The 56,421-nt window shown below is 61.8% G+C and carries 53 protein-coding genes, 2 tRNA genes, 1 other RNA gene and 3 pseudogenes (2 of these 59 only partly in view); 29 read left to right on the plus strand and 30 right to left on the minus strand.

The window, feature by feature from the left end:
• From ETW23_RS10985 to ETW23_RS10995, 4 genes and pseudogenes are all read left to right on the plus strand, one after another.
• Positions 1-63, plus strand: partial view of a hypothetical protein gene (locus ETW23_RS10985; protein WP_134830014.1) — the final stretch only. It extends 1,572 nt beyond the left edge of the window; 63 of the gene's 1,635 nt are visible here — the last part of the coding sequence; the start codon falls outside the window, past its left edge; its stop codon occupies positions 61-63.
• Between the two features lie 109 nt (positions 64-172).
• Positions 173-343: pseudogene (locus tag ETW23_RS26765) on the plus strand (FAD-dependent oxidoreductase); the annotation flags it as partial.
• Positions 304-2,589 (plus strand): FAD-dependent oxidoreductase, encoded by a 2,286-nt coding sequence (locus tag ETW23_RS10990; protein ID WP_254695005.1) that lies wholly within the window; start codon positions 304-306, stop codon positions 2,587-2,589. The pseudogene ETW23_RS26765 and the gene ETW23_RS10990, both read left to right, overlap by 40 nt.
• A 201-nt stretch (positions 2,590-2,790) precedes the next feature.
• Positions 2,791-3,372, plus strand: a complete 582-nt coding sequence (locus ETW23_RS10995; RefSeq protein WP_129371111.1) for an NTP transferase domain-containing protein — start codon at positions 2,791-2,793, stop codon at positions 3,370-3,372.
• A gap of 105 nt (positions 3,373-3,477) precedes the next feature.
• Here ETW23_RS10995 and ETW23_RS11000 read toward each other — a convergent pair whose 3' ends face one another.
• Positions 3,478-5,604: a Hint domain-containing protein gene (locus ETW23_RS11000; RefSeq protein WP_254695006.1), complete on the minus strand. Its 2,127-nt coding sequence runs from the start codon at positions 5,602-5,604 to the stop codon at positions 3,478-3,480.
• 586 nt (positions 5,605-6,190) lie between these two features.
• On the opposite strand from ETW23_RS11000, the gene ETW23_RS11005 reads away from it, so the two are divergent.
• Complete coding sequence (locus ETW23_RS11005) at positions 6,191-6,508, plus strand: hypothetical protein (protein WP_134830015.1); 318 nt, start codon at positions 6,191-6,193, stop codon at positions 6,506-6,508.
• 31 nt (positions 6,509-6,539) lie between these two features.
• Here ETW23_RS11005 and ETW23_RS11010 read toward each other — a convergent pair.
• The 9 genes and pseudogenes from ETW23_RS11010 to ETW23_RS11050 all read right to left on the minus strand — a co-directional run bounded on the left by ETW23_RS11010 (position 6,540) and on the right by ETW23_RS11050 (position 16,558).
• Positions 6,540-6,629, minus strand: a tRNA-Ser gene (locus ETW23_RS11010).
• A 79-nt stretch (positions 6,630-6,708) separates the two neighbouring features.
• The gene (locus ETW23_RS11015; RefSeq protein ID WP_134830016.1) at positions 6,709-7,434 is read right to left on the minus strand and encodes an alanyl-tRNA editing protein; all 726 of its coding nucleotides are present in this window, start codon (positions 7,432-7,434) and stop codon (positions 6,709-6,711) included.
• A complete protein-coding gene (locus tag ETW23_RS11020) occupies positions 7,421-9,877 on the minus strand; it encodes a DUF3772 domain-containing protein (RefSeq protein WP_134830017.1) in 2,457 nt (818 codons plus the stop codon). The genes ETW23_RS11015 and ETW23_RS11020 overlap by 14 nt, the downstream gene beginning before the upstream one ends.
• A complete protein-coding gene (locus ETW23_RS11025; RefSeq protein ID WP_129371115.1) occupies positions 9,874-10,908 on the minus strand; it encodes a cysteine synthase A in 1,035 nt (344 codons plus the stop codon). Before ETW23_RS11025 ends, ETW23_RS11020 begins: the two co-directional genes overlap by 4 nt.
• 67 nt (positions 10,909-10,975) lie before the next feature.
• The gene (locus tag ETW23_RS11030) at positions 10,976-12,100 is read right to left on the minus strand and encodes an NUDIX domain-containing protein (RefSeq protein ID WP_134830018.1); all 1,125 of its coding nucleotides are present in this window, start codon (positions 12,098-12,100) and stop codon (positions 10,976-10,978) included.
• A gap of 29 nt (positions 12,101-12,129) precedes the next feature.
• Positions 12,130-12,570, minus strand: a complete 441-nt coding sequence (locus ETW23_RS11035) for a TrgA family protein (RefSeq protein ID WP_129371117.1) — start codon at positions 12,568-12,570, stop codon at positions 12,130-12,132.
• 30 nt (positions 12,571-12,600) lie between these two features.
• Positions 12,601-13,730 (minus strand): annotated as a pseudogene (locus ETW23_RS11040) (class I SAM-dependent methyltransferase).
• A 155-nt stretch (positions 13,731-13,885) separates the two neighbouring features.
• The gene (locus tag ETW23_RS11045) at positions 13,886-15,310 is read right to left on the minus strand and encodes a deoxyribodipyrimidine photo-lyase (protein ID WP_134830019.1); all 1,425 of its coding nucleotides are present in this window, start codon (positions 15,308-15,310) and stop codon (positions 13,886-13,888) included.
• A 24-nt stretch (positions 15,311-15,334) separates the two neighbouring features.
• Positions 15,335-16,558: an aminotransferase class V-fold PLP-dependent enzyme gene (locus ETW23_RS11050; RefSeq protein ID WP_134830020.1), complete on the minus strand. Its 1,224-nt coding sequence runs from the start codon at positions 16,556-16,558 to the stop codon at positions 15,335-15,337.
• 242 nt (positions 16,559-16,800) lie between these two features.
• Here ETW23_RS11050 and ETW23_RS11055 point away from each other — a divergent pair, with 242 nt between their 5' ends.
• A complete protein-coding gene (locus ETW23_RS11055; RefSeq protein ID WP_134831299.1) occupies positions 16,801-17,181 on the plus strand; it encodes a VOC family protein in 381 nt (126 codons plus the stop codon).
• A gap of 55 nt (positions 17,182-17,236) precedes the next feature.
• Here ETW23_RS11055 and acuI read toward each other — a convergent pair whose 3' ends face one another.
• Positions 17,237-18,229 (minus strand): acryloyl-CoA reductase, encoded by a 993-nt coding sequence (gene acuI, locus ETW23_RS11060; protein WP_129371121.1) that lies wholly within the window; start codon positions 18,227-18,229, stop codon positions 17,237-17,239.
• Between the two features lie 105 nt (positions 18,230-18,334).
• The gene (locus tag ETW23_RS11065; RefSeq protein WP_134830021.1) at positions 18,335-19,429 is read right to left on the minus strand and encodes a dimethylsulfoniopropionate demethylase; all 1,095 of its coding nucleotides are present in this window, start codon (positions 19,427-19,429) and stop codon (positions 18,335-18,337) included.
• 405 nt (positions 19,430-19,834) lie between these two features.
• On the opposite strand from ETW23_RS11065, the gene ETW23_RS11075 reads away from it, so the two are divergent.
• From ETW23_RS11075 to ETW23_RS11110, 8 genes are all read left to right on the plus strand, one after another.
• A complete protein-coding gene (locus ETW23_RS11075) occupies positions 19,835-20,563 on the plus strand; it encodes a FadR/GntR family transcriptional regulator (protein ID WP_129371124.1) in 729 nt (242 codons plus the stop codon).
• 182 nt (positions 20,564-20,745) lie between these two features.
• On the plus strand, positions 20,746-20,943 hold the full coding sequence (locus tag ETW23_RS11080) for a hypothetical protein (protein WP_134830023.1): 198 nt from the start codon (positions 20,746-20,748) through the stop codon (positions 20,941-20,943).
• Positions 20,944-20,958: 15 nt separating this feature from the next.
• On the plus strand, positions 20,959-21,633 hold the full coding sequence (locus ETW23_RS11085) for an OmpA family protein (RefSeq protein ID WP_134830024.1): 675 nt from the start codon (positions 20,959-20,961) through the stop codon (positions 21,631-21,633).
• 56 nt (positions 21,634-21,689) lie between these two features.
• Positions 21,690-22,042: a transfer-messenger RNA gene (ssrA, locus tag ETW23_RS11090) on the plus strand.
• Between the two features lie 167 nt (positions 22,043-22,209).
• On the plus strand, positions 22,210-22,773 hold the full coding sequence (locus ETW23_RS11095) for a nuclear transport factor 2 family protein (RefSeq protein WP_247676796.1): 564 nt from the start codon (positions 22,210-22,212) through the stop codon (positions 22,771-22,773).
• A gap of 140 nt (positions 22,774-22,913) precedes the next feature.
• On the plus strand, positions 22,914-23,729 hold the full coding sequence (locus ETW23_RS11100; RefSeq protein WP_134830025.1) for a sulfurtransferase/chromate resistance protein: 816 nt from the start codon (positions 22,914-22,916) through the stop codon (positions 23,727-23,729).
• Entirely contained in the window at positions 23,726-24,997 is a 1,272-nt protein-coding gene (gene chrA / locus ETW23_RS11105; RefSeq protein WP_134830026.1) for a chromate efflux transporter, read from the plus strand. The genes ETW23_RS11100 and chrA overlap by 4 nt, the downstream gene beginning before the upstream one ends.
• 117 nt (positions 24,998-25,114) lie before the next feature.
• The gene (locus tag ETW23_RS11110; RefSeq protein ID WP_129371128.1) at positions 25,115-25,591 is read left to right on the plus strand and encodes an SspB family protein; all 477 of its coding nucleotides are present in this window, start codon (positions 25,115-25,117) and stop codon (positions 25,589-25,591) included.
• A gap of 77 nt (positions 25,592-25,668) precedes the next feature.
• Here the strand turns inward: ETW23_RS11110 and ETW23_RS11115 are convergent, their stop codons facing one another.
• The gene (locus tag ETW23_RS11115; protein ID WP_237455590.1) at positions 25,669-26,235 is read right to left on the minus strand and encodes a hypothetical protein; all 567 of its coding nucleotides are present in this window, start codon (positions 26,233-26,235) and stop codon (positions 25,669-25,671) included.
• A 217-nt stretch (positions 26,236-26,452) separates the two neighbouring features.
• Between ETW23_RS11115 and fumC the strand changes: the two genes are divergently transcribed.
• The 4 genes from fumC to ETW23_RS11135 are packed head-to-tail and all read left to right on the plus strand — an operon-like array spanning position 26,453 to position 28,501.
• Positions 26,453-27,847, plus strand: coding sequence for a class II fumarate hydratase (gene fumC / locus ETW23_RS11120; RefSeq protein ID WP_134830027.1), 1,395 nt, complete (start codon positions 26,453-26,455; stop codon positions 27,845-27,847).
• Complete coding sequence (locus tag ETW23_RS11125; protein WP_129371130.1) at positions 27,847-28,035, plus strand: DUF4169 family protein; 189 nt, start codon at positions 27,847-27,849, stop codon at positions 28,033-28,035. The genes fumC and ETW23_RS11125 overlap by 1 nt, the downstream gene beginning before the upstream one ends.
• The gene (locus ETW23_RS11130) at positions 28,032-28,250 is read left to right on the plus strand and encodes a ribbon-helix-helix domain-containing protein (RefSeq protein ID WP_129371131.1); all 219 of its coding nucleotides are present in this window, start codon (positions 28,032-28,034) and stop codon (positions 28,248-28,250) included. The genes ETW23_RS11125 and ETW23_RS11130 overlap by 4 nt, the downstream gene beginning before the upstream one ends.
• A gap of 23 nt (positions 28,251-28,273) precedes the next feature.
• Positions 28,274-28,501, plus strand: coding sequence for an N-(5'-phosphoribosyl)anthranilate isomerase (locus ETW23_RS11135; protein WP_134830028.1), 228 nt, complete (start codon positions 28,274-28,276; stop codon positions 28,499-28,501).
• A gap of 48 nt (positions 28,502-28,549) precedes the next feature.
• Here ETW23_RS11135 and ETW23_RS11140 read toward each other — a convergent pair whose 3' ends face one another.
• The 3 genes from ETW23_RS11140 to ETW23_RS11150 all read right to left on the minus strand — a co-directional run bounded on the left by ETW23_RS11140 (position 28,550) and on the right by ETW23_RS11150 (position 32,017).
• On the minus strand, positions 28,550-29,905 hold the full coding sequence (locus ETW23_RS11140; protein ID WP_134830029.1) for a cytochrome P450: 1,356 nt from the start codon (positions 29,903-29,905) through the stop codon (positions 28,550-28,552).
• Positions 29,902-31,152 carry a hypothetical protein gene (locus ETW23_RS11145; protein ID WP_254695007.1) on the minus strand — a complete coding sequence of 417 codons (1,251 nt, stop codon included), beginning with the start codon at positions 31,150-31,152 and terminating at the stop codon, positions 29,902-29,904. Before ETW23_RS11145 ends, ETW23_RS11140 begins: the two co-directional genes overlap by 4 nt.
• Positions 31,153-31,264: 112 nt before the next feature.
• Positions 31,265-32,017, minus strand: coding sequence for a cytochrome c biogenesis CcdA family protein (locus ETW23_RS11150; protein WP_134830030.1), 753 nt, complete (start codon positions 32,015-32,017; stop codon positions 31,265-31,267).
• Positions 32,018-32,110: 93 nt separating this feature from the next.
• Between ETW23_RS11150 and ETW23_RS11155 the strand changes: the two genes are divergently transcribed.
• The gene (locus ETW23_RS11155; protein WP_129372907.1) at positions 32,111-32,344 is read left to right on the plus strand and encodes a sulfurtransferase TusA family protein; all 234 of its coding nucleotides are present in this window, start codon (positions 32,111-32,113) and stop codon (positions 32,342-32,344) included.
• A gap of 206 nt (positions 32,345-32,550) precedes the next feature.
• Here the strand turns inward: ETW23_RS11155 and ETW23_RS11160 are convergent, their stop codons facing one another.
• The 6 genes from ETW23_RS11160 to purC form a co-directional block, all read right to left on the minus strand.
• Positions 32,551-35,643: a ribonuclease E/G gene (locus tag ETW23_RS11160; protein ID WP_134830031.1), complete on the minus strand. Its 3,093-nt coding sequence runs from the start codon at positions 35,641-35,643 to the stop codon at positions 32,551-32,553.
• 585 nt (positions 35,644-36,228) lie between these two features.
• Positions 36,229-37,566 (minus strand): sigma-54 dependent transcriptional regulator, encoded by a 1,338-nt coding sequence (locus ETW23_RS11165; protein ID WP_024090346.1) that lies wholly within the window; start codon positions 37,564-37,566, stop codon positions 36,229-36,231.
• Between the two features lie 31 nt (positions 37,567-37,597).
• Positions 37,598-39,370, minus strand: coding sequence for an ATP-binding protein (locus ETW23_RS11170; RefSeq protein WP_134830032.1), 1,773 nt, complete (start codon positions 39,368-39,370; stop codon positions 37,598-37,600).
• A gap of 36 nt (positions 39,371-39,406) precedes the next feature.
• On the minus strand, positions 39,407-40,075 hold the full coding sequence (gene purQ / locus ETW23_RS11175) for a phosphoribosylformylglycinamidine synthase subunit PurQ (RefSeq protein WP_134830033.1): 669 nt from the start codon (positions 40,073-40,075) through the stop codon (positions 39,407-39,409).
• Positions 40,075-40,305 carry a phosphoribosylformylglycinamidine synthase subunit PurS gene (gene purS, locus ETW23_RS11180; protein ID WP_129371138.1) on the minus strand — a complete coding sequence of 77 codons (231 nt, stop codon included), beginning with the start codon at positions 40,303-40,305 and terminating at the stop codon, positions 40,075-40,077. The genes purQ and purS overlap by 1 nt, the downstream gene beginning before the upstream one ends.
• Before the next feature lie 95 nt (positions 40,306-40,400).
• Positions 40,401-41,162, minus strand: a complete 762-nt coding sequence (purC, locus tag ETW23_RS11185) for a phosphoribosylaminoimidazolesuccinocarboxamide synthase (RefSeq protein WP_129371139.1) — start codon at positions 41,160-41,162, stop codon at positions 40,401-40,403.
• A gap of 260 nt (positions 41,163-41,422) precedes the next feature.
• Between purC and ETW23_RS11190 the strand changes: the two genes are divergently transcribed.
• From ETW23_RS11190 to bmt, 3 genes are all read left to right on the plus strand, one after another.
• Positions 41,423-41,740 carry a DUF1476 domain-containing protein gene (locus ETW23_RS11190; protein WP_134830034.1) on the plus strand — a complete coding sequence of 106 codons (318 nt, stop codon included), beginning with the start codon at positions 41,423-41,425 and terminating at the stop codon, positions 41,738-41,740.
• Positions 41,741-41,968: 228 nt separating this feature from the next.
• Complete coding sequence (locus ETW23_RS11195; protein WP_134830035.1) at positions 41,969-43,858, plus strand: phosphatidylglycerol lysyltransferase domain-containing protein; 1,890 nt, start codon at positions 41,969-41,971, stop codon at positions 43,856-43,858.
• A gap of 67 nt (positions 43,859-43,925) precedes the next feature.
• Complete coding sequence (gene bmt, locus ETW23_RS11200) at positions 43,926-44,945, plus strand: betaine--homocysteine S-methyltransferase (protein ID WP_134830036.1); 1,020 nt, start codon at positions 43,926-43,928, stop codon at positions 44,943-44,945.
• A 242-nt stretch (positions 44,946-45,187) separates the two neighbouring features.
• Here the strand turns inward: bmt and ETW23_RS11205 are convergent, their stop codons facing one another.
• Together ETW23_RS11205 and ETW23_RS11210 are read right to left on the minus strand one after the other, a co-directional pair.
• Positions 45,188-45,466, minus strand: coding sequence for an acylphosphatase (locus ETW23_RS11205; protein ID WP_129371143.1), 279 nt, complete (start codon positions 45,464-45,466; stop codon positions 45,188-45,190).
• Positions 45,467-45,538: 72 nt separating this feature from the next.
• On the minus strand, positions 45,539-46,618 hold the full coding sequence (locus ETW23_RS11210) for a PA0069 family radical SAM protein (RefSeq protein WP_134830037.1): 1,080 nt from the start codon (positions 46,616-46,618) through the stop codon (positions 45,539-45,541).
• A gap of 222 nt (positions 46,619-46,840) precedes the next feature.
• Between ETW23_RS11210 and ETW23_RS11215 the strand changes: the two genes are divergently transcribed.
• Together ETW23_RS11215 and ETW23_RS11220 are read left to right on the plus strand one after the other, a co-directional pair.
• Positions 46,841-47,539, plus strand: coding sequence for a B12-binding domain-containing protein (locus tag ETW23_RS11215; protein WP_129371145.1), 699 nt, complete (start codon positions 46,841-46,843; stop codon positions 47,537-47,539).
• Between the two features lies 1 nt (position 47,540).
• Positions 47,541-48,251: a DUF1638 domain-containing protein gene (locus ETW23_RS11220; protein ID WP_129371146.1), complete on the plus strand. Its 711-nt coding sequence runs from the start codon at positions 47,541-47,543 to the stop codon at positions 48,249-48,251.
• A 61-nt stretch (positions 48,252-48,312) separates the two neighbouring features.
• On the opposite strand, the gene ETW23_RS11225 is transcribed toward ETW23_RS11220, so the two are convergent.
• The gene (locus ETW23_RS11225) at positions 48,313-48,723 is read right to left on the minus strand and encodes a SufE family protein (RefSeq protein ID WP_129371147.1); all 411 of its coding nucleotides are present in this window, start codon (positions 48,721-48,723) and stop codon (positions 48,313-48,315) included.
• Between the two features lie 133 nt (positions 48,724-48,856).
• Here ETW23_RS11225 and ETW23_RS11230 point away from each other — a divergent pair, with 133 nt between their 5' ends.
• Positions 48,857-49,369 carry a hypothetical protein gene (locus ETW23_RS11230; protein ID WP_134830038.1) on the plus strand — a complete coding sequence of 171 codons (513 nt, stop codon included), beginning with the start codon at positions 48,857-48,859 and terminating at the stop codon, positions 49,367-49,369.
• 97 nt (positions 49,370-49,466) lie between these two features.
• Here ETW23_RS11230 and rnd read toward each other — a convergent pair whose 3' ends face one another.
• From rnd to ETW23_RS11250, 4 genes are all read right to left on the minus strand, one after another.
• On the minus strand, positions 49,467-50,624 hold the full coding sequence (rnd, locus tag ETW23_RS11235; protein WP_134830039.1) for a ribonuclease D: 1,158 nt from the start codon (positions 50,622-50,624) through the stop codon (positions 49,467-49,469).
• A 75-nt stretch (positions 50,625-50,699) separates the two neighbouring features.
• Positions 50,700-51,296, minus strand: a complete 597-nt coding sequence (gene purN, locus ETW23_RS11240; protein ID WP_134830040.1) for a phosphoribosylglycinamide formyltransferase — start codon at positions 51,294-51,296, stop codon at positions 50,700-50,702.
• Positions 51,293-52,339 (minus strand): phosphoribosylformylglycinamidine cyclo-ligase, encoded by a 1,047-nt coding sequence (gene purM, locus ETW23_RS11245; RefSeq protein WP_134830041.1) that lies wholly within the window; start codon positions 52,337-52,339, stop codon positions 51,293-51,295. The genes purN and purM overlap by 4 nt, the downstream gene beginning before the upstream one ends.
• A 124-nt stretch (positions 52,340-52,463) precedes the next feature.
• Positions 52,464-53,444, minus strand: coding sequence for an MBL fold metallo-hydrolase (locus ETW23_RS11250; RefSeq protein WP_134830042.1), 981 nt, complete (start codon positions 53,442-53,444; stop codon positions 52,464-52,466).
• A gap of 120 nt (positions 53,445-53,564) precedes the next feature.
• Here ETW23_RS11250 and ETW23_RS11255 point away from each other — a divergent pair, with 120 nt between their 5' ends.
• The 3 genes from ETW23_RS11255 to ETW23_RS11265 all read left to right on the plus strand — a co-directional run bounded on the left by ETW23_RS11255 (position 53,565) and on the right by ETW23_RS11265 (position 55,030).
• A complete protein-coding gene (locus ETW23_RS11255) occupies positions 53,565-54,500 on the plus strand; it encodes a LysR family transcriptional regulator (RefSeq protein ID WP_134830043.1) in 936 nt (311 codons plus the stop codon).
• A 37-nt stretch (positions 54,501-54,537) separates the two neighbouring features.
• Positions 54,538-54,613, plus strand: a tRNA-Ile gene (locus ETW23_RS11260).
• A gap of 165 nt (positions 54,614-54,778) precedes the next feature.
• A complete protein-coding gene (locus tag ETW23_RS11265) occupies positions 54,779-55,030 on the plus strand; it encodes a hypothetical protein (RefSeq protein WP_134830044.1) in 252 nt (83 codons plus the stop codon).
• Here ETW23_RS11265 and ETW23_RS11270 read toward each other — a convergent pair.
• Positions 55,020-55,706 carry a hypothetical protein gene (locus tag ETW23_RS11270; protein ID WP_134830045.1) on the minus strand — a complete coding sequence of 229 codons (687 nt, stop codon included), beginning with the start codon at positions 55,704-55,706 and terminating at the stop codon, positions 55,020-55,022. The genes ETW23_RS11265 and ETW23_RS11270 overlap by 11 nt on opposite strands.
• Positions 55,707-55,834: 128 nt before the next feature.
• Here ETW23_RS11270 and ETW23_RS11275 point away from each other — a divergent pair.
• A pseudogene (locus ETW23_RS11275) lies at positions 55,835-56,421 on the plus strand (IS3 family transposase); it runs 605 nt beyond the window's last position.

Raw genomic sequence — 56,421 nt, forward strand, 5'->3', positions numbered from 1 at the left:
CTCCTGGCACCGCTCACTGCAATATTTATCATTCAGAACAGCCGCTTCCGCACATCTGAGTAACGAAACCGCAGCCTGACTGCCCATAAGCGGCACGCGGTGCCGTTTTTCTGCTGGACTACTGTTCACTTCTGTACAGAATGCAGGCAACACCTACTCAGGGGAGGCCCACATGAAAACCACCACCCGCGTGGCAGTTATCGGCGGCGGCGTCGTCGGCTGCTCAGTTCTGTATCACCTGACCAAGCTCGGCTGGTCCGACGTCATGCTGATCGAACGTTCAGAGCTGACCTCCGGCTCCACATGGCACGCGGCGGGCGGGTTTCACACCCTCAATGGCGACACCAATATGGCGGCGCTGCAGGGCTACACCATCAAGCTTTACAAAGAGCTGGAAGCGATCACCGGCATGTCCTGCGGGTTGCACCATGTGGGCGGCGTCACCCTGGCCGAAACCCAGGAACGCTTCGACATGCTGAAGGCGGAACGCGCCAAGCACCGCTTCATGGGGCTGGAGACCGAAATCGTCTCCCCGAAGAGATCAAGAAGATCGCCCCGGTTACCAACACCGACGGCATCATCGGCGGCCTGTATGACCCGCTCGACGGCCACCTAGACCCCTCCGGCACCACCCACGCCTATGCCAAGGCCGCGCGCATGGGCGGCGCCACCATCGAAACCCACTGCAAGGTGATCGAGACCAACCAGCGCCCGGACGGCACCTGGGACGTGGTCACCAACAAAGGCACCGTGCACGCCGAACATGTGGTCAACGCAGGCGGCCTCTGGGCCCGCGAGGTTGGTGCCATGGCCGGTGTCTACATGCCCCTGCACCCGATGGAACACCAGTATATCGTCACCGACGAGGTGCCGCTGATCGCCGAGATTATCGATGGCGGCGGCGAGCACCCCCATGTGATGGACCCGGCCGGCGAAAGCTACCTCAGGCAAGAGGGCCGCGGCCTCTGCATCGGCTTCTACGAGCAACCCTGCAAACCCTGGGCGGTGGACGGCACACCGTGGGACTTCGGGCATGAGCTGCTGCAGGACGACTTCGACAAGATCGAGGATTCCATCAATTTCGCCTACAAACGCTTCCCGGCGCTGGAGGCTGCGGGCGTGAAATCGGTGATCCACGGCCCCTTCACTTTTGCCCCCGACGGCAACCCGCTGGTGGGCCCGGTTCCCGGCATGCGCAACTACTGGTCCGCCTGCGCCGTCATGGCCGGCTTCAGTCAGGGCGGCGGCGTCGGCCTGATGCTGGCCCAATGGATGGTGGAGGGCGAATGCGAGCGCGACACCTTTGCAATGGACTGCGCCCGCTTCGGCGGTTGGATCACACCCGGCTACACCCGCCCTAAAGTCATTGAAAACTATCAGAAACGCTTCTCCATCGCCTACCCGAACGAGGAGCTGCCCGCGGCCCGCCCGTTCCGCACCACGCCGATGTACGACATCTTCGATGGCATGGGCGCGGTCTGGGGTGCGCAATACGGCATTGAAGTCCCGAACTACTTCGCGGAAGGCGACGAGCCGCGCTACGAGACCCCGTCCTTCCGCCGCTCCAACGCGTTTGAGGCCACCGCGCGCGAGGTCAAGGCGGTCCGAGAAAACGTCGGCATCAACGAGGTCCACAACTTCGGCAAGTACCTGATCAAGGGCACAGGCGCCCGCGCCTGGCTCGACCGCATCATGGCCGGCCGGGTGCCGCAGCCGGGCCGTCTGTCGCTGACACCGATGCTGTCGCCCAAAGGCCGCCTGATCGGGGATTTCACTATCTCCTGCCTGGCGGAGGAAGAATTCCAGCTCACCGCCTCCTATGGGAGCCAAGCATACCACATGCGCTGGTTCCTGCAGAACCTGGACGATGGCGTCAGCCTCGAGAACATCTCCGACACCCGCAACGGCTTCCAGATTGCAGGCCCCAAGGCGCGCGCGGTGCTGCAAGCCTGCACAAGGGCCGACATTTCGGACATGCGGTTCATGGATGTGCGCCGCCTGACCGTGGGCATGGCCGACTGCATCGTGCAGCGGGTCAGCTACACCGGCGATCTGGGCTATGAAATCTACTGCGACCTGCCCTCGCAACGCGCCCTGTGGGATGCTCTTTGGAATGCAGGCCAGCCGCACGGTATGAAACCCTTCGGCATGCGGGCGATGATGTCGCTGCGCCTGGATAAATTCTTCGGCTCCTGGCTGCGGGAATTCTCGCCCGACTACACCGCTGCCGAAACCGGGCTGGACCGTTTTATCTCCTTCAAGAAGAACGCAGATTTCATCGGCCGCTCCGCCGCCGAGGCTGAACGCGACACAGGCCCCGCGCGCCAGCTTTGCGCCTTTGAGGTAGAGGCAGACGACGCAGATGTGGTCGCCTATGAACCGATCTGGCTCGACGGCGCCGTCGCGGGCTTCTGCACCTCCGGCGGTTACTCGCACCACGCGCAGAAATCCGTCGCTCTAGGCTTTGTTCCAACGGACCGCGCCCAGGACGGCCTTGAGGTGGAGATCGAAATCCTTGGCAATATGTACAAGGCCCGCCTGATCACTGAACCGCTGTTCGACGCCGACGGCGCCCGGATGCGCGGCTAATGCCTCCAGGCAGGTCAGCAAGCCTGACCTGCCTGCCCCCTGTTGCCAGGCCTGCGCACGCGGCCCCAGAGCAGTTCCGCAACGGATCGGTCAGCGTCTCTGACCTAGCGGGTTTTCCCTGGACCCGTCCTTTCATCTTTCCCAAAATACTCCCGCCGGAGGCATCCGACCTTGCGGCCCAATGCAAAGGCCCGGAAAACCATGACCGCCATCGCCATTCTCCTGCTCGCAGCCGGCGCCTCATCCCGGATGCATGGCCGTGACAAGCTGATGGAGGATGTGGACGGCCAGCCTCTGCTTGCCCTGATGTGCCGCCGGGCGGCGCTTACCGGTCTGCCGGTGTTTGTGACCTTGCCCAGCGAAACCCATCCCCGTGCGGCCGCAACCGGCAGCGCGATCCCGGTCCCGGTTCCCGACGCGGCTGAGGGCATGGCCGCCTCGATCCGCCGCGGAATCGCAGCACTGCCTGAACAGACTAAGGCCGTGATGATACTGCCTGCCGACATGCCGGAGGTTGAGACGCAGGACATGCTGCATCTGGCCGCGCATTTCCCTGGTGATGGCAGCCCGGTCCTGCGCGCTGCTTCAGAGGACGGCATCCAGGGCCACCCGGTGCTGTTTCCGCGCCGCTGTTTTGCCGCCCTGAAAACCCTCCGCGGGGACCAGGGTGCCCGCAGCCTCCTGAAATCCGAACCGCCGCAGATGGTGCCCCTGCCAAAGAACCATGCGCTGACCGATCTGGACACGCCCGAGGACTGGGCCGCCTGGCGCAACCGCCGCTGATCACCAGCATCACCCCTTCCAACGCAGAGAAGGCAGGGCCCAAGGCCCTGCCTTCCTGCGCTTTGCTCTTCTCTGCTGTTTCCCCCAAAACAGCAGCAGCATTTCTCAATGCACGAGCAGATGCGCCTCGTGTTTCCGCAACGACCGTCGTGCCGCGGAATAAGCCGCCCGGCCCTTCTCCGACTTAAGATCCGGGAACAGCTCGAACAATTCGTTGCGCTGTGCGTTATCCAGCCCGCGCAGCGACTGGTCGCCCGGCTGAAAGCTCTCGGTCCAGGCGCCATCGGACAGCACAACCTCGTGCTGGTCGAACATGAAGTGGATATAGGTCACCTCGGTGGTCTCCACTGCGTCGACGCCCGCCAGCCCGGTCAGATGCTTGGCCGCCACCAGAACCTCGCGGTCCTCGAAATACAGCGCCGTCTTATCATTGGCGACCAGTACCCGGTGGTTGGGGCTGACCATCATGTCGCGCTCGGGCAGACCATTGCCCAGGGCGCCCTGGCGGATCAGCACCGGTTGCAGATGCGCGGCGCTGTTCAGCTCGCGGCCCTGCAGCGTGCGGGTACCGATCCAGCGGATTTCCTGAATGCCGTTGTCGCGGGTGATCACCCGGTCGCCAGCCTGCAAATCTTCGACCCGGCGTTCCCCCAGCGGGGTGGCGATCAGCGTGCCGGGCGTGAAGCAGGGAATGATCTGCTCAATCTCGCCAAAGGTCATCGAGCCGGTCACAGCCCCGTCGCCATCAAGGAAGTTGACGGTTCCCGAGATGCTGTTGCCGTCTGCATCGACGGTGACACCGCTGAGTTCAAACGGGCCGGTTCCTGTCAGGTCCAGGGTGTCGAAATCGTCACCGCCCGAGCCGCCGTCAACTTCGTCGCCGGCATTGCCGCCCAGGAAGGTATCGCGCCCGGCGCCGCCGGACAGGGTATCGGCGCCCTGGCCGCCGGTGATCAGGTCATTGCCGGCCCCGCCGCGGACGATATCGTCATCAATACCGGCATCAATGGTGTCATGGCCCGAGCCGCCGGAAATGTCGTCGTCATCGTCCTGGCCAAAGATCAGGTCATTGCCCGAGCCGCCGTCAATCGTGTCCATGCCGTTGGTCGGGTCCGGATCCGCCGGACGGCCGTCGCTGCCGTCATCTGTAATGTTCAGCCCGTCCGGGAAGGACGGATTCAACCCGCCATAGATGGTGTCGCTGCCGCCGCCGCCCAGCAGGATGTCGGAACCTTCGCCGCCGGTCAGAACATCTGCCTGGGAGCCGCCGTCGATGGTGTCATCGTCGATGCCGCCATCAATCACGTCCATACCCGAACCGCCGTCAATCAGGTCGGCATCATCCCCGGTAGAGATGGTATCATTGCCGGCGCCGCCCAGAACGGTATCGCGATCGTCAAACGGATCGGCATCCGCCGGGATAAACGGAATGTCGGGGTCGGTGCCGGTGTAACCCGGAAAGCCGCGGTCCGGCAGCGGAATGCCGCTGTCCTTGGAGGTGTCGATCACATCATCGCCGTCGCCGCCCTCAACCGAGTCGGAGCCGTCACCGCCGTCGATGGTGTCATCGCCGCCGCCGCCAAGAATGGTGTCGTCACCCTCGCCGCCGGTCAGGCTGTCGTCGCCCGGCACAACCGGGTCGGCCGGATCGGAGGAATAGTCGAAATGCGCATTGTCGAGCGTCGTGCCCGAGGTACCCAGGTCCACGATCAGCTTGACGTCGTTGAAGTCCCTGTCGCCCAGGTTGCGAATATCCTCAAATCCCAGCTGGACAGAACCGTCCGGGAACTCAAAGATCCCCTTGGTATGGTCCAGCCCGTCCGGGTTCAGATCCGCGTTGTCGCCATAGCCGGACGAGTAATACGTGCCATGCGGGCTGACGATGCCGACACCGACAACCGCGCCTTCGGGCGCATCGTAACTATAGGTTTCGCCGACATCCGCGTTGGCGTTCTGCGACAGCATCACGACATTGCTGATCTCGCCGGTCGACGGATCAATGGTGTAGGCAAAGACCTTGTTCTGGAAGGCCGCGCTGGTCGAGGAGATGGTAATCTTGACCGGTTCATTGGCGCCGGAGACGCCATCGCCCAGGATCAGGTCATCGCCGCTGCCGCCGTCGACAGTATCATCGCCCGCGCCGGCATAGATGCTGTCATTGCCACTGCCTGCGATGATGACATCATCATCCGGCCCCGCCGCCGGGCCGGTGGCATCGGCGTTATCAACCATATCGCCTTCCGGATCGCCGGTGTAAGCCGCATTGATCAGGTCATCCCCGAGGTGCCCTCAACAATTCCGTTCAAGGCCGCATTCGGCATATCGGTACTCTTCGCCATCACTCTCTCCTCACCGGTCTGGCCCCAAACCCACCGTTCGGGCCAGCCGGACAGCCGCACAGCCATGCGGAACTTCGCAGTCAAAACACCAGCCCAAGCGGAGAGAGGGCCAGAACGCGCAAACGCTCTGGAGTGCACGCCGGAACAGCGCACAGCCGATAAGCAAAAGCTCTCAGATCAGTGGCAGGCAGGCATCAGCAGCCCATGGACTTAAGCTAAATTTTAGCAGTCCACCACAGTCCAGCAGCTTGCAGAACTCGCCCCCCCAATGGGCTAGAACATGCATACGTTAGGTACCTCCGGCCACAAAGCCAAAAAATTGCCTAAAATTCCCCCCATTGCGCCATTCGAGGCAATTGAGACGGCGCAAGCCAGTGCCGGATAACGATGATTGTCTCGCAAACCGGATACAATCCGAGGGCCAAACTTGCACTTCCAGCACAAATTTCCCGCACCCGTTGTTTGAGGGAGTGAAATTGTTGCCAAATCCGAAACAAGGGCAAAATACGGCGGCACCACCGGTTTTCCGCTCCCTCAGCAAGCTGCCCTTAGGGAAATGGTGTGGAATTGATTTCAATCCTTGCCGTTTGCAAAGTTTGTTTCTCAATGCGGCGGGAATGCCGGACAGATCATTCGAATCGGACGGCCTATGCGGAAGGTCATCGCAGCCGTGCGGAAAAGTAAATAACGCTGAAGAGTTTATTCAATCCACAGGCATTTGTCCGCTGACCGGCCTGCCCTTGATGCAAGAACAGCCGCTGCAACCCGCTCTTCATCGCCAATTTGGCCATGCCTGAAGCAACTGATGTTCGTTTACAATGTGGGTTATGGCGGAGAGACAGGGATTCGAACCCTGGAGACGGTTTCCCGCCTACACACTTTCCAGGCGTGCGCCTTCGACCACTCGGCCACCTCTCCGTGAGGGGCTTTTGAAGGATCACAGGGGGAAATGCAAGGGCCGAAATGGCAAAAAATACACTCCGGCCCGCATTCTTTTTCAAGTCTCCAGATGGAGATAGACGCGGCGGTTCTGCTTGCCCTTTTTCTCCACCTTGCCAAGGCGGATTTTGCCGATTTCTGCGGTGCGTTTGACATGGGTGCCGCCGCAGGGCTGCAGATCGATCTGCTCGTCCGGGGTGCCGATGCGGACTAGGCGCACCTGCCCTGCCCCGCGCGGCGGCGAGACGGACATGGTTTTCACCAGCTGCGGATTGGCATCCAGTTCCGCGTCGGTGATCCAGTCCTCGGTCACCTCAAGATCACGGTCAATGAGCGCCTGCAGCTGGTCCTGCAGCGCCTGTTTATCCGCGGGCGCCTCAGGCATGTTGAAATCGAGCCGGCCTTTGTCTGCGCTGATCGAGCCGCCGGTCACCTCCAGCGGAATCACCACTGACAGCAGGTGCAGCGCAGTGTGAACCCGCATGTGGCCATAGCGGCGGTCCCAGTCGAGCACCTGGGTGACCGTGGTGCCTTCGGCAGGCAGCGGTTCATTCTCATGCGGAACCAGCACAATTGCATCGCCCTCACCCTTGACGGTGGTGGCAATGGTGCATTGACCATCGACCCACAAAAGCTGGCCGTTGTCGCCCGGCTGGCCGCCGCCGGTGGCATAGAACAGGCTGCGGTCCAGGATCAGCCCGCCCTGTTCTGTATGGGCCAGGACCAGTGCTTCGGTCATCCGGGCATAGGCGTCCTTGCGGAATAGCAGGTCACTTGTCGGCATCGGCGTCTCCATCAGCATCTTCTTGGGGGTCCTGCTGCACATCCGCCAGATCCGGCTTCAGCGGAGCAGATGCGGGTGCGGAAGCGGACGCCGCGGCAGAGGTTGCCGGTTTGTCCGGGGTCAGCGCCTCGGGGTTACGGATCCAAATGTCGCGCTGCATAAAGGGGATTTCGATCCCTTCTTCGTCGAACCGTTTGGAAATCTCGTAATTCATGTCGGATTTCACCGACAGAACCCAGTTCACATCGCGCAGGATTGCCCGGATCTCAAAATCCAGACTGTCGGCGCCAAAGCCCTGGAACACCACGCTGGGCGCCGGGTTGAGCAGCACCATCGGATGTGCCTTGGCAACTTCGTTCAGGATCGCCTCCACCTTGCGCGGGTCGGTGCCATAGGCAACGCCCACCGGCACAATAACCCGCCCCACGGTGTTGCCGCGGGTATAGTTGGTGACGGTGCCCGAGATCAGGTCCGAGTTCGGCACGATCACGTCGGAGCGGTCGAAGGTTTCGATCCGGGTGGAGCGCACCGAGATGTCGCGCACATAGCCCATCAGCCCGCCGACCTCGATCCAGTCGCCCTTGGAGATCGGGCGCTCGATCAGCAGGATGATGCCTGAAACGAAGTTCGACACAATGGTCTGAAGGCCAAAGCCGATACCAACCGACAGCGCACCAGCAACGATGGCGAGTGACGACAGGTCCAGCCCGGCCATCGAGATCGCCACCACCGCCGCCAGGAAGATGCCGACATAGCCAAGACCCGAGGTAATGGCGTTCTGGCCGCCAGGATCGATCTTGGTCTTGGGCAGCAGCGAGTTGCGCAAGGAGCCCTGGATCAGCCGCGTCAACGCGTAGCCGACGGCAAAGACCACCGCAAACGTCAGGAAAGCGGTTGGAGAGATCTTTGTGTCGCCGATCTGGAATCCTTCCAGGAACTGCGACCACAGCTCAGTCAAATCTGCAATCCGTGCGCCCCAGATCAGCGCCAGCAGCGGCAGGGCCAAGGCGGCGAGCACAAAGCCGATCATCACTGCAAACAGGGACTCCCGCGCTTCGGACCCTCTGCCGGAGAGCCAGCCGTAGAGGTCGCCGAGGAAGCGCTGCAGCACCAGAAGGGCAGCCAGCAGCGCCAGGGTGGAGACCGCGGGATAAATCAGTGCCTCGGCTGCGTTCACATAGCCAAAGGCCGCCAGTACCGGAGACACAAAGCCCAGCAGATAGGTGGCACGGCGCACCAGACTCATAATCCGGTTGGCGCCGGCCGCTATGGCACCGTCCTCATCGGACTCATCGCTGCTTTGCTGCTGACGGCGCTTAGCGCCGATCCGGTGCAGGCGCAGCAGAACCAGGGCCGCGCCCATAATCAGCGGGAAGCTGGCCACCGCATGGGCCTCAGCCGGGATGCTGTCGATGTTTTCCAGCTGTGTCAGCGCATCCTGCAGCACCAGGATCACCGCCAGGATATCGACCATCAGCCTGGTTTCATTCAGGCGGCCCTCCTGCACCGGGACCAGATCGTTTTCGATGCGGCTGGAGAACAGCTGGTTGCCCAGCCAGTGGAACGACAGCAGCAGCAGCGCCCAGCCGGGCACATAATCCAGCAGGATCGAGCCGCGGATGCCAAGCACCCCGGACAGGTCCACCGCTGCAGTCAGGCAGATGATGCCGATAAAGGGCAGGATCACCTCAAGCAGCGAGACGACAAAACCCCAGACACCGCGGCCCGAGCTTCCGAACTGGCGCAGGTAATCGCCCGCCGCATGGGCCCAGGGCCGGCCGCGCAGCACCAGCAGCGCTGCAATCAACAGCAGCAGCAGCAGTGCCGGCAGGCTGTTCTGAATCCGCTCAGCCGTGGTGGCGCTGCCCACCCTAGAGGCGGTTTCGTTCCACAAAGAGCCGCCCGAACGGGTCAGCGAGCGCACAGCGCCGGCCCAGTTTTCCGGGTTGAACGGCGAGGGTCCGCGCTCCAGCAGCCTGCGGGTGCGGCGCTCGCGGATGATCTTGTCTATCTCGGTGATCAGCCCGTTTGCACGGCTGTAAGCCTCTTCCGCAACGATGCGCGGAACCTTGAGGTCCTTCAGCTGCTGTTCCAGCGAACGGCGCAGCTGGGCGATATCCTCGGGCTCGCTCTCGCCCTCGCCGGGCGCCGGGCCAAGCGCGCCAAGCTGACCTTCGAGCGTCTGAATACGGTCGCCGTTATCGGTGCGCGCCGCCAGGAAATTCTGCCGGTAGGTGGTAAGCTCTTTGCGCAGCGCTTCCATAGCGGCGCTGGAGGCCCGTCTGGCGTCGATGACCTCTTCCGCACGGTTGGCGGTCTTAAGCCAGTCCTGATAATAGGCACGCGATTCAGCAGTCAGCTGAGCCAGTGCAGGCAAAGCCAGGCCGGCCGCAAAGGCCAGCCCCAGCAAAGCAGTCCGCAAAGCGGTTATTATGGGTGTCATACGTCCTCAAATACGCCTGGGATAGACGCGGGCGTGTGGGTCATCCACTCCGGCACCGGCAGGTTCTTCTCGCGCAGGAAATCCGGATTGAACAGCTTGGACTGGTAGCGGGTGCCATAGTCGCACAAAACGGTGACAATGGTTTTGCCCGGACCCATGTCCTTGGCCATACGCACAGCGCCTGCAATGTTAATGCCCGAGGAGCCGCCCAGCACCAGGCCTTCCTCGTGCAGCAGGTCAAAGACATAAGGCACCGCCTCGGCGTCCGGCACCTGATAGCTGAAGTCCGGCGTGAAGCCCTCCAGGTTCTTGGTGATCCGGCCCTGGCCGATGCCCTCGGTGATGGAGCTGCCTTCGGAGGCCAGCTCACCGGTGGTGTAAAACGAATAAAGCGCAGCTCCCAGCGGATCGGCCAGACCGACCTTGACGCCTTTGGGCTGCAGTGCTTCGGCCACCCCGGCAAGAGTGCCGCCGGATCCGACCGCGCAGACAAAGCCGTCCACCTTGCCGCCGGTCTGCTCCCAGATCTCGGGACCGGTGGTTTCCACATGGGCCTGGCGGTTCGCCACATTGTCGAACTGGTTGGCCCAGATCGCACCGTTCGGTTCCGTCTTGGCCAGTTTTTCCGCCAGACGCTGGGAATAGCGCACATAGTTGTTGGGATTGCGGTACGGCGCCGCAGGAACCTGAACCAGCTGGGCACCTGCCAGGCGCAGCATGTCCTTTTTTTCCTCGGACTGGGTTTCCGGGATCACGATCACCGTCTTGAACCCCATCGAGGCGCCGACCAGCGCCAGACCGATGCCGGTGTTGCCGGCGGTGCCTTCGACAATGGTGCCGCCGGGCTTCAGATCGCCGCGGGCGATGGCGTCCTTGATGATATAGAGCGCGGCGCGGTCCTTGACCGACTGGCCCGGATTCATGAATTCGGCCTTGCCCAGGATCTCGCAGCCGGTCTCTTCGCTGACGCGGTTCAGGCGGATAAGAGGTGTGTGGCCGATGGCATCAGCCAGATCGCGTGCAATGCGCATGATATCCCTTTCGATCGTTCCCCCAAGGTGTAACTAAGCGCCCCGGCGTTCACAAGGCGCGAAGCAGTCACGACGGCGCGTTGCGCAGCCGCTCACGATGGCGTGACAGCCACAGTGCAGCGGTGACCAGCGGCATGTCCTGATAGATCTGCGCATCCACGCCCTGCATCAGTTCGTCATAGCTGAGGATCCGGCTGCGGATATCCTCGCCCTCACCGGCGACGCCGCCACCGCCATTGATGTCAGAAAGGTCTGATATGCCAATGAAAACATGGATGAATTCTGCCAGTGCGCCGCTGGATGGGTAGACCTGCGCCACTGGTTCCAGGCGCTGGACAGTAACGCCTGCCTCCTCTTGTGCTTCGCGGACCGCGGTGTCCTCGGGCGTCTCGCCGGGGTCGATCACGCCTGCGACCGGCTCCCACATCCAGGGGTGCGCTTCGCCCATGATAAAGGGCGGTGCGCGGAATTGCTCCACCAGCAGCACCTGATCGCGCAGCGGGTCATAAGGCAGCAGCACCGCCGCATGGCCTGCCATCGCAGCCGAACGCTCCATAACCGGGCTGAGACTGCCGTCAAAGCGGCGGTACTGCAGGTTCATTTCTTCCATCGCAAAGAAATTCAGGTAAGCGCGGTTGTGGTTGTGGACAATCACATCCTTTGACAGGTCATGCTCCGGATCACCGGGGCGCGCCTGCGCTGCCAGCCAGGCGGCGGCGCGGCGGCGGACCGAGGGGAAGCAGCGGGCCACCTCTTCCGCAGTCATGCGGCCATGATAAGACATCACCTCTTCGGCGGCGCGCAGGGACAGCGCGCCCCATTTCTGCACCCAGGCCGCCAAATCCCAGGGCTCAGCCGTTTGCCAGAGACCGGGTTCGGGGAAATAGACCTCCGCCAGGGCGGTGCCGCTGTCCTCCAGCTGAACCGAAACCGGTTTCAGCGCATAGCCGAAGCCGCCCTCGTAAAAGTTGAGCGCATCCAGATCGGCGGGCGACAGGCCCTGTACCAGAACGCCGTCAGCTGTTGCGCCCTCGCGGGATTCAATCGCCGGGAACGGCTGGCCGACCACCTGATAAACACCATGGCCGGACAGTTTTGCCCCCTGCGCTTTCAGCGCCGCGCCGCTGCGGCCCAGCACCAGTTCAAGCAAAGGGATATGGCGCAGCGTGCCAAAGAAAAAGAGATCAGCCACGGATTATAACCTGTTGTTAAGAATATGTTTCAGCGCCAGCGGCGGGAGGCGTTCTCGGTCGCGAGACCGGCAAGAACCCCGCCCACGGCCAATGGCACCAGCACAGATGGCACAGCGATAACAAAGAAATACTCCAGTGCAATCACAAAGATCTGCGACAGTGCCTCAAACGGGCCGCCGTAGCGGTGGCGCATGGCCAGACGGAACATTTCCCAGGTGCCTTGGATGAACAGCGCCCACAGTACCATGACCGCCATACCCGTCAGGCCATTGTTGATACCGGGCACCAGCCCGCGGCCGGCGCGTTTGCCCATGAATATCCAGCCGCTCAGCAGCCCCAGCGCCACATTCACATGCACAAAATAGCCGAAGTCCGTGCCTTCGGGCATCAGCGGCATAACCAGGAAGGACACAAAGAACGCCACCAAGGCAAGGCAAAAGGCGGCGGTCAGTCGGGCTCCGGTGGGCATGTCTGGTTACGATCCGTGCGGCCAGTTCAGTCAGCGATGCGCAACTGTAATCTGCGTCACGTCGCAATTGCCAGTCTTAAAGGCGGCTGCGCAGGAAGTGAGGTAAAAGTTCCACATCTTGCGGAAGCGGTCATCAAATCCCATGCGGGCGATCTGATCCCAGCGGGCGTTGAACGTGTCGTGCCAGCGCCGCAAAGTCTGGTCGTAGCTGTCGCCGAATTCAATCGACCGCACCACGCCCAGCCCTGCCCGTTCGATCTGGTCGCGCAGGACATTCGGGACGGCAGCATGCCGCCGGGGAAGATGTGTTTCTGGATGAAATCGACGCCCTTGCGGTAGATCTCCCAGCGCCGGTCGGCAACGGTGATGATCTGCAGCGTCGCCTTGCCGCCGGGGTTCAGCCGGTCGTGAATGGTACTGAAATACGCGGGCCAGTATTTCTGCCCCACCGCCTCGAACATCTCGATTGAAGCGATGCCGTCAAAGCTGCCACGGCAATCGCGATAGTCCTGCAGGCGCAAATCAACTTGATTGGAAAGTCCTGCCTTTTCGATACGTTGCCGGGCAAAGTTCAGCTGCTCCTGACTGATCGTCAGACCGGTGACTTTCAGCCCCCGCTGAATGGCGGCATATTCCGCAAAGCCGCCCCAGCCGCAGCCGATCTCCAGCACATGGTCGCCGGCCTGCACCCCCATCTGATCCACCATTGAGGCGTATTTGGCGGTCTGCGCCGCCTCCAGGCTGTCCTGACCGCTGCGGAACATGGCGCTGGAATAGGTCATCGTGTCATCCAGCCACAACCCGTAGAAATCATTGCCCAGGTCGTAGTGGTACGAGATATTCTTTTGCGCCTGTTTGCGGTGATTGCGGTGCAGCCAGAAGCGGAAGCGTTCATAAGCGCGTGCCAGGCCCTGGCCCGGAAAACCGTCATAGACGGTATTGGCGCCCATATGCACCAGATCCATAAATGCCTGCAGGTCTGATGTGCTCCACCAGCCTTCCAGGTAAGCGTCGGCAAAGCCAAGATCGCCCTCGCGGATCAGCCGGGCAAAACAATCCGGATTACGGATGTGCAGATCAGCGGCGGGACCGGGATCGCGCCCGTTTGCGGAAAATATTCGCCCGTCCGGCAGGTGGATATCCAGCCGCCCGACCTCCATGGCCTTCACCTTGGCAAACACCGCAGCAAAGTAGCGCGGCAGATCTTTCTGGCCCTCAACGGACGTGTGCTTCATGCGCTTCCCCCTGTGAGACACGGACTGGCTACAGGGAAAAAGCTAGGCCGCAGGGGGCCTTCCGGCAAGAAAACTATGCGTTAGCGGTTTTCACGGGCACCGTGATAAGCCGCGAGCGCACGGTCGCGGCCCTCTTTCAGGCTAATGACCGGCTCTGCGCGGAGAGTGTCCGGTGAGAGGTTCCAGGACAGTGGCGCAGCGTCGAAGAAATCCAGCGCGGATTGCGGTGCATTGCCTTGCCCCTCGGCAATCCAGCGTCGCGTGTAAGCACCTGATGGGTCGAATTTTTCCAGCTGGCCGCTGGGGTTGAAGACACGGAAGAAAGGGGCGGCGTCGGGACCGGAGCCAGCCACCCACTGCCAGCCCATAGCATTGGCGGCCGGGTCCCAGTCCACCAGCGTTTCCGCAAACCAGTTCATTCCGATTTTCCAATGCGTCATCAGATGCTTGGTCAGGAAACTTGCCACGATCATACGGGCCCGGTTGTGCATCTTGCCGGTCACATACAGCTCGCGCATGGCGGCATCGATGAAACCATACCCTGTCTGCCCCCGCTGCCAGGCCTGGACCTGGCGCGTGATGTCCTGCGACCAGGGAAAGGCATGCCATTCACTGCGCCAGCTGGCCGTCAGCATATGCGGCGAGTGGTACATCAGGTGATAGGCGAACTCGCGCCAGGCGACCTCTTTCAGGAAATGTTCCGCGCCCTGGCTGCCGCGCTCCATCGCCGCGCGGCCCAGGTGCCACATGCGGTGCGGGCTGATTTCCCCCCAGGCAAGGTTTTCCGACAGGCCGGAGGTGGCCTCCTCGCCCGGATAGTCGCGGCGCTCTTTATATGCGTCCACAGAATCTTCGAGGAATTCGTCCAGACGGTTCAGCGCGGCACCTTCGCCAACACGGCAGTAGCGGGCGACCACATCCGCGCCGCGGCGCATGGCGGCGCCCATATTCCAGGCGGAGATATCTTCACTGGCGGGCCAGTTTGCCGGTGCTGGCAACGTGGCGGGTGCCGGCAGCAGGCTGGTGACGCTGCGGCCCCGCACGGCCTTCCAGAACGGGGTGTAGACCTTGTACATTCCGCCGGTCTTGGTCTCGACCGTCCAGGGTTCAAACAACAGCCGACCGCCGTGGGATTTGGCCGTGATCCCCTGCGCCGGGAGCTGCTGTTTCACTTCGGTGTCGCGGGCAATGGCCTGCGGATCATAAAGGCGGGACCAATGCACGGCCCCTGCCCCGGTTTCAACGGCCAGCTGCTGCAGCACGTCCAGCGCCCTGCCCCGGCGCAGGATCAGACGGGAGCCGGCCCTGGCCAGTTCCTGTGCGAAATGCTCCAGCCCCAGCCCAAGGCGGAACTTGGGCGCTGCGCCCAGCGCTTCGTCCTGTTCGTCGAGGATATAGACTGGAAGAACGGGCGCACCGGACGCGGCAGCAGCCGTCAGAGCCGGATTGTCACAAAGACGGAGATCCCGCCTTATCCACCAGATCACCGGGGAACTGCTGTTCATGCCACTTTCCTTACCCTGTCTGCGTTACAGCACCCGGTCCAAAACCTCATTCAGCTTGGCCACTTCTGCCTCGGTCGTGTAGTGGGTGAAGCTCATACGCAGCACGCCCTCGTTTGGATCAACGCCCATGGCGGAAAGGGCGCGCACAGCATAGAAATCGCCGCCGCCTGCCATGATGCCATATTCCGACATGGCCGCGGCAACCGGTTCCGCCGGGCGGTTCAGGGCAATCGCAACGGTCGGCGCGCGGGTTTCTGCAGTCGCAGGCCCCAGCAGGCGCACATCATTGCGGTCCCTTACCGCGTCCAGCAGCGGCTGCAGCAGAGCGGCCTCATGCGCGCGCATCAGATCGTGGACAAAGGCGCCGGTTTCGGCAGCAGTGCCCGCGTGACCGTGATGAGCCGCCAAAGCCTCAAAATAATCAGCCATGCCGGCCGAGGCCGCCACCTGGGCATGATCGGGGCCTGCCGGGGTGAAGCGTTTATAGAGTGTGTCCGCATTGAAGTAATGCGCTTGGTTCGGCAGCAGTGCGCCCAGCGCCTTGCGGATCACCATGATGCCCTGATGGGGGCCATAGGTCTTATAGGCGGAGAACAGGTAGATATCGGCGCCCAGGTCATCCACATTCGGCAACCCGTGCGGTGCATAAGACACGCCATCAACACAGACAAAGGCACCGGCGGCATGGGCCATAGCGGTGATCTCCGCGACCGGGTTGATCTCGCCCACCACGTTGGAGCAGTGCGGGAAGCAGACCAGGCGGACGTTTTCGTCCAGCAGGGTTTCCAGCCGGGCCGGGTCCAGATGGCCGGTCTGCGGGTCGATCTGCCATTCGCGGATCTCGATCCCTTCCTCGGCCAGACGGCGCCAGGGGCCGGTGTTGGCCTCGTGGTCCTGATTGGTGACGATGATGGCTTCACCGGGCTTCATGAAGCTGCGGAAGGCCTGCGCCAGCACATAGGTGTTCTGGGTGGTCGAGGGACCAAAGCTCAGCTCCTCGGCAGCAACACCCATCAGCGCGGCCAGACGGGTGCGGGCCTCGTCCATCTCGGCGCCGCCAAGGCGCGAGGCCTCATAGGGGGCATAAGGCTGCACCTTGCGCTGGGTATAGAACCGGGTCAGCCGGTCAATCACCTGGCGGCAGGTATAGGAGCCGCCCGCGTTTTCAAAAAACGCCTGGCCCTGAAGGCCGGGTTCGCCAAAGGCCGGGAACTGGGCCCGGACAAAATCAATATCCAATGCGGTCATTGCTTTTCTTTCTCCTCAATCGCGTACCGGTCAGGTGACCCTGGTTCTTGGCAGCTGTTCCGGCAGGGCTGCGCTCCTGCGTAAGGATTGAGGGAACAGCTGCGGCCCTGCAAGCTGGAAATTTCGAGTAAAACGCCGTGTACAAAGCCTGCCTGGCGGAGATGCTCCGAACCGGCAGCTGATGCCAGAAACTGACAGGAGCGCCTGCCATGCTGACCGCAGGCAACCACGGAGGATTTGATATGGCCTATACCCCCAAGGATTTCCTGGTCTGGGGCGAGCTGCCCGTCAGCGATTTGGACGCGGCAGTGACGTTTTATTCCAAGGTGACCGGTGCCGCGTTGAGCATCGACACCAGCGGTCCCAACCCGATGGCAATGTTCAAGCCTGCGGATCAGGCAACCGGCGTTGCCCTGCATCTGTATCCCGGCAAACCGGCAGGCGACGGACGCGGACCGACATTGCATCTGACCGCTGAGGGCGAGCTGGAAGATGTGATGGAGCGGGTCACGGATGCCGGCGGCAATGTGGTCTCCCCCACTATCGAGATTCCGCCCGGCCGGTTCTTCTATGCCACCGACCCGGATGGCAACTCGGTGGGTTTCTTCAAATACAATGACTGACAAGCAAAAGGCCCCGGAAAAGCACCGGGGTCTTTTGTTGCCATTCGGTCAGGTCTCAGCCGTTCACATCAACCACAACACGCCCCTTGACCTGGCCCTTGAGGATATCCGCCCCCAGCTGCGGCAGATCGCTCAGGACAGCGGGTTGGATCATTGCCTCCAGCTTGTCCATCGGCAGATCTTTGGCGATCCGCTCCCAGGCGCGCAGGCGGTTGTCATAAGGCTGCATGACGGAATCGATACCCAATAGGTTCACGCCGCGCAGCAGGAAGGGAATGACGGTAGCAGGCAGCCCGGCGCCGCCCGCAAGGCCGACAGCGGATACCGAGGCACCGTATTTCATCTGCCCCAGCACCCGTGCCAGCATGGCGCCGCCAACCGCATCGACACAGCCCGCCCAGTTTTCGCTTTCCAGCGGACGTTTGGTGGTCTCGTTGATCTCATCGCGGGGCACAATCCGGGTGGCGCCCAGGGATTTCAAATAGTCTGCGGTTTCCGGTCGGCCCGTGACGCCGGCCGCCTCATAGCCGAGATTCGCCAGGATCGCAGTGGCAACCGAACCGACACCGCCCGCGGCACCGGTGACCAGAACGGGACCATGCCCGGGCTCCAGCCCATGATCCTCCAGCGCCATCACCGCCAGCATCGCGGTAAAGCCCGCAGTGCCCACTGCCATCGCCTGGCGGGTATCCAGCCCATCAGGCAGCGGCACCAGCCAGTCGGCGCGCACGTTGGCCTTTTGGGAATAACCGCCCCAATGCGCCTCGCCGACGCGCCAGCCGGTCAGCACCACCTTGTCGCCGGGTTTGTAGCGGTCATCCGAGGACGTCTCGACAGTACCGGCGAAGTCAATACCCGGCACATGCGGGTACTTGCGCACCAGCCCGCCGCCCGGGCCGACGCACAGGCCGTCCTTGTAGTTCACGGTGGAATACTCCACCGCCACGGTCACTTCTCCCTCGGGCAGGTCTTCCAAACTAAGCTGCTGTACCGCGGCAGACGTCTTGCCGCTGTCTTCGTCCTTGTTCACAACCAGTGCATTGAACATTTCGCATTCCCTTTCCAAAAACACAGCCAGATCCCATGTTCATCTGGCTAAATATATCCCGGGGGAGCCGCGGCCTGCCGTGGCGGGGGCAGCGCCCCACCCTTCCTACCGCCAGAACCTCTCCTGAACTGTTGCGGGCAGCATTCCCGCCGGGGTCTCCACTTCCATCACCGTGCCCGGCACCCAATGGGACCTTTCCACCATGCCAATCGCCGCATTCACCCCGAATCCGGGGGAGAAAATGGCTGATCCCACCTGACCCACCTGACGGCCATCAGCAAAAAGCGGCCAAGCATCCAGACAAGGCGGGATCTCTCCACCGATCACCAGCGGGCGGATCTGGCGTGCCGGACCGTTTGCTGCCTGTTCTGCCAGTACGGCTTTGCCGATATAATCCTCTGGCGAATTGCAGAACTTGCCCAGCCCGCATTCATAGGGCGTGTTGCCGCGGGTCATGTCGTTGCCATAACTCAGCAACCCGCTTTCGATGCGTTCAATGGTGTTCGGGCAGCCTGCACGGACGTGCATGTCCTCCCCGGCGGCAAACAGCGCATCCCACAGCGGCATACCCAGATCCGCCCCTTCCACATAAATCTCAAATCCGCCCTGCTTGGACCAGCCGGAGCGCGCCACCACCAGCTCGACGCCCTGGAACGCAAGACGCTTGTAGCGGAAAAAGCGGATATCGCGCACCGCATCGCCAAACACCCGCGCCATCAGATCATCCGCCTTGGGGCCTTGAACAGCCAGCGGCGAGACATCCGGCTCCGCGATCTCGACATCAAAGCCCTTGGCGATGGCAATCCCCAGCACGAACTGCAGCAGGTCGCCATCGGCCAGCGACAGCCAATAGTGGTCCGCCGCCAGTTTCACCGCCACCGGGTCATTCAGCATACCGCCGTTGTGATCCACCGTCGGCACATAATAGCACTGGTCATCCGCCATCCGGTCCATGTCGCGCGGGCTGATCAGCTTCATCAGCCGCAGCGCGTCCGGCCCTTTTATGCTGACCTGCCGTTCGCAGGACACATCCCAGACCTGCACATGCTCCTTCAGATGCGCGCAGTCGTATTCAAGACTTTCAAACACTGTCGCCAGCAGCATGTGGTTGTAGACAGTGTACCCTTTGACGCCTGCGGCCTCGACCCCTTTGGAAAAGGGCGTGCGCCGGATGCGGCGGGACGGAAAAATGTTCGCCAAACTCAAGTCTCCATATGAGCGTTACACAGTATAGTTTCCCAATAGCGGAGCCGGCCGGAGCCGCCCCGCCAGCTTCGCCTTTGCTTGGAACCGGACCAGTCAATCGGGCAGATTTCAGCGGGTTTGCCGCCAATGTCCCAAACCCGGCCACAATCACGCACCCGCGATTTGAGGCCCGTAGCCGCGATGATATCCGGACCCATGCCGGTGCTCACAGAGTACATCATCCGCCAGGACACCAGAATGGCGGTAAAGAACCCAAGCCACAGACCTTGCGCATGGATGATCCGAGCATTGCTTTCTCCCGACTCACGCCTTACGTTTTAAATGTCAGACTTTTAAATGTCAGACAAATGATTTTTTGCCGGGGCACCTCCGGCGTAGCGCCGCGTAAGGGCCCTGAGAATGAAGATTGACCCCAACAGTTCCGCTGATCTTTCGGTTCAGATAGCGCAGGCAATCAAGGATGCCATCATCTCGGGGGCGCTGATCGTGGATGCGCGGCTGCCCTCTGAAAGCGAGCTGTCGGAGCAGTTTCAGGTCTCCCGTTCCACCGTGCGGGAAGCGCTGAAGCGATTGGCGGCGCAGTCCTTGATCCGTACCCAGCGCGGCGCGACCGGCGGGGCGTTTGTAAACCGGTTGAGTTTTGAGGACGCCTATTCACAGCAGATCACCACCTCGACCCTGCTGCTAAGCATGAACGCGGTGAGCTTTGATACCGCCTGCGAGGCCCGCTATGCGCTGGAACGCTCTTGCGCGCCGCTTTCTGCGCAGCGCCGCACCCCGGATCAGCTGGCCACCATGCGGACGGAGATCTTCCGGCAAAACCAGCCCGGCCTGACCGATGAGGCCTTCTGCGCCTCGGACGTGGCGTTTCACCGGGCATTGGTGGATGGCGCGCACAATCCGGTGCTGTCCTACCAGCTGGCCGGTGCGGTGGAGGCCATGCAGCCGCTGATGAACATGATCACCTTTACCGCCCGCGACCGGGAAGTGATCACCGGCATCCACACCCGGATTGCCGATGCCATCCAGGCAGAAGACGGCACCACCGCTGCCACTGGCCTGCAGGAGCTGGAGAGCGAAACCCGGAAACTGGCATCCGACGTTTTTGCCAAGCGGGCGCAAAGGTAAGCGGGCAACGAATTATCAACCGTGCTCCGGCAATCTTTCCCAATGGGGCACAGCTGTGAGTCGCCCTCCGCGCCACAGCTCAGCTGGTCCGAAGAACCAACCGGAACTTGCCGCCAACAAGTGATGAAGCGAAGCGCGCGCAGGCATGCCAATCGCGGCGCAGAACGACGGAAACGCAACAGATGAATTTCCTGAACAGCCTTTCTTCCGCAGTACTGGCCGTGGCTGCCGGCGTCATTCCGGGGGTCTTCACCATTTTGCCCGCTGCAGCCGAAAGCATGTCTGTTGACGCAGTCATGACCCTGTTCAAGCAGCAACGCATCGGCGCGCTGGTGGTGTACACACCGCAAGCCCCCGCCGCAGCGGCAGACAACAGCTAGGCCCCGGCGGTCTCCATGTCCTACACGCTCGGGCAAATGGGCGGCATGCAGACAGAAGAGCTGATGCGGATGATAGAGCAGCAGAGGATTGGCAGCCTCGTCGTCATTTCCCAGCCGCTGTCGTCCTCCTATGACCTGACTTCTTCAATGGCTGAAACCGCGGTGCCGCCATCGGAACCGCGTCCGCAGATCAACGTCTTTTTTGAATTCGGATCTGCAAGCATCGGGTCTTCGCAGCTCCCCGTGATCCGCACCGTCTGCAGCGCAATGGGTGAGATGGGCGGCGGCGGCTTTGACCTGATCGGGCATTCAGACAGTGCCGGCGAACGGGACTACAACGATGTGCTTTCCCTGCGGCGCGCCATCAGTGTCCGCCGGGCCATGGAAAAAGAATGCAATGTTACCGGGAAGGGTATCAGCGTTGCAGGGGCCGGCGCGCGGACACCACTGGAACAGGATGATCCGGAGGGCGGCATGAACCGGCGCGTCGAAATCCGCGCGGCGCCTGTTGTTCAGGCAATGACGGCCACGGGCGCGATGACACTGCTGCAAAACATGGACACCCCGGGAATTCCGGCCAGTAATAAGGCCAGCAACCCGGACAGCAAGCTGGCGCTTAGGAACCGGCCGCCAGGTGTCCCAGCCCCCGAAGTCCCTGGAAACCGCCTGTCCCCAAGTGTTCTGCCTTAGGGGCCGCTGGTAAAAACGCATGTTCTTCGGGCAGCTTTCACAAGTTCCCCGACCTGCCCCTTTTCATCCGGAAATTTCCTGCCTATATAAGAGCCGTTCCCTTGTGGAACTATGGACATAAACGCGCTCGTAATAAACGGATCGGACCCGGGGGCGGTACCCGGCGACTCCACCAAACATCCTTCATTTGGGGATCATGGGGTCGAAACAGGATCGACGGACGTCTAAAGGGGTTAGCTTTGTCTCGGCGGGGTGCCACCGTACCGGCCCAAACAGTACAATTGCAAATGACAATCGTGCTCCGGCAATGGCAGTAGCAGCGTAAGCTGTTAATGTCGCCGAAACTAAGCCCTTGCGCCTAGCAGCGTAAGGCGGGGTTCGCAGGTACCTGGCAACAGAAACCTGCACTTTCCACCGTGTGTTTATGCTGCCGTTACAGCACCCTGCCAAAAATCACCTTTTTGGCGCTTTAAGTCTGCTTGCAGCACCTGTAGCAGGCGCATCTGAACAGCAGCCTTTCTGCAGGCAGCCTGCTCTTGATGCCGCCTGCCCGGCCCCAAACACACACCGGACTGAATGACCAACCCTATCATTGAACCCGAGATTACCGCAGTATCCCCGCGCCGGGCGGCGCCTGCGCACGATCTGCCGCAGCATTCAGCCGAGTGCGCCCCGGCCATGGCGGTCCCTTTTGACCCCGCATGCCCGGCTGAAATGCCGTTGACCCGGCTGCTGCATTACTGGTTTGAAGAGGTTTGGTGCAAAGGCAATATGGACGCTGTTGCCGAGGTGATGACACCGGGCACGCTGATTTACGGCGCAATCTCTGCCCTTGCGGAACCGGATTGCGACTATGGTGAAGTTGTCGCAGCGCTGCGCAACCTGCTGGGGCCGATGACCGTCACTTTCAGCCATGCAATGGAAACCGCAGACTGGGTGTCCGTCCGGCTTTTGGTCTGCACCAGCAACCCAAGCGATGGTATGCCCTTCCAGATCACCGGCCAGGTGATGGCGCGGGTGGAGGATGGCAGGATTGCAGAACTGCACTCCAACATGGATTACTTCCGGATGTTCGAGAAACTGGGCCAGTTGCCGCCCGAGGCCCTGGCTGTTTGCATGACCGGCGAACGGTTGAAGTGACAGCACATTGCCGGCCTGCGCAATCTTGACAAAGCTGCCGTAAATGCGGTTCTTAGGATGCATGGGGACAACCGCGAACGCCCCGTGAGGCGACAAGCCCAAGGTTCGCATGTTAACCTTGCTCGCGAGGAGACATGCTTATGGCTGCCCCTAATGAAATCACCCCTGCCCAGCTCTTGCGTCTGATCGGCACACCGAATGCGCCGGTTCTGGTTGATATCTGCATTGACGAAGACTTTGCCGCGGATCCCTTTCTGATCCCCGGCTCTTTCCGCCACTCCCATCAGGATATTGATGGTCTCAAGGCCCGCCTTAACGGGCGGCGCTGCGTGCTGATCTGCCAGAAGGGCATCAAACTGTCGCAAGGCCTGGCGGCCTGGCTGCGCAATGACGGGATTGAGGCGGAATACCTGCAAGGCGGCATGTATGCTTGGCGCGATCTGAAAGATGCGCCGCGGATTCCGGCCAGCGCCCTGCCGACGCCGGTGGGCGGCAGCAGCCTGTGGGTGACCCGCCACCGGCCCAAGATCGACCGCATTGCCTGCCCCTGGCTGATCCGCCGCTTTGCGGATCCTGACGCCCGGGTCCTGTTTGTCTCGCCGTCTGAAGTTGCCGGCGTTGCCGACCGGTTTGGCGCCACGCCGTTTGATGTTGAGGACGTGCTCTGGTCGCACCGCGGGCCGCTGTGCACCTTTGACACCATGCTGGATGAGTTCGGCCTCAGAACGCCTGCGCTTGACAGGCTGTCCCGGGTTGTGAGAGGCGCCGACACCAACCGGCATGATCTGGCACCCGAGGCGGCGGGCCTGTTGGCCCTCTCGGTCGGATTGTCGCGCCAGTTCAAAGACGACCATCAGCAGCTTGAGGCAGGCATGACCCTATATGATGCGCTATACCGCTGGGCCCGCGATGGTCAGGGCGAAGGCCACGACTGGCCTGCGGACCGTAAGGCATGAGTCACCCCAGCTGGACGGAGATGTTCCGTGTCTTCGGGCGCATCGGGGTGCTGAGCTTTGGCGGCCCAGCAGCGCAGATTTCGGTGATGCACAAGGAGCTGGTTGAAGACCGCCCCTGGCTGAGCGAGGACAGCTTTCTGCGAGGGTTGTCCTTTTGCATGCTGCTGCCGGGACCGGAGGCGATGCAGCTGGCGACCTATACCGGCTGGCGGATGCGCGGCACCGCCGGCGGGCTGCTGGCAGGGCTGCTGTTTGTGCTGCCGGGTGCGGCTGTGATTGCGGCGCTGGTCTGGCTTTATGCGCAATACGGCACCCTGCCTGCGGTGCAATCCGCATTTCTGGGGGTCAAGGCGGCGGTGGTTGTCATCATCCTGCAGGCGCTGCGGCGGCTGGCGGGCAAGGCCCTGCACCATCCGCTGGACTGGGCGCTGGCGGGGTTCGGCTTTGCCGCGCTGTTCCTGTTCAACCTGCCGTTTCCGCTGGTGGTGCTGGCCGCCGCCTGTTTTGGCATACTGCGCAAAGACGTCAGCTCCGGCGGTCCTGCACACAGCCCCCCTGCCCGCAATGGCAGCACCGTGCGCACCGTCGCGGTTTGGGGCGGGTTGTGGCTGCTGCCGCTTATGGCCCTGTCGCTGTCCGGGGCGGGGTTTCTGGCGGACATCGGCTGGTTCTTTTCCAAACTCGCCGTTGTGACCTTTGGCGGTGCCTATGCGGTGCTGGCCTATATCAGCCAGACCGTGGTAAGCCAGTTCGGCTGGATCACTGCCGGGCAGATGATTGATGCCCTGGGACTGGCCGAGACAACCCCTGGCCCGCTGATCCTGGTCACCCAGTTTGTCGCCATGCTGTCAGGTTTGACGCAGGGCGGGTCCGGGCTGTTCCTGGCCGCAGGCGCGGTGGCGCTTTGGGCGACCTTCATGCCGTGTTTTCTGTGGATCTTCGCCGCCGCGCCTTATGTAGAGCGCATCGCCGCGCATCCGCGGCTTGGCATGGCGCTAAAGGCGGTAACGGCCACGGTGGCCGGTGTCATTCTGAACCTGTCCGTGTGGTTCATGATGCATGTGGGCTTTGCCGGAACGCAGGTGATCGAAGCCGGCATTCTGCACATGCCTGTTCCGATCTGGAGCAGTATGAACAGCACTGCGGTTCTGCTGGTTCTGCTGGCACCGTTTGCCGCCTGGATGGTTCGCGGCAATATGCTGCTGCTACTGGCGGTGATGGCAGCGGCCGGCCTGGCCGTTGCGGAATTCCCGTTTGCAATCAGCTGACTGCCGACACCTGCAAAGTACCGTCAGCCGCAATAAAATTTGATCCTGCGAAAAGGCTGCCCTTTTGTTTCCGCCAGAATCTCCTATGCTGGGAACAAATGAACAAAGGGTGACTGCATGTCCCGTGAAATCGACTATGGCAACCTGATGCACTCTGCCATGCGCGGCCTGATCCGGACCGTGCTGCAGGATATCTCCGACAATGGTTTGCCCGGTAACCACCACTTTTTCATCACCTTCGACACAGCCCACCCGGATGTGGAGCTGGCCGATTGGCTGTCCGACCGTTATCCCGGTGAAATGACCGTTGTCATGCAGCATTGGTTCGACAATCTGACCGTCGATGAGGACGGCTTTGCGGTCACGCTGAATTTCGGTGATTCCCCGGAACCGCTCTATATCCCCTATGACGCGATCCGCACATTCGTGGACCCGTCGGTGGAATTCGGACTGCGGTTTGAGTCTGCCGATGAAGAGCCGGAGGGCTTTTCCGCGGTCACAGATGCGGCTGAGGAACAGGACGGCGCCGAGGAGCCTGAGGAAGAAGACAAGAAAGACGCGGATGTCGTGTCGCTGGACAGCTTCCGCAAATAGGCGGGCTGACCCATCGCGCAGTACAGTATCGGGCAGCCTGACCGGCTGCCTTTTTCATGTCCGGCCTGCTCTTTGGCCTATTGCCTGGCCAGGAAGGTCTCCAGCCGCCGGCGCGGTTCGCCGTTCAGCCGTGAAATGTAAACCAGATCCAGCCCGCCATCGGCCAGGGTCCTGTCATACTGCTGCATCTCGTAGTCGCCGTTCGGGTGAATAAACAGCGAAAAGACCGTCAGCGTTTCGCCGGTCAGCCGGCCCCAGACGAAGGGTTCGCCTTCCATCGGGTTCAACGGCACCGCATGGCCAAACACATTGCGTGTCATTGCAGCTGAATAGACACCATTGCGCCCGCTATGCTGGAACTCGATCTCATAGGTCTTGGTCTTTTTGCGACCGTCATCCTTTTCAGTGGTCGAGGTCCATTTGATGGTGAACCCCTTCTTCATCTCATGGATGATAACGCTCATGTCCCGGGGGTCGGTGTCGCCATCTGTCTTGACGACGTCGACGCTGCCGGAATATTCGCCGGCAAACTGCGCAATACCGGCGGCGATCCCCTGCACGGCCCCGCACAGCAGCACGCAGGCGGCCAATGCAGGCACGGCCAGGGATTTCAGTGACAGAATTTTATACTGACGGATTGGCACGTTCTTTTCCTTTCCGGATGCAAATTACCCGTCTCACGCCCCGCCCCACGCACTGTAACCATAGCATGGATTGAGACAATGGCATGGATTGGATTGCGCCAATTCGACACTATACCTTACCTGCCATTTGGCTATGCTGCGCGCAACTGGCCAATTGCGCCGCATTGCGGCACAGGCTACACGGCATACAATCGCATACTCAACGGAGAGAAGACGGATGTCCGAAACCCGCACCGAAACCGACAGCTTTGGCCCGCTTGAGGTCCCCGCAAACAAGTATTGGGGCGCTCAGACCCAGCGGTCGATCATGAACTTCCCGATCGGCTGGGAAAAGCAGCCTGTCGCCATTGTGCGCGCGCTGGGGGTGATCAAACAGGCCTGCGCCATGGCCAACAAGGCCTCGGGCAAGCTGGACGCCCGGATCGGCGACGCGGTTATTCAGGCCGCCGGCGAGGTGGTCGCGGGCAAATTCGACGACAACTTCCCGCTGGTGGTGTGGCAGACCGGCTCCGGCACCCAGTCCAACATGAACTCCAACGAAGTGATCGCCAACCGTGCGATTGAAATCCTGGGCGGCGTGATCGGCTCCAAGGACCCCGTGCATCCGAACGATCACTGCAACATGGGCCAGTCTTCCAACGACACTTTCCCCACCGCCATGCATATTGCCACCGCAATGTCAGTGCGCGACGTGCTCGTGCCGGGCCTGACCAAGCTGGCCGAGGGGCTGGAGGCAAAAGCCGAGGCGTTCAAGGATATCATCAAGATCGGCCGCACCCATACACAGGACGCCACCCCGCTGACGCTGGGCCAGGAGTTCGGCGGCTATGCACATCAAATCCGTCAAGGTCTGGCCCGGGTCGAAGCCGCGATGCCCGGCATCTATGAGCTGGCCCAAGGCGGCACCGCCGTTGGCACCGGCCTGAACACTCAGAAAGGCTGGGGCGAAAAGGTAGCTGCCAATATGGCCGAAATCACTGGCCTGCCTTTTGTCACTGCTCCGAACAAGTTTGAGGCACTGGCCGCCCATGACGCGATGGTATTCCTGTCCGGCGCTTTGGCCACCATCGCGGGCAGCTGCTACAAGATCGCCAATGACATCCGCTTCCTCGGCTCCGGCCCGCGCTCGGGCCTGGGTGAGCTGATCCTGCCAGAGAACGAGCCGGGCTCCTCAATCATGCCGGGCAAAGTAAATCCGACACAGGCAGAGGCATTGACCCAGGTGGCCGCCCATGTGATGGGCAATGATGCCGCGATCAAATTTGCAGGCTCGCAGGGTCACTTCGAACTGAATGTCTACAACCCGATGATGTCCTACAATCTGCTGCAATCCATCCAGCTCTTGGGCGATGCGGCGGACAGCTTTACCGAGCGGATGCTGAACGGCATCCAGGCCAATGAGCCGCGCATCGACAAGCTGATGAAAGAGTCGCTGATGCTGGTCACTGCACTGGCGCCGACCATCGGTTACGACAATGCCACCAAGGTTGCCAAAACCGCGCATAAGAACGGCACAACGCTGAAGGAAGAGGCGGTCGCGCTTGGCTTCGTGGACGAGGCGACCTTTGATGCCGTGGTCCGTCCCGAGCAAATGATCGGCCCCAAGGACTGATGGCTGGTTCCGGTTCAGGCCCGGTCAATCTGAACCGGTATCGCAAGGAAAAGGCGCGGGCTGAGAAAAAGGCCCGCGCCGACCAGAATGCCGTGACCTATGGCCGGACCAAAGCGGAAAAGGAATTGGACAAGGCACGCAATGTGCAAGACGTCCGGCGCCTGGATGACCATAAGCGCGACGAATGAACAGCCGCCCCAAGAAACACTCTCTGACCTTGCGCGGGCACCGGACGTCGGTGTCGCTGGAGGATGACTTCTGGGATGCCTTCCGCGAGATTGCCGCGCAGGACGGCCGTGCAATCAATGATTTAGCGGCTGGAATTGATGAAGCCCGCGGCGAGGATTGCGGATTGGCCTCAGCGATCAGGCTGTTTGTGCTGCACCGGTTAAGGGCACGTTAACCACGGTTTGGCATCGTGCTGCTATGCAAGTGCCTGTGCCTTTCACCGCTGATGCCTGGATACAGCAGCTTTTCCAGTCCCAAGCTGCTGCAAAAGGCGGTGTTGTCCGTCGCCAGAAGCGCGACATTGAACGGCTGCTTGGCTGGGACCGCTTTCACTACGAACTTAAGCGCCGTGGATTTCGAGCCGTCGAAAACGCAGGTCAGGTTGTCATCTTCTGCAATCAGGACGCCGTGCGCATCATCCAGTGATGCAAATTTCTTCGAAGAAATTTGCCAAGAAAATTCGAATTTTCTTGGCTAGCGCCGCGACAGATGCAGCCAGATCCCATTCTTCGACCGCACCGTAAGATGCGCCACGGGCACCGGCGCCTGCGCCGTAACCGGAACCACACGGAACGCGCGCAGGATCATCGACAGGATTAACGGTCCTTCCACCATAGCAAACCCAGCGCCGGTACAGACACGTGCTCCGGCCGAGAAAGGGATGTACGCGTCCCGCTGGCACTGCTTGCCGTTCTCCGTTTGCCAGCGGGAAGGGTCAAACCCATCCGGGTTCTCCCAGAGCCGCTCATGCCGGTGCAGATGCCAGGGACTGAGCACCATCTGCGCGCCCTTTGGCACGCCTCGGTCACGGAATTGCTCCGGGCAGGCTGCCTCGCGCACCATCATCGGCACCGGCGGATACAGCCGCAGGGTTTCGCGAAACACGTCCCGGCTGACCCTCAGCTTTGAAACCGCGGCAAAGCTTTCATCCGCCAGCGCCTCCGCCTCAGCTGCCACCTTCTCTTGCCAATCAGGATAAAGCGCCATCAGATACAGCGCCCAGGCCAATGCCGAGGCGCTGGTTTCATGGCCCGCAAGAAAGAAGATCGCGACCTGATCCACCATTTCGGCAGTATCAAAGGTGCTGCCTGTTTCCGGGTCCCGGGTGGTCATGATTTTAGTGGCCAGGTCATCCGGCGCCGTGCCCGCCTTGATGGCATCCATTCGTTCGCGGGTCAGCTGTGCAATCAGTGTCCGGATCACCTCAGCGTTCCGGCGGGTGCCGCGGCGGAAAAACCGTGGCATCCAGCGCGGCAATGGGACAAAGGCCGCCAGATTCAACAGCGGCTGGCTGCGCTGGTAGTCGCGGAACCGGCTGAAAACCTGTCCCGCGACCTGATGCTCGATCGGGATCGAGAACAGCGTGCGAAAGATTACATCCGCCGCTGCATGCGACGTTTCCTCCTCGATCTCGACAAGTCCTTGCCGCGCCTTCAGCCGTTCCACTGCGGCCTCTGCTGCGGCGCGCATCGCCGGGTATGTGTCCTTAAGCCGTCCGCCTTCAAAGGCCGGGTCGATGATCCGCCGCTGCCGTTTCCAGGCCTCGCCATTGGTCAGGAAAACGGAGTTCCCCAGCAAAGGCTTCAACCCCTCGGCAATCCGGTCCGACTTGGGGAAATCTTCGGGGCGCTCCTTCAGCAGCACTTTCACAAGCTCCGGCTGGTTGACGAGGAAGGACCGGAAAAAAGGCGTGCGGAACTCGGCCATCCAGGCGCGGTACAGACGCGCGGGCTGGGCCGACAGAATATCCTGACGGAACAGTTTCACATAGCGCCACAGCGAGACACGGTCCGGGCGTGCGGGCGGTTTCGGCGGCATGGCTTGTGTCATTCAGCGGCCACCGAGGTGAACTTCGAAACAGCCGCATCAATACGGGACTGCGAGGGCTTCCGGTCCTTATAGCGTTCCGCCAGCGTCAGCGGTCCGGCGGTGATGCGGAAGTAATCATAGTCGCCCGGCCGGTCGAAGGCGCAGAGATACTGGAAGTGCAGCCGGAAAAACCGCCAGCGCAGCTGTTGCCAGCGTTCCGGGCTGAGGGTCTGGGTGAAGGCGGCAGAGAACACCAGCGGCCAGCGCTTGCCCTCAACCGCGACGCCGCTGACCGACACCGGATCGCACAGCGCAAAGGCGCAGCCATCACCTGGTGCAGTGACATCGACCCAGGCCAGCTCGTGCCGCTGGGACAGATACTGCAGATCAGCCCTTAAACGCTCGGCCCGCGGCAAAAAGGACACCATGGGCACAACCTGCCCCAAGGTCAGAAACCCCAATGCCGGCCGGTTCAACGGCAGACCCGCGCGGATCAGATCCGCCAGAACGGACACACCAACATGAGCGCCGGAGGAATGCCCTGCCACCAGCACCTCGTCCAGATCCGGATTTTGCAGCGCCTCCGAGATCAGCGCGTGGAACTCGCGCATCCGCGCTTCCATTTCCGGCGGGATGGCACCGCGGGAGGCCGCGGAATGTGCATAATCGTGCATCAGGTAATAGGCGAAGAACTTGCCGTCCCGCTTTTTGAACCAGCGCAGCAGCGCGTAGCCGCAACCAAGACCCAAGGCCCAGCCAATAGCCGGCGCTACCGGACCTGAAAGGCCGGCGGGACCTGCTATCGCCCCAAAGGCATAGGCAACACCCCACGCAAGCAGCAGCGCCAGAAACGCCTGCAAAAGCAGCATCCCCACCGGGTAAAGCGCGGCGATCACCGGCCCTTTGCGCAGCCGCATCAGCCGCCGCAGCGCTCCAGTAGAGATATAGATCCAGGCAGTGCGCAACAGCTGCCAATAGGTGCCGGGAATGGTTGCTTCCATACTGCCGCGGACGATGTCGGACCAGACCAGCACCTCGATGTCAGCCTCGGTCCGGCGCCCCTGCATCTCTGACACGACGTGCCAGCCATAGGGACCTTTGGTCTGCTTGGGGGACAGTGACAGGCTGTAGCCGGAAATCCCGGCCTGCGCTGTGCCTTCCTTGCGGTACAGCTCGCGGTAACGGCGCGGGTGAATCGGATCATAGCCGGGTATGTAGAATACCCGCCGCTTGCGCACCTGCTGTTGACCATGCTCCTGCTGTGTCACGCCTTGGCCTGCATCCTTGTTCTGCGGCCAGACTAGCCGTGCATTCCGGCAAGAGTAAGGCCAGGAATGGAAAAGAAAAAGGGGTCCGAAGACCCCTTTGAACATCTCAGGCTCAGCCCAGCGTTGCCAGTGCCGGGAAGGTTTCCAGCAGCCACCAGGAGAAGGTGGTGAACAGCCCGGTGACCAGCATAATGCCCACACCCAGCAACAGCCCGCCCATCACCTTTTCAATCAGTCCCATATGGCGCTTCATCTTGTTCATCAGCACCATGGAACGGGTGAGAAACATCGCCGCCAGCAGAAAGGGAATGCCCAGGCCTGCGGCGTAAACGCCGAGCAGGATTGTGCCGCGGCTGACTGATGCTTCCGATGCGGCAAGCGACAGGATCGCGCCCAGCTGCGGCCCGATGCAAGGCGTCCAGCCAAAGGCAAAAGCCAGCCCCAGAACATAAGCCCCCAAGGCGGAGCCGCCGGATTCGCCCGCCTCCATCCGCGCCTCGCGGTCCAGCAGCGGAATGCGGAACACAGACAGGAAATGCAGGCCGAATATGATCACGACCACACCTGAAACTTGCGCAAAAAGCTCCTGATTTTTCAGCACAAATGCACCAAAAACCGAGGCGGTGAAGCCCAGCAGCAGGAACACGGTGGACAGCCCCAACACAAAGAACAGCGCCGCAATGACCGCCTTGCGCCGGGCTGCGCCGGTGCCTTGCATCTCGCCGATGGTCACTCCGCTCATATAGGCCAGATACGGCGGCACGATCGGCAGGACGCAGGGCGACAGAAAACTGATCACGCCGCCTAGCAGCGCCACCAGCATGGCAGGGAGCAGCCCTGCGTCTATGATCTCGATTCCAAACATGTCCCACACTTATGCCAGCAATTGACCAACGTCACGGGGCGGGTTGGTCACATCCTTGTGGACAGCATGAAACATCCCGCTTATCTGCACACCATGACCGAGATCAATGAGACATTGGACGCCATCGGGCTGCTGTGCCCCCTGCCCGTCCTTAAAGCCCGCAAGCGGTTGAAATCGCTGCAGCCCGGCCATGTGCTGCAACTGCTGGCGGATGATCCGGCAGCGGTGATCGACGTGCCGCATTTCTGCAATGAGGCGGGCCATGAATTCCTCGGCCACAGCGACGGTGCAGGCCACCAGGTCTATCTGATCCGCAAGGGCAGCTAAGACCAAAGCCGCCTTGGCGCCCAGTCCGCACAGCTGCGGAAATCGACACGAAGTCCGGCGTTGATACCGCGTGGATTCCGAACCGAGTCACGCGCCAGGAGCCCTTTCCTGACACGCCGCCGGAGGCGTTGCCATCGCCGGCAATACCGCCAAAAAAGAAAGGCAGGCGCTTTGGCCTGCCTCTCCCATTAGTTATCACTTAGCAATCAGCTGCCCACCGACCACCAGCCGCGGCGTTTCGGCTTGGGCGGTGCTGCCGGTTCCGGGTCAGCCGCAGCAACGGCCATCGCAGGTTCCGGCTGCTTCTCCTGTTCCGAAGACGTCTGCTCCGGCTGGGCGGCCTCTTCTGCAGCAGGCTGTTCCGCCACCGCCTCGGCAGCCGCATCAGGTGCTGCCTCCACAGGTTCTTTCTCCGGTACAGCCTCGGCTTCAGCGGCAACCGGTTCTGCCGGCGCAGCTTCCACTTCAGCAGCGGTGACTTCCGCCGGAGCAGTGGCTTCTGCCGGAGCAGTGGCTTCTGCCGGAACAGTGGGTTCCGCCGGAGCGCCATCTTGGGCTTCTGCAGCACTGTCGGCGGCAGGCTCAGCATCCGGGGCAGCAGCGTCTTCAGACGGCGCCTGTGCAACGGTTTCCGCTGCAGGGGCCTCCTCAGCGTCAGCCGCGGCCGGGGCGTCCTGCACAGAGGCTTCGGCAGGCTCAACAGCGGCGGGAGCCTCTTCTGCAGTCTCTGCCTCAGCCGGTTTGGCCTTCGGCTTGCGCGACCGGGTACGGGTGCGGCTGCGGGAAGGTTTCTTTTCCTTCACCTCTTCTGCGGCTGCGCCTTTGTCTTCTGCGGCAGCCTCCGCAGGCTCAGCTGCGTCATCCTGCTGCTTCGGCTCGTCAGACGCCTCATCGCCGTTTTCGCCATCCTGGCCCTGCTCGCCATTGCCGGATTTCCGGCGGCGGCGGCGGCGGCGCTTGCGCTTGGGCTTGTCGTCCTGCGCAGCATCGTCATCGGTGCTGGCGGCCTCCTCAACGGCTGCAGGCGCTTCTTCTTCGTCCTGAGTGGCTTCCTCAGCGTCCACCTGATCCATGATCGAGGTATCAACGGACACCACCGGAGCAGTCGCAGCAGGCACCACGCGGGATGCGGTTTTGAACTTCTCCAGCACAAAATCCGGGCTGACCAGATGCGGATCGCCTTCGATGCGCACGGACAGGCCGTAGCGCGCCTCGATCTGGGCAATGTGTTCGCGCTTCTGGTTCATCAGGAAATTGGCGATGGAGACCGGGCAGCGCACCAGCACTTCGCGGGAGCGGCGGCGGGTGCCCTCTTCCTCGATCTGGCGCAGGATCGACAGCGCCATCGAGTCGTCGGAGCGGATCAGGCCGGTGCCGTGGCAATGCGGGCACGGCGCGGTGGTCGCCTCGATCATGCCGGGGCGCAGGCGCTGGCGCGACATTTCCATCAGGCCAAAGCCCGAGATCCGGCCCACCTGGATGCGGGCACGGTCGGTCTTCAGCTTGTCCTTCATGCGCTTTTCGACGGCGGCGTTGTTCTTGCGCTCGTCCATGTCGATGAAGTCGATGACGATCAAACCGGCAAGGTCGCGCAGACGCAGCTGGCGGGCGACTTCTTCAGCCGCCTCCAGATTGGTGTTGAGCGCGGTTTCCTCGATCGAGCCCTGTTTGGTGGCCCGGCCCGAGTTCACGTCGATTGCCACCAGCGCCTCGGTCACGCCGATCACGATGTAGCCGCCGGATTTCAGCTGCACGGTCGGGTTGAACATGCCTGCCAGGTAGCTTTCCACCTGGAAGCGGGCAAACAGCGGCAGCCCTTCCTGATAGTTCTTCACGTTCTTGGCATGGGACGGCATGATCATTTTCATGAAGTCCTTGGCGATACGGTAGCCGCGCTCGCCCTCAACCAGAACTTCGTCGATCTCGCGGCTGTAAAGATCGCGGATCGAGCGTTTGATCAGGTCGCCTTCTTCATAGATCTTGGCCGGCGCGATGGACTTCAGTGTCAGCTCACGGATCTGTTCCCACATCCGCTGCAGGTATTCATAGTCGCGCTTGATCTCGGATTTGGTGCGTTTGGCACCGGCGGTGCGCACGATCAGGCCCGCGCCGGTCGGCACGTCCAGTTCGGTTGCGATATCCTTCAGCTTCTTGCGGTCATCCGCGTTGGTGATTTTGCGGGAGATGCCGCCGCCGCGGGCAGTGTTGGGCATCAGCACGCAATAGCGGCCGGCCAGCGACAAATAGGTGGTCAGGGCCGCACCCTTGTTGCCGCGCTCTTCCTTGACGACCTGCACCAGCAGGACCTGGCGGACCTTGATGACTTCCTGGATCTTGTAGCGGCGCGGACGCGGCTTGCGCGGCGGACGGATGTCCTCGCTGTCGTCCTCATCGGCAACGGATTCGATGCTGTCATCTTTGGAGGTTGCATCGGCACGGCCGGTTTCGCCCGCGTCTTCATCGCTGTCGCCGCTGTCTGCGGTGTCAGCACCGGCATTGGCAGATGCGGCCTCCGGAGCAGCCGTTTCTGCATCGTCCTTGGCTGCTTCGGCGGCTGCTTCGGTGCCGGCATTTGCCTCGGCTGCAGGCTCATCCGCAGCTTCTGCGGGTGCCTCTTCAGCAGCGGCGGCCTCAACTGCCGCCCCTTCAGGTGCTTCTTCGCCAGCAGTCTCAGCGGGTCCGGCAGCCACTTCAGCTTCGGCTGCCTCAGGTGCAGACGCATCATCGTCTTCCGGCTCTTCCACCGGCGTTTCCGCGACATGCTCCACCGGCGAGGACCCTTCCGGCACGTCCGCCAGATCATCCCCGGCCTCAGCACTGTCGCTCAGGTCGATGGTCTCCATTCCGGCGATTTCAGCGGTCTTCTCCTCAGAGGCCTCAACCTCCTTGGTTTCCACCGCATCATCGGAAGAAGTCTTGGCAGCCTTGGCGGCGGATTTGGAGCGGCGCGACCGTTTGGGCTTGGCCGGTTTTTCGTCGTCTTCCTCGTCGCGGGCGCGCATCGCTTCGGCATAGGCGCGTTCTTCCTCCATCAGCGCCTCACGGTCGGCGACGGGGATCTGGTAATAATCCGGGTGGATTTCGGAGAACGCCAGGAAACCATGACGGTTGCCGCCATAGTCCACAAATGCCGCCTGCAGCGACGGTTCGACCCGGGTTACTTTTGCGAGGTAAATGTTGCCAGCAAGCTGGCGTTTATTTTCGGATTCAAAGTCGAATTCCTCAACCTTGTTTCCATCCACAACCACAACACGGGTCTCTTCCGCGTGGGTGGCGTCGATAAGCATCTTCTTTGCCATGTGTCCTTGGTGCACCTGCCCTGTGCGTCCGCAAGCCTCTTGTTTCCAGGCGGCCGCGCACGTTTCGGGTGGTGTCTTGTCAGGGCGATCTGGGACGGCGCGGTGCAGCAGGTGGTCCCGGGATCGATGCCCGGCCTTCCTGCCTCAGTGCTTTTCGCTCTCGCGCGCGTCATCGCGGTTCTTCTCCGGCAGGCGGGTGCTGCCCGTCCCTGCCACATTATCCCTGCACCGGCTTAAATTCCGGCTTGGGCGCTAAACTGCCCTCCAAAGTTCGGAGGGCCAATCGGTCTGACTGCAGCTTTCTCGGATCATGCCGGACAAAAACCGCAGTCAGCGAAACTCATAAGAACGGGGGAACCATACACCGGTTTCCGGCCCGTTTGGTCAGCATAAGGCCTGTGGATAGGTAATGACAATGGACATTCGTCACCACGGGCATTGAAAATGAAACCTGCCGGCCCATAGCAGACAACGCATTAAATTTTGGTAAGTTTTCAGCCGGCTGCCGGAGTTCCAATAGAACTCCGGCGCGCAAGCATTTGTTTTCCCGGCCGGTTCCCATGCCGAAAACAGCAGCGGCGGCGGTTACGCCAGATAGTCGGACCGCTGCAGGCCGTATTTGGCCATCTTCTCGTTCAGCGTCCGGCGCGGCAGGCACAGCTCGTCCATCACGCTGGCAATAGACCCTTTGTGGCGGCGCATGGTGTTGTCGATCAGCATCCGTTCAAAGGCTTCCACATATTCCTTCAGGGGCTTGCCTTCGGTGGTCATCACCGGCTGCATTTCCTCGTGATCGGACATCAAGAGCGAAGCAATGGTGCCTGACCCCCGGCGCGACTGCAGGACCGCGCGTTCCGCGATGTTGATCAGCTGACGCACGTTGCCCGGCCAGGGTGCCTGCAGCAGCTGTGCCGCCTCCTGCGCGCTGACCTGCGGCGCTTCGCAGCCGTATTCTTCCGAGAATTGCTCGGACAGGCGGGTGAACAGCGTCAGGATATCTTCGCCGCGCTGGCGCAGCGGCGGCACGGTGATGCGCAGCGCTGCCAGGCGGTAGAACAGATCCGGGCGCAGCGCGTCTTCGCAGGTCTTGCCCGCTTCCTGCAGGTTGGAAATGGCGATGATCCGGGTTTCTGCCGGGGTGCCCTGCTCGTTGATCACACTCAGCAGCTTGGCCTGCAGCGTTTCCGACAGTGCATCGATATCTTCCAGCACCAGGGTGCCGCCGCGGGCTTCCTCAACCGCGGGCAGCATGCTGTCTTCCGGCTGCATCGGCCCGAACAGACGCTTGGCCAGTGCTTCTTCTTCCAAGGCGGCGCAGGAGATAAGCACGAATTTCTTGCCCGCCCGGCTGCCAACCGCGTGCAGCGCATGCGCCACCAGGGTTTTGCCGGTGCCGGTCTCGCCGTCGATCAGCACATGGCCGTCAGCCTGCCCCAGATCCAGGATATCTTCGCGCAGGCGCTCCATCACCGGGCTTTGGCCGATCAGCTTCTTCATGATCTGGCCGCCATCCGACAGCTCGCGCCGCAGCGCCCGGTTGTCCAGCGTCAGACGGCGGGCACCAGTGGCGCGCTTGGCCAGCTCCGACATCCGGTCCGGGTTGAACGGTTTTTCCAAGAAGTCGAAGGCACCCACGCGCATCGCCTCCACCGCCATCGGCACATCGCCATGGCCGGTGATCATAATCACCGGCAACGCAGAATCGCTGCCCATCAGTTTTTTCAGAAACTGCATCCCGTCCATGCCGGGCATCTTAATGTCGGAGATCACGATCCCCGGGTAATCCGGCCCCAGCACCTTGAGCGCTTCTTCGGCGCTGGAGAAGGTCTCGGTGTCGTAACCCGACAATGCCAGCCACTGGCTGATCGACTGCCGCATATCCTGTTCGTCGTCCACGATCGCGATTTTCATAGCCTGGGCCATGCGCGTTCTCTCCTAATCTTCAGGGGCTGCTTCATTCCGCAGCCTCGATACCGTCCACCAGGACCGGCAATTGCATCTCAAAGACCGCGCCGCCGTTCTGGCCGTTGCGGGCAGTCAGCCGTCCCCCTAGGTCGTTGACGATCCCCGAGGAGATGGCAAGACCCAAACCAACCCCGTCGCCGGGCTGCTTGGTGGTGTAGAACGGCTCGAACAATTCATCGAAGTCGTTGATCCCCACCCCGTTGTCGCGCACCGACAGGGTCGCCGTCTCACCCGCGGCCAGCAGGATTTCCACCTCCGGGTCGGCCACCGATTTGGTGGCGTCCAGCGCGTTGCGCAAGAGGTTGACCATGACCTGTTCCAGCCGCATCCGGTCGCCCATCACCATAACAGGTTCTTCGGGCAAAATCCGGGTGATTTTCACATGCCGCTGACGCAGCTGCGGTTCCATCATCGACAGGCTGGAGGCCAGCGCATCGCCCACGTTTACAGGGCTGAACGTATCGCCGCCCTTTCGCGCGTAGGATTTCAGCTGCCGGGTTATCGCCCCCATCCGTTCGATCAAGTCATCGATCCGGCCAAAGGAGGCCAGCGCCTCATCCGGGCGGTTGCGGTTAAGCAGCAGACGGGCGCCGGCCAGATAGGTTTTCATCGCTGCCAGCGGCTGGTTCAGCTCGTGGCTGACGGCAGCCGACATCTCACCCAAGGCGGCCAGTTTCGAGCTTTGCGCCAGGCTCTGTTCCGCCACCGCAAGGGTCTTTTGCATCCGCTCCCGCTCGGCAATTTCCCGCTGCAAGCGGGCGTTCAATACGCGAAGCTCTGCCGACTCGCGCTGGAACAGCGCCATACGCAGCGCGGTTTTCCGGCTGAGCGCGTAGAACGCCAGCGCCAGCAGGATGGCGAATCCCATAATTTCCAGCGCCAGCACTGCGTTAACCCGCTCGCGCACCGAGGAATAAGTTGTGAAGGACGCCATCCGCCAGCCCTGGAACGGCACCCGGGTTTCCAGCCGCATCACCGCCTCGCCCTGAAGATAGGCGTCCGGCGGCAGCGCGGTCCAGTCGGTGGTTGCTCGGATCGCCCGCTGGATGGCGCCCTCGGGGGTCTGCAGGGTCAGCGCGTCGCCTTCCTGCAGCCCGCGCCAGCGCGCCTCGGTGGCCAGGATGATATTGCCGGTGCTGTCGGTGACCAGCACCGCATCGGAAATCCCGGCCCAGGCCCGTTCGAACTTCTGCAAGTCCACCTCGACCACAATCGCGCCCAGAACGCCGGTCGCATCGATCATCCGCCGGGAATAGGTGAAACGGTAGCCGCCCACTTCCCGCGGGATCACCGAAAAAACTGTCGATTTGGCCCGGATCGCATCGACAAAATAGGCAGCATTGCGATGGGTCTCGCCCAACCGGTTGCGGTCGGTTGCGGCCACCGTGCGGCCATCCTGCGCCAGCAGCATGATCGACGCCGCGCCAATCTCATCCACAAATGAGATCAGCCGCTGGGTGGACAGGGAAAAGTCATTGGATTGCAGTGCCGAAATCAGCGTCTGGTCGCGCGCCAGCAGCTGCGGCACAATCGCATGCTGGCGCAGTTCGCTCAGCAGGTTGCCCGAATACAGCGCCAGCCGCAGCTCGGCCCGGTTGCGGGTGCTTTCGGTAAAACGGTGGGTCAGCGCCCGGTTTGTGGTCCACACGGTGACAGCCGCCACCAGCATGAACAGCACAAGCGACAGCCGCGCGCGCCACGAAATCGTGCGCGAGCCGGTCTTCCGCTTGGGTTTGGTCACATCAAAGCGCGGGGCGGTCATAAACTATACCTATTGCGGCCGCCCCGCATCCTCAAGTCACGCCGCAGTGACCATGCCCGCCAATGCGCGGAACACTGCCGTGCCGTCGGTGCCGCCGTGCCCTTCATCCGCGGCCCGTTCCGGGTGCGGCATCATGCCGAGCACGCGGCGGTTGTCCGACAGGATACCGGCAATATCAGCAACCGAACCATTGGGGTTGTCTGCATAGGTGAAGGCCACCCGGTCCTGGTCCTGCAACGCCTTGACGGTCTCGGCATCGGCAAAATAATTGCCATCATGGTGGGCAATCGGCACCCCGATCACGTCGCCCGCATTGTACCCTTGGGTAAAGACGCTCTCAGACGTCGCCACCTTCAGGTCCACGGTGCGGCAGATGTATTTCAGACCTGCGTTGCGCAGCAATGCGCCCGGCAGCACGCCGGTTTCGGTCAGGATCTGGAAACCGTTGCAGACGCCAATGGCATAGCCGCCGCGATCTGCGTGCGCGACCACGGCCTTGCAGATCGGCGATTGCGCCGCGATAGCACCGCAGCGCAGATAGTCGCCGTAGGAGAAACCGCCAGGAACACCAACGATATCGACACCTTCCGGCAGCGCGCTGTCCTTATGCCAGACCATCGACACGTCGAAACCAGCCTGCTCAAACGCTAGCGCCAAATCGCGATCACAGTTTGAACCCGGGAAGACTACTACCGCCGCCTTCATCACTGCAGCTCGATGCTGTAGGATTCGATCACGGTGTTGGCCAGCAGCTTTTCGCACATTGCGGTCACGTCAGCTTCGGTGGCGCCGTCTGTCAGATCCAGATCGATCACCTTGCCCTGCCGCACACCTTCAACCTTGTCAAAGCCCAAGGCTCCCAGCGCGTGGCGCACCGCCTCGCCCTGCGGATCCAGAACCCCGTTCTTCAGCATCACATGCACCCGTGCCTTCATTGCATCATCCCTCAGGTTTCGGTGGCAAAGCCCCATCCAGGCTTCATCTTTTCAAAATACTCAAAATCCCGCCCTATCCGCAGGGCGGGACCGGCTTAGTTCACCAGCGTCGGTTTGCCCGGCGCCGGCGGGTTGTTCGGCATCACGCCCAGTCGGCGCGCCACTTCCGAATATGCATCGGTCAGACTGCCCAGGTCGCGGCGGAACACGTCCTTGTCCAGCTTCTGGCCGGTCTTCACGTCCCACAGGCGGCAGCTGTCCGGGCTGATCTCGTCCGCAATCACCAGACGCTGGAAATCGCCCTCATAAACGCGGCCGATCTCGATCTTGAAGTCGACCAGACGGATCCCAACGGCCAGGAACACACCGGACAGGAAGTCATTGACCCGCAGCGCCAGGCTCAGGATATCATCCATGTCCTGCTGGCTGGCCCAGCCAAAGGCGGCGATATGCTCTTCGGTGACCAGCGGATCGCCCAGACCGTCGTCCTTGTAGCAGTATTCCACAATCGGGCGCGGCAGCTGAGTGCCCTCGTCAATGCCCAGACGCTTGGAGATACTGCCGGCCGCATAGTTCCGCACGATCACTTCCAGCGGAATGATCTCGCAGCTGCGCACCAGCTGCTCGCGCATGTTCAAACGCTTCAGAAAATGGGTCGGCACACCGATCTGACCCAAACCCAGCATGAAAAACTCGCTCAGGATGTTGTTCAGAACGCCCTTGCCCTCGATCACGTCGTGCTTTTCAGCATTGAAGGCGGTGGCATCGTCTTTGAAATACTGCACGATGGTTCCCGGCTCGGGGCCTTCATACAGTGTTTTGGCCTTGCCTTCGTAGATTTTCTTGCGACGCGCCATTGGGAGCCTTTCGGGTCAATGCCGGGAATCCGGCCCTGCGATGTGCCGCCCTCATAGTGCAAGGGGGCCTCAGCCGCAAGCTTGCTGCATGGGATCGCGGCCCTGCAGATGCAGACCCCGTAAGCGGCAGCCGCCGCCCGGTGCAGCCCGCCCGCCTTGCAGCAGGCACAAAGGCTTTATCAAGAACAGTTTTTTCTTGCCCTCTGCAGGGATCATGCTCCTATCATTAGACAGGTGCAATCGGTTAATGAGGATCAGTCATGACTACATTTGACGAACGCGAACAGGCGTTTGAGGCCAAATTCGCGCATGATGAGGAAATGCAGTTCAAAGCCCGCGCGCGGCGCAACAAGCTGGTCGGCCTTTGGGCGGCAGAGCTGCTGGGGAAAAGCGGCTCATCTGCCGCCGATTACGCCCAGTCCGTCGTTGCTGCCGATCTTGAGGAAGCCGGCCATGAGGATGTCGTGCGCAAGCTGTCAGGCGACCTCGGCTCTCAGGCAAGCGAAACACAGATCCGCAGCAAACTGCAGGAACTGATGCCGCAGGCGCAGGCAGAAATTCTGAGCGAAGCCGGCTGATCATCCAGCCGGACCGCCGAACCAGCCCGGCGTCTTCCGCCGCTTCCCGGCACGGTGCCCGCCGGCAGCGTTGCCATGCGGCTGCCGCAACAACCTGCCTGCCTTACCTATCCAATGATGGAAAGGCCGCTACGGCAATCAGCACAGTTTTAGCGGTTAACTGATCTGCAAACAGCACCCGGTACACTGGCAGCCAAGGGCCTTTTGCGCTGCCTTTCAAGGATTGCCATGCTGTTATCAAAATCCACCGCCCCCAGGCCGGTTGTGCGGTTTATCCGGCTTACCGTTCCTTTTCTGGTCATGGGGGGCTGTCTTTGGCTGCTGCAAACACAGACCGAATTGCCGCCGATGCGGGAACTTGGCGCCATCCTGGGCAGTCTGCCCGCCTGGAAATGGGCTGCTGCTGTATTGGCCACCGGCCTCAGCTTTTGGGCGCTGGGGCGTTATGATTCCGTGGCCCACCGCCATCTTGGCACCGGTATGGATGGTCCCGCAGCGCGGCGCGCAGGCATGGCTGCCATCGCTTTTTCGCAGACCGCCGGGTTCGGCCTGATCACCGGCAGCTATGCCCGCTGGCGCCTGCTGCCCGGCCTGTCCCCGCTGCAGGCGGGCCAACTGACAGCATTGGTGGCCGTCACATTTTTGGCAGCACTTTCGGTCATCTGCGGTGCCGCGCTGATCCTGGCGCCGCCGTCGCCGGGCCTGGCCTGGGCTGGCGGTGTGATCCTGGCTGCCGCCGCCAGCGTTTCGGTCTTCAGTTTCCTGCACCCGCAAACACCGCTGTTCCGGCTGAGGCTGCGCTGGCCCTCCTTGACCGCGATGACCGCTTTGGGGTTCTGGGCGACCGCCGATGTCGCCGCCGCCGGCACCGCGTTATGGCTGCTGCTGCCGGGCGGAATAGATACATCCTGGGCGCAGCTCCTTACGGCCTATGCGATTGCGCTGGGGTTTGCAGTTGTGTCTTCGGCACCCGGCGGGGCCGGCCCGTTTGAGCTGACTCTCTGCGCGCTGCTGCCTGCGGTCCCCGACCACAGTCTGATCGCCGGACTGCTGGCCTTCCGTTTGGTCTATTATGCAGTACCGGCGGTTCTGGCCGCCTTGCTGATGGTCTTTCCCGGACTGCTGCCGGCAAGGGCTGCAGCCGCCGGCGATACAGACCTGCTGGGCAGCCGCAGCCTGCCGCCAGCCGCCCTGCCCGGCAGCCGGGCATGCTCTGAAACCGGAATTATCCGGCAGAACGGCGGCCATGTGCAAGCGTTTGGCCTTAACCAGATTGCGCTGCTGGACAGCCCGCAGGCATCGATTGCGCTGTTTGACCCCCTGTCGGGCCTTGCAGCCGAGACCTTTGCTCCGCTGGCCCGCCACGCCCAAACCCGCAACGCCGCCGCCTGCTATTACAAATGCAGCGGACGCAGTGCGCTGCATGCCCGCAAGTCCGGCTGGCGCGTCCTGCGGATCGCCGAAGATGCGGTACTGAACCCGCTTAAGTTCTCCGAGGGCGGTTCCTCCCGCCGCCAGTTGCGCCGCAAACTGCGTCATGCCGAGAAAGCAGGCATTGAGGTCTGCCGCGCCGCGGCCCGTCTGCCCTTTGATCAGATGCGGGACGCCGACGCAGCCTGGCAATCGGCCCATGGCACCGCCTATGGCACCACGATGGGACGGTTTGAACCCGGCTATCTGGCCGCCCAGGAGGTGATCCTGGCGTTCCGGGACGGGCAGCTGATCGGCTTTGCCAGCTTTCACACATCCGCCCGCGAATGGTGCCTGGATCTGATCCGGATGCGCCCTGATGTTCCGGACGGGACCGGCCATGCGCTGGTGCGGGCCGGCATAGCTGCCGCCGCTGCCGAAGAAATCCCGCGCTTGTCGCTGGCAGCCGTGCCCGGCCACCGCCTGGCCAAGGGAGTGGACCGGGGCCTGCGCCGGTTCAAGGCCTGCTTTGCACCAAGGTGGGAGCCGCGCTATATCGCAGCCCCCAGCTGGCTGCAAATGGCGCTTTGCATTGTGGAGTTGCTGCGCCTGGTGCACCGCCCGCCTGCCGTGCAGCCCGCAGCCGCCGCAGTGCCCGCTCATAATGAAGATGAAGAAAATGAAATTGCCCTTGCCCGCCCGGCATGAGACAGGGGACACAGACCGATTTGCCGCCCTGCCCGCCCGGACGGCCTGCTGACACGGGATGAAACCGATGACAAACACTTTCAAACAGCTGCTGGAAACCAAAGACGCCCTGCTGGCGGATGGTGCAACCGGCACCAATCTGTTCGCCATGGGTCTGCAGTCCGGCGATGCGCCGGAATTGTGGAACGTGGACGAACCGCAGAAAATTCTGGCGCTGTACAAGGGCTCGGTTGATGCGGGCAGCGACCTGTTCCTGACCAACAGCTTCGGCGGCACCGCCGCGCGGCTGAAACTGCATGACGCTCAAAACCGCGTGCGCGAGTTGAACCGCATTGCGGCCGAACTGGGCCGCGAGGTGGCAGACAAGGCGGAACGCAAGATCGCCGTGGCCGGTTCCGTCGGCCCGACTGGGGAAATTTTTGAGCCTATCGGTGACATGTCCCATGCTCTGGCGGTCGAGATGTTCCATGAACAGGCCGATGCCCTGAAGGAGGGCGGCGCCGATGTTTTGTGGCTGGAAACCATTTCTGCACCGGAAGAATTCCGCGCCGCGGCTGAGGCCTTCAAGCTGGCGGATATGCCCTGGTGCGGCACCATGAGCTTTGATACCGCAGGGCGGACCATGATGGGTGTGACCTCAGCGGATCTCGCCCAGCTGGTGGAAGAGTTCGACAATGCACCGCTGGCTTTTGGCGCCAATTGCGGCACCGGTGCGTCGGACATCCTGCGCACTGTGCTTGGCTTTGCGGCGCAGGGCACTGAACGCCCGATCATCTCCAAGGGCAATGCCGGAATTCCGAAATATGTCGACGGCCACATCCATTACGACGGCACGCCCGAGCTGATGGGGGAATACGCAGTGATGGCCCGCGACTCGGGCGCCAGGATCATTGGCGGCTGCTGCGGCACCATGCCGGATCATCTGCGCGCAATGCGCGACGCCCTGGACAGCCGCCCGCGCGGCGACCGCCCGGCTCTTGAGAAAATCGTCGAAGTGCTTGGCCCTTTCACCTCCGACAGCGACGGCACCGGTGAAGACGCAAACGCAGGCGGTGAGCGCCGCTCGCGCCGCCGCCGCCGCGCCTGATCTGCCGGGCCGCCGCAACCGCGGACTTTCGCGCGGCCAGTGGAAGCACCGGAAGGCAAATTAGGGGCGCCGCAATTGCCTTGCGGCGCCCTTAACTTATGGCTCAGCCTGTTTTTTGGCTCCAATGCGCATTGCACACCGTCAGGCCGGCCTGACGATGCGCGCGTATTATTTGCGCGAACGCCCGTATCACTTTCGCCGCTAGCCCCGGTAAATGACGCCAGCCGATTGTTCACACCGGCCTAGCGGACGATTGTAAAGCCGCTCACTTCAGGGTCGGGAACTGTCCGTTCAGTCAGAACATCCTTCACCGCGGCGGCGCCAGGCCCGTGGCCCATCCGGCGCACCATATCGGCGACGCCGGCGGCCGGCCCCATCAGCAACGCCCGCACCGAGCCGTCCGGCTCATTCCGGATCCAGCCGGACAGGCCGTGGCGCAACGCCTCTGCCCTGGCCCAGGTGCGGAACGCCACACCCTGCACGCGGCCGGTGACACGTGCCTTCACTGCGACAGCAGTCATAGCACACCTTCCTTTCAATCATGAATGATCACAGCCTAGCACAAAAAGCCGCTCCGCAGGATCAAGGGCGGATCAAAACAACGCCAGCTGGTCGCCCGGCTGCGGCGGCCTGGCAAACAGATCGCATCGCAGATCCGGTGTTCGCTCCTTCAGCCCGAGCCGCCGGCAGGCTGCCTTAAACCGCTGCGCAATCATTTCGGCATAACGCCCCTCGCCGCGCATCCTGTGGCCCCAGCGCGGGTCGTAGTCGCGCCCGCCATGCATTTCCCGCAACCGCGCCATCACCTTGGCCGCTCGGCCAGGCTCGTGCTTGCCCAGCCATTCCTGCCACAAACCCGACACCTCCCGCGGCAGCCGCAGCATGATCCAGCTGGCGGCATCCGCACCCGCCTCCGCCCCGGCTGCCAGCAGCGCCTCCAGCTCATGATCGGTCAGCCCCGGCACAACAGGGGAGGTCATCACCCGCACCGGCACACCCGCCTGCGTCAGCCGCCGGATCGCGGCCAGCCGCCGGGCCGGCAAAGGGGCCCGCGGCTCCATCCGGCGGGACAGTTCCGGGTCCAGCGTGGTAACGGAAACCCCCACCCGCACCAGACCTTTGGCTGCCATCGGCGCCAGGATATCCAGGTCCCGTTCCACCATCGCACCCTTGGTGACGATCGCCACAGGATGATTGAAATCCCGCAAAACCGCCAAGCAGCTTCGAGTGATACGATGGTCCCGCTCGCACGGCTGGTACGGGTCGGTGTTGGTGCCTAGCGCCAGCACGGCCGCCTTGTAACGCGGCGCCGACAGTTCGTTGCGCAGCACCGCGGCCGCATTGGGGCGTGCGACCAGCCGTGTCTCAAAGTCCAAACCCGGTGACAGGCCAAGATAAGCATGGCTGGGCCGTGCAAAGCAGTAGATGCAGCCATGCTCGCATCCCCGGTAAGGGTTGATGGACCGGTCAAACGGCAGATCCGGCGACCGGTTGTAACTGATCAGCGACCGTGCCGTTTCTTGCCGCACTTCGGTGGGAATCACTTCCGCTTCCGGCTCCTGAAACCAGCCGTCATCCGCATGGCTGCGGTCCAAATCGAACCGTCCTGCCGCATTGCTGAGACTGGCGCGCCCTTTGCGGCGTGTGGCATGCTGGGTGTTTTCCTGCGGCATGGACGCAACGTAAACACTCAGAAAGAACAAATAAAGAACAAATGGGCAATTTCGAAGATTTCCATGTGAAATCTTCATTATTCTTGCGCCGAAATTGTCTCTATACGTCGGTTAGAAACGCGGCAATGTCGCAAATAATGCAGTTCACCGGCTGTATTCTGTCACAAAAGCCTCAGAAACAGGCCAACACCGGGGACTCCCCCGTCAGCAAGGATTAGGCGCATGTCGGACGAAGAAGACATCATCCTCTCGGAACTCGATGACGAGGAACTTGTTCAGCAGATGTTTGACGACCTCTATGACGGTCTCAAAGAGGAAATCGAAGAAGGCGTTGGCATTCTTCTCTCGCGCGACTGGGCGCCGTATGATGTTCTGACCAAGGCCCTGGTGGGCGGCATGACCATCGTTGGCGCCGACTTCCGCGACGGCATCCTGTTCGTGCCCGAGGTTCTGCTGGCCGCCAACGCGATGAAGGGCGGCATGGCCATCCTGAAACCGCTGCTGGCTGCAACCGGCGCACCGCAGGTCGGCTCAATGGTAATCGGCACCGTCAAAGGCGACATCCACGACATCGGCAAAAACCTGGTTTCGATGATGATGGAAGGCGCAGGCTTTGAAGTTGTCGATCTGGGTATCAACAACCCGGTTGAAAACTATCTGGAAGCCCTGGGCGAGCACAAGCCGGACATCCTTGGCATGTCGGCTCTGCTGACCACTACCATGCCCTACATGAAAGTCGTTATCGACACCATGGTCGAGCAAGGCCTGCGTGATGACTACATCGTGCTGGTTGGCGGCGCGCCTCTGAACGAAGAGTTCGGCAAGGCCATCGGCGCCGATGGCTATTGCCGTGACGCCGCCGTGGCCGTGGAAATGGCCAAGGATATGGTGGCGCGCAAGCACAACTCGATGAGCGCCTGATTTGGCACGCAAAGGACGCGCAGCCCGCTTGACCGAGCGGGCTGCCTTCCGCCCGCCGACAGGGCGGACACTTGAGGAAAGCTCCCTCACCGAACAGGGCCTGGCTGCCCCTGAAAAGAAGACCGGCCGTATCCTGCTGATTGCCTGCGGCGCCCTTGCGCGCGAGATCCTTGCCATCAAGGACGCAAACGGCATGGATCACATCGACCTCACTTGCCTGCCCGCAAAACTGCACCTTTACCCGGAGCAGATTGTCGATGCAGTGGACGGCGCCGTAGCCAAACACTCAGCCGTTTATGACAAGATCTTCGTGGTCTATGCTGATTGCGGAACCGGCGGTGCGCTGGAACGCAAATGCGCAGAGCTGGGCGTTGAAATGGTGGCAGGCCCGCATTGCTATTCCTTTTTTGAGGGCAATGAGGCCTTCGCCGCCCATGCGGATGCAGGCGAGATCACTGCCTTTTACTTGACCGATTTCCTGGTCAAGCAGTTCGACGCCTTTATCTGGCGCCCAATGGGCATAGACAAGAACCCCGAACTCAGGGACATGGTGTTCGGCAATTACACCAAACTGGTCTATCAGTCGCAGATCAGCGACCCCAAGCTGGTGGAAAAGGCGCGCGAATGCGCGGACCGCATGGGTCTGGAATTCGAACACCGCCACACCGGCTATGGCGATCTGGAAACCACCCTTTCAGGCTGGGCAGGCTAGACTTTCATCTTTTCTGAAATACTCCGGGGAGCGCGAGGGGCCGGCCCCTCGCCCTGCTGCCTCAGGCCTGGGCCATCGCGGTTTCGCGGATCCGCTCGATCATCGACCGCAGCCCGTTTGAGCGTTGCGAAGACAAATGTTCGTTCAGCCCCAGCCGTCCCAGCTCAGCCTTGGCATCCACGGCCACCACGTCCTTATGCCCCAGACCATTGTACAGGCAGCGCAGCACCGCAATCAGACCGCGCACAATCATCGCGTCGCTGTCGCCGTCGAACCGGAACTCTCCGCCGTCGATTGTGGCATGCAGCCAGACCTGGCTGGCACAGCCGTCGACCTTGGTTGCCGGCACTTTCAGCGCGTCGTCCAGCGGCTGCATCGCCTTGCCCAGATCAATGACATGGCGGTAGCGGTCCTCCCAGTCCTCCATGAACTCAAAGTCTTCCACGATCTCTTCAAAGGCGGCAGTGGCCATTATCGTCCATCCTCAAAACCCGCATCCGGTGCAGATCAGCACCTAAGCCCCTGCCCGCCCCATTTCAACCGCTTTTCAAGCCGCAGCCAATCGGGTAATCCGTTGCAAAGACATTTTGAATGGGCGGGGACAGATGCATAAACCATTGGCTCTTACATTGGCCTGCGCGCTGATGCTGGCAGGCTGCGGCGGCTGGAAACAGTCGCGGATCAACCCCTCCAACTGGTTCGGCAGCTCCGCGCCTGCGGAAGCGCCGGTGGCGGACAACACCAACCCGCTGCTGCCGCAAGACAGCAATGCCCGCGGTATCTTTGCCCGGCCTGAGCCCAAGGACACCACTGTCCTGGCCGACCGGATCACCGAAATGCGGATCGAACGCACCGCATCCGGCGCCATCATCTATGCAACGGCCATTGCCAGCCGCCAGGGCGCCTATGACGTTGTTCTGCGGCCGGCCGACGGCAGTGAAGAGGGCGTCCTGAGCTTGGATTTCCGGGTGGTCTACCCGGAAACCAGCACCGCCACCGGCAGTGAATTCAGCCGCACCATCCATGCCGCCCGCACGGTCACAAATCAGGACTTGGCCGGTATCCGCACCGTACGTGTGAATGGCGCGCAGAATGCCCGCGAAAGCAGCCGGCGCTGACGCTGGCGCTGACTTCAAGACCGACCGATAAGAAAAACGCCCGCAGGATTTGCGGGCGTTTTTCTTTGTGAGGATTGCTTACAGCGGCTGGGGTGTCTTACAACTCCACAACCTTTACGTCCTGACCCTTGGCAGCAAGGCCGATCTTGCCGTCACACAGCCGCAGCGCATCGGCGCCGAACACCTCATGCCGCCAGCCGTTAAGGGCCGGAACATCGCGCAGTCCCGCAGCAATAGCGTCCAGGTCCGCACTGGGTGCGATCAGCTTGGCCGCCACGCCCTCCGCTTCGGTCTTGGCCTTCAGCAGCACCCGCAGCAGATCCGCCAGCGCCGGGTTCACCTGCAGCTTTTCCTTGCTGCGGTCCATCTTGGGGTGGTCTTCGGGCGGGCAGTCGGCCCCTTTGGCCACGGCCGCCAGGATCCCTTCGGCAATAGCCCCTTTGCGCGCCTCGCGCAGCAGCAGTCGGGATCCGCCCAGATCACCGGGATTGCGCGGCTTGGTCGAGGCCAGCTCCACCAGCGCGTCATCCTTGAACACCCGGTTGCGCGGCACATTGTTGGTTTGCGCATAGGTTTCGCGGAACGCCGCCAATTCACGCACAACCGCCAGAAACTTGCCCGAGGAGGTCCGGGTTTTGACCCGTTTCCAAGCGTCCTGGGGCTGAATGTCATAGGTCGCCGGGTCGGTCAGCACCTGCAGTTCCTCGGTCACCCAGTGGGCGCGTCCGCTCTTTTGCAATTCCGCGGCCAGGAACTCATAAATCTTGCGCAGATGGGTCACATCGGCCAGCGCATAGGTCTTTTGCGCCTCGCTCAGGGGGCGGCGCGACCAGTCGGTAAAGCGCGATGTCTTGTCGACGCCCAGCTTGACGATCTTGCGCACCAGAGTTTCATAGCCGGCCTGATCGCCAAAGCCGCAGACCATCGCCGCCACTTGGGTGTCGAACAGCGGTTTCGGGAAGACTTCGGCGTCGACCCAGAAGATTTCCAGATCCTGACGGGCAGCGTGGAACACCTTGACCACGCTCTCGTCGCGGAACAGCGTATAAAGCGGCTCCAGCGAAATACCGTCGGCCAGCGGGTCAACCAGAACCGCATCGTTTTCGCCGTCGCCGGCAAAGGCCAGCTGGATCAGGCAGAGCTTGGAATAATAGGTCCGTTCCCGCAAAAACTCGGTATCCACCGTGACATAAGGATACTGTGCGGCGGTTTCGCAAAAGGCCTGCAGGTCTTCGGTGGTGGTCAAAGTTTTCATAAATTCCGGCTTTTCAATCTCATGTGGGCCGGGACGTGATACGCGCTTGTCCCGGGCAATGCAATCAGCCGGGCTTCAGCCCAGCTGAACCGGCGTTTTATCTCCCGCGGCGAAGCGGCGCAGCACGGCCGGATAAAGCAGGTGTTCCTGCACCAGAACCCGGGCCGTAAGCGTATCAGGCGTGTCGTGTTCCAGCACCGGCACCCGTGCCTGGCCCAGAATGGGGCCATCATCCAGGCGCGGCGTCACCTCATGGACGGTGCAGCCGTGCTCAACATCACCGGCCTCCAGCGCGCGGGCATGGGTATGAAGGCCCTTGTACTTCGGCAGCAACGAGGGGTGGATGTTCAGCATCCTGCCTTCGAATTGCGACACAAACCCGGCCGTCAGCACCCGCATGAAACCAGCAAGGCAAACAATATCGGCGCCAGCCTCCAGAATCGGCTTCACCAGCTCCGCCTCAAAGGCAGCGCGGTCGCTAGCAAAAGGCCTATGATCCACAGCTGCGGTGGCAATTCCGGCGGCGGCGGCCTTACGCAGACCGCCCGCTTCGGCATCATTGGACAGCACCAGGCAGGGCCGGGCCGGATGATCGCCCGTCATGCTTTCAACCAGAGACACCATGTTGGAGCCCCCGCCCGAAACCAGTATGGCGACCTTTTTCTGGCTCACAGCAGCTTGCCGGTATAACGCATCCCGGCACCAGCGGTGACAGTGCCCAGGCGGGCCACGGTCTCGCCCTCTGCGGCCAGCAGCCCGGCCAGCGCATCAGCACGCTCGGCGGAGACCGACAGGATCATGCCAATGCCGCAGTTGAAGGTCTTCAGCATTTCCGCTTCGGCGATATTGCCGGTCTCTGCCATCCACTTGAACACCGGCGGCAGCTCCCATGCGTTCAGGTCGATGTCGGCGCCCAGATCTTCGGGCAGAACCCGCGGCAGGTTTTCGGTCAGGCCGCCGCCGGTGATATGGGCCAGCGCATGCACGCCCCCTGCCCGCACTGCGGCCAGGCATTGTTTGACATAGAGCCGCGTCGGGGTCAGCAGTGCGGCGCCCAGGGTGCCTTCGCCAAACGGGCAGTCCGCGTCCCAGCCAAGGCCCGAGACCTCAACCAGCTTGCGCACCAATGAGTAGCCGTTGGAATGCACCCCGTCAGAGGCCAGGCCCAGCAGCACGTCGCCTTCCTGCACGCCTTCGGGCAGCGCCGTGCCGCGCTCCATCGCGCCGACAGCAAAGCCTGCGAGGTCGAAATCACCTTCGGGGTACATGCCGGGCATTTCAGCCGTTTCACCGCCGATCAGCGCGCAGCCAGAGCGCACGCAGCCCTCGGCAATGCCTTCGATGATGCGGGCGGCAGTTTCCGTTTCCAGCTTGCCAGTGGCAAAATAGTCGAGGAAGAACAGCGGCTCAGCGCCCTGGCAGACCAGATCATTGACGCACATTGCCACCAGGTCGATGCCAACGCCGTCCACCACGCCGGTGTCAATGGCGATCCGCAGCTTGGTGCCGACACCATCAGTGGCGCCGACCAGGATCGGGTCATTATATCCAGCAGCCTTCAGGTCGAACAGCGCGCCGAACCCGCCCAGCCCGCTGGCAACCCCAGAGCGGTTGGTGCGCTTGGCGGCCGGCTTGATCCGGTCAACCAGGGCGTTGCCCGCATCAATGTCCACGCCTGCGTCTGCATAGGTCAAGCCGTTCTTGCCGCTGGTCATCACTTGGCTCCTTCAAATCGGTTGCGCAGCCTTTAGCGCAAGGCGCATCAGAAGGGAACTAGGGAATCTGCTGCGCCATCCCGGACGGCGCAGCAGGGTGGTTTTCACGACAGTACCGCCAATCTCAGATACCAAACTGCCAGGGTGCCGCCTGATAGGCATAGGCATCGCCTTGCCGCAGCACCCGGCCCAGCGCCGGGAAGTCCAGATGCGCGCCGGTGACCAGCAGATTATCCGCCGCCGCCCGGTCCATCATTTTGCGCCGGGTCTGCGCCGTTTGCGCCGGATCGGTGTCAAAGGCGATGGTCCAGTCCGGCAGCGCAAACTGCAGCGCGGCGCTGTGGATCAGATCGCCCCAGAACAGCAGCCCCTCGCCGCCCGCATCCAGCATGAAGCCAGTGTGGCCCGGCGTGTGGCCCGGCAGCTCCAGCGCGGTGAAACCGGGGGCGGCCTCCTCCTCGCCCTGCAGCAATTTCAGCCGGCCGGCATAAGGCGCCACAGATTTACGGGCCATGTCAAAGACGCCGCGGTTGGCCTCGGGCACCCCGGCCAGGATCCCGTCATCATGCCAGAAATCCCATTCCCGTTGCGCGACCACCAGTTCGGCATTGGCAAAAACCCCGGCTCCGTCCGCGGTGATCAGCCCGCCGGAATGGTCCGGGTGGATATGGGTCAGCAGCACCGTGTTGATGCCCTCGGGCGCCACGCCCGCTGCCGCCAGCCCGGCGCCCAGCGCGCCAAGCCCCGGCCCCATCAACTCGGCTGTGCCGGTGTCGATCAGCAGCTTCTGCCCGCCGCGCTCCACCAGATAGCCGTTGACCGGGATCTGCAGCGCGCCGTCCTGCAACCGGTGCAGCCCCTGCGCCAGAACGGGTTCGGCTGCAGCAGCATCGTAATCGTTGAACAGCTGCGTCCCCAGGGGAAGATGCCCGTCCAGAAGAACCGTGATCCGGGCGTCCCCCAGGGTAAAGGAATGAATGACCGGCGCCGCTTCTGCTGCACTTTCTGCAGCCATGGCAGCGCCGCCGCCCCAAAACCCGCCTGCCAGTGCCGCCGCCGGAGCCGCCGCCAGCCCGTTCAAAAATGCCCTGCGATTGATTGTCATAAGAAACTCCGATATCCAATTGAGGAGAATTTTCCTGTGAGCCGGAAATAGCCCTGATGGTCCGGTACTTACAGCCCAGCAGATCCGATAGCAGTTATAAGCAACACTGATAGGCATTCGATGGACCGGTTCACTCTTCTTGAGACATTTACCATCGCCCTGGACGAAGGCAGCCTGAACCGGGCCGCCCAGCGCCGCGGTATCAGCCAATCCGCAGTCAGCCAGCAGATCAAGCAACTTGAAACCCTGACAGGCCAGCAATTGCTGCACCGCACCGCCAAGGGCATTCACGCCACCCGTGCAGGCGATCTGGTCTACAGCCACGCGCAGGCGCTGCTGTCCGGCTACAACCGGATGACGGCAGAACTCGACGCGCTGGAGGGCAGTGTATCGGGCACCTTCCGCATCAGCGTGAATTCTTTCCTGGGCCGAAGCGTGATCGGCCCGATGCTGTTGGAGCTGAACCAGCAGCACCCCGACCTGAATATCGTGATGCGGCTCGAGGACCGGCTGGTCGATGTGGTACGCGAAGGCTACGATCTGGCGATCCGCACCGGGCGGCTGGGGGATACCGACGGGTTCGGACGCAAGATCTCGACTTTGGAAACGGTGCTGTTTGCCACACCGGAATATCTGGACCGCGAAACCCGGCCGCAGAAACCGGAAGACCTGCAGCGGCTCAAATTCATCCAGCACCACGAGGATCAGACCCGCGGTTTCTTCCCGCTGCGCCGCGGCGGGCAGGAGTTTCCGGCGCCGGTGCAGGTCGGCTTTACCGCCGATGACCCGGATCTGATCATGCGGGCCGTCAGCAGCGGTACCGGATATACCCGCGCGCCCCGCTTCATGATCGAGGCGCAGCTTGCCTCTGGCGAATACGAACTGGTGCTGCCCGGCTATGAGGCGCCCCTCAAAGAAGTCTTTGCCGTCTACCCCTCCCGCCGCACCCCGGACCGGCGCCGGGATCTGACCATCGAGAACACGGTGGCGCGGCTGGAGGCACTGCTCCAGCCCCGCACGGCAAATTCACCGGTGCGCCCTGCAATCACCGCTTGACCTCGCCCGCCCCATTTCCTAACCACAAACCCATGGCGGGCCTGTAGCTCAACGGTTAGAGCAGAGCGCTCATAACGCTTTGGTTGCAGGTTCGAATCCTGCCGGGCCTACCACACCGCTATAAAAATGCAGTGTTTTCAACGCGCAAGGTGTACCGCACCAGCAAGACACCACCTCATAAGTTTCAATGAGTTATGAGCAAGGTGTACCGCAGTTTTGACGTTCGAATTCCCGAAAAAGGCGAGAATACAGGGCGAGGGAGAGGCGGAAAAACTGACATGCTCACCATCCAAGTTACATGCGCCTGCGGGCACTTTGCCAAGGTCATCGACGAGCAGGCGATAGTGCGCTGGAAGCCCATGGAGCCGATGACTTTCCGCTGCTCCAACTGCGGCATGGCCGGTAAGACCGATGCACGCCTGGCCTGGGACATCGGTATCAATCCAATGGAATCGGCCTACGCCAACGGAATGAAGGGTCTGGAAGGCTTATCGACAGGTGCGAGAACCAAGCCTTCGCTTAAGTCATAGACGTTCCAGAGTTGGCCGCAGTCAGGCGCTCTAGGAACACATCCACGCCGTCCCGCACTTGACGACACCGTGTTTCTAAAGACAGCCCTCTGTCCCAATTTGATAGCGTCAGATCATCAAGCATTACCTTGAGAAGGCACAGCGTTTGGAATGCTAGCTCCATCAGATCGTCGTTCGCCAGTCCAAAACCATTTGGGTCACCTATGCCTGCACGCTTTCGGTCCCTGCTTTTGCCAACAATCAGCATATGGGCAAGAGCTTCGGACCGGAACACACGCAGCTTGGGAATAAGCGCGTCGTATTGAACTTTGTCAAAAATCGATTTGCCCTTCCCGTTTGCCCTTAAGCACCTGAAACCAAGATAATCGTACTGAGCATAGAACTTGACCAGAACTGGAAGGGACAACTTTTCATTCCCGACGCCACTCTTCGGAGCAGCTTCCCAGAGCCGGCAAACTGACAACGCCAAACTCTCAAAGGACGACTCGAACAAGAAATTCAAGGTCGGTGCGGTATCCCCAAGTGCCCTGTGAAATTCAGCATTGCCTTTCTCAAAGCACACTTCCGCGAATATGAAATGATTGAGTATTGTATCGAACTCCAACCGGAGACGATACCGAAACTCCAGGTGCAGGGAATTGAGCTGCCCTACCGTCGGGCTACCGGCATCAGCCATTATTCAAACTATCCTATTGTACAATCCGGTTAGTAACTCCGAGGACTGTGAGCTACCCCCTGAATTTCGGACACTGACGTAAGCTGCGATTTGCTGTCTGCTGATCTTCGACGAAGAGGAGATCAGAGATGTCGAAACGGAAGAACCATTCGCCCGATTTCAAAGCGAAAGTCGCGCTTGAGGCTCTGAAGGGCGAGCGGACTGTTGCTGAGCTGGCGAGCCAGTTTGGCGTTCACCCAACGATGATCCACAGCTGGAAGCGGGCTCTTCTGGAGGGCGCGTCCGGCGTGTTCAAGCGCGGCGGCAGGAAGCCCCAGGAGATTGACGAAGAACAGGTCAAAGAGCTGCACGCCAAGATTGGGGAGCTGGCCGTTGCCAACGATTTTTTGTCACGAAAGCTCAAACCGTGGATCGGCAAGTGAGGAGGAAAATGATCGAGCCTGCCAATGCCAATCTGCCCATTAGCAAGCAGTGCAAGCTGCTGTCGATCTCGCGGTCGTCGTTCTATTATCAGCCCAAAGGCGAGACGGCTCTGAACCTGATGCTGATGCGCCGGATCGACGAACAGTTCCTGGAAACGCCGTTCTTCGGTGTGCGGCAGATGACTTGGCATCTGCGCAATGAAGGTCATTTGGTGAACGAAAAGCGGATCAGGCGGCTGATGAGGGTGATGGGGCTCATGCCGATCTACCAGAAGCCCAACACCCGCTGCCCG

Origin of the sequence: Leisingera sp. NJS201, from assembly GCF_004535885.1 — a bacterium.
Classification (GTDB): domain Bacteria; phylum Pseudomonadota; class Alphaproteobacteria; order Rhodobacterales; family Rhodobacteraceae; genus Leisingera.

Coding starts and splice junctions, on each gene's coding strand:
- ETW23_RS11150 (WP_134830030.1), bottom strand. CDS start 32,017: ATGTTTGGAATCGAGATCATAGACGCAGGGCTGCTCCCTGCCATGCTG.
- ETW23_RS11190 (WP_134830034.1), top strand. CDS start 41,423: ATGACTACATTTGACGAACGCGAACAGGCGTTTGAGGCCAAATTCGCG.
- ETW23_RS11075 (WP_129371124.1), top strand. CDS start 19,835: ATGAAGATTGACCCCAACAGTTCCGCTGATCTTTCGGTTCAGATAGCG.
- ETW23_RS11020 (WP_134830017.1), bottom strand. CDS start 9,877: ATGACACCCATAATAACCGCTTTGCGGACTGCTTTGCTGGGGCTGGCC.
- ETW23_RS11100 (WP_134830025.1), top strand. CDS start 22,914: ATGGCTGCCCCTAATGAAATCACCCCTGCCCAGCTCTTGCGTCTGATC.
- ETW23_RS11135 (WP_134830028.1), top strand. CDS start 28,274: ATGCAAGTGCCTGTGCCTTTCACCGCTGATGCCTGGATACAGCAGCTT.
- purM (WP_134830041.1), bottom strand. CDS start 52,339: ATGACCAGCGGCAAGAACGGCTTGACCTATGCAGACGCAGGCGTGGAC.
- ETW23_RS11080 (WP_134830023.1), top strand. CDS start 20,746: ATGAATTTCCTGAACAGCCTTTCTTCCGCAGTACTGGCCGTGGCTGCC.
- ETW23_RS10990 (WP_254695005.1), top strand. CDS start 304: ATGGCACGCGGCGGGCGGGTTTCACACCCTCAATGGCGACACCAATAT.
- ETW23_RS11225 (WP_129371147.1), bottom strand. CDS start 48,723: ATGGCCACTGCCGCCTTTGAAGAGATCGTGGAAGACTTTGAGTTCATG.
- ETW23_RS11255 (WP_134830043.1), top strand. CDS start 53,565: ATGGACCGGTTCACTCTTCTTGAGACATTTACCATCGCCCTGGACGAA.
- ETW23_RS11215 (WP_129371145.1), top strand. CDS start 46,841: ATGTCGGACGAAGAAGACATCATCCTCTCGGAACTCGATGACGAGGAA.
- ETW23_RS11000 (WP_254695006.1), bottom strand. CDS start 5,604: ATGGTTGATAACGCCGATGCCACCGGCCCGGCGGCGGGGCCGGATGAT.
- ETW23_RS11130 (WP_129371131.1), top strand. CDS start 28,032: ATGAACAGCCGCCCCAAGAAACACTCTCTGACCTTGCGCGGGCACCGG.
- chrA (WP_134830026.1), top strand. CDS start 23,726: ATGAGTCACCCCAGCTGGACGGAGATGTTCCGTGTCTTCGGGCGCATC.
- bmt (WP_134830036.1), top strand. CDS start 43,926: ATGACAAACACTTTCAAACAGCTGCTGGAAACCAAAGACGCCCTGCTG.
- acuI (WP_129371121.1), bottom strand. CDS start 18,229: ATGTTCAATGCACTGGTTGTGAACAAGGACGAAGACAGCGGCAAGACG.
- purQ (WP_134830033.1), bottom strand. CDS start 40,075: ATGAAGGCGGCGGTAGTAGTCTTCCCGGGTTCAAACTGTGATCGCGAT.
- rnd (WP_134830039.1), bottom strand. CDS start 50,624: ATGAAAACTTTGACCACCACCGAAGACCTGCAGGCCTTTTGCGAAACC.
- ETW23_RS11035 (WP_129371117.1), bottom strand. CDS start 12,570: ATGCCCACCGGAGCCCGACTGACCGCCGCCTTTTGCCTTGCCTTGGTG.
- ETW23_RS11265 (WP_134830044.1), top strand. CDS start 54,779: ATGCTCACCATCCAAGTTACATGCGCCTGCGGGCACTTTGCCAAGGTC.
- fumC (WP_134830027.1), top strand. CDS start 26,453: ATGTCCGAAACCCGCACCGAAACCGACAGCTTTGGCCCGCTTGAGGTC.
- ETW23_RS11155 (WP_129372907.1), top strand. CDS start 32,111: ATGACCGAGATCAATGAGACATTGGACGCCATCGGGCTGCTGTGCCCC.
- ETW23_RS11015 (WP_134830016.1), bottom strand. CDS start 7,434: ATGCCGACAAGTGACCTGCTATTCCGCAAGGACGCCTATGCCCGGATG.
- ETW23_RS11195 (WP_134830035.1), top strand. CDS start 41,969: ATGCTGTTATCAAAATCCACCGCCCCCAGGCCGGTTGTGCGGTTTATC.
- ETW23_RS11140 (WP_134830029.1), bottom strand. CDS start 29,905: ATGACACAAGCCATGCCGCCGAAACCGCCCGCACGCCCGGACCGTGTC.
- ETW23_RS11085 (WP_134830024.1), top strand. CDS start 20,959: ATGTCCTACACGCTCGGGCAAATGGGCGGCATGCAGACAGAAGAGCTG.
- ETW23_RS11230 (WP_134830038.1), top strand. CDS start 48,857: ATGCATAAACCATTGGCTCTTACATTGGCCTGCGCGCTGATGCTGGCA.
- ETW23_RS11270 (WP_134830045.1), bottom strand. CDS start 55,706: ATGGCTGATGCCGGTAGCCCGACGGTAGGGCAGCTCAATTCCCTGCAC.
- ETW23_RS11110 (WP_129371128.1), top strand. CDS start 25,115: ATGTCCCGTGAAATCGACTATGGCAACCTGATGCACTCTGCCATGCGC.
- ETW23_RS11160 (WP_134830031.1), bottom strand. CDS start 35,643: ATGGCAAAGAAGATGCTTATCGACGCCACCCACGCGGAAGAGACCCGT.
- ETW23_RS11250 (WP_134830042.1), bottom strand. CDS start 53,444: ATGACAATCAATCGCAGGGCATTTTTGAACGGGCTGGCGGCGGCTCCG.
- ETW23_RS11170 (WP_134830032.1), bottom strand. CDS start 39,370: ATGACCGCCCCGCGCTTTGATGTGACCAAACCCAAGCGGAAGACCGGC.
- ETW23_RS11050 (WP_134830020.1), bottom strand. CDS start 16,558: ATGACCGCATTGGATATTGATTTTGTCCGGGCCCAGTTCCCGGCCTTT.
- ETW23_RS10995 (WP_129371111.1), top strand. CDS start 2,791: ATGACCGCCATCGCCATTCTCCTGCTCGCAGCCGGCGCCTCATCCCGG.
- purS (WP_129371138.1), bottom strand. CDS start 40,305: ATGAAGGCACGGGTGCATGTGATGCTGAAGAACGGGGTTCTGGATCCG.
- ETW23_RS11165 (WP_024090346.1), bottom strand. CDS start 37,566: ATGGCCCAGGCTATGAAAATCGCGATCGTGGACGACGAACAGGATATG.
- ETW23_RS11025 (WP_129371115.1), bottom strand. CDS start 10,908: ATGCGCATTGCACGCGATCTGGCTGATGCCATCGGCCACACACCTCTT.
- ETW23_RS11205 (WP_129371143.1), bottom strand. CDS start 45,466: ATGACTGCTGTCGCAGTGAAGGCACGTGTCACCGGCCGCGTGCAGGGT.
- ETW23_RS11045 (WP_134830019.1), bottom strand. CDS start 15,310: ATGAACAGCAGTTCCCCGGTGATCTGGTGGATAAGGCGGGATCTCCGT.
- ETW23_RS11095 (WP_247676796.1), top strand. CDS start 22,210: ATGACCAACCCTATCATTGAACCCGAGATTACCGCAGTATCCCCGCGC.
- ETW23_RS11125 (WP_129371130.1), top strand. CDS start 27,847: ATGGCTGGTTCCGGTTCAGGCCCGGTCAATCTGAACCGGTATCGCAAG.
- ETW23_RS11055 (WP_134831299.1), top strand. CDS start 16,801: ATGGCCTATACCCCCAAGGATTTCCTGGTCTGGGGCGAGCTGCCCGTC.
- purC (WP_129371139.1), bottom strand. CDS start 41,162: ATGGCGCGTCGCAAGAAAATCTACGAAGGCAAGGCCAAAACACTGTAT.
- ETW23_RS11210 (WP_134830037.1), bottom strand. CDS start 46,618: ATGCCGCAGGAAAACACCCAGCATGCCACACGCCGCAAAGGGCGCGCC.